We start from the raw sequence: 57,671 nt of genomic DNA, 5'->3' as shown, positions 1-57,671 counted from the left end.
ACGTAACGGCAGTGGATTTTCACATAAGCGAGAACACGGGCGATCCGTATAAGACGGCCATGATCAAATTCAAATTGTTCAACCGGGGAGATCGTCCGCTGCCCATACCGGCTTTCCATACCGAGCTTGAGACGAAGGCGAACAAACAGTATTCGGGTGTGAGGCAAAATTCGGATATGAAGCAATTGCCGCCGGGAACCGCGACCGTGTTCAGCTATGCGTTTGTCATGCCGACAACGGAGAAGAGCGAAGCGTTCACGTTAAAGCTGCTTGACGACAAATCGGCCGCTCCGTACAAAACCGCAATCGCAGCGCTTCATGTGCAGGCGTCCGGTGGGGAAGACCGCAGCCAAATGTCTTTTTATCCGTATTCGGTCAAAGTGAACACCTGGTCGCTCATTCCGACTTTATCGCCGACCCCAACGCAATCCATAGCTTACAGCTACAAGCTTGATCTGGATTTGGACGTAAAGCTGGATGAGCAGGTTATAGTGGACAACAGCTTTTCCAAAATGAAGGTGGAGCTTGTCGATGCGCTGGGCAGAACATTGGGGCAAAAGTATTTTGCCCTTACCGGCAAAGAACGGCTGGTGTCAGGGCTGCAAAGGCTCTCTTTCAACGATTTGACGACGGATCAGGTCGAAAATAAATTGACTATCCGCATATATGAAGCTATTGAAACTCCTACCGGAGAAGCCAAAAGGTTCATTGTCGAATTGAAATAACGGCAGGGCGCCGGTATAGGCAAAACGCCATCTTCCGGGGATTGCGAAAAGGCACCCCGCGAACATGGCGTTTTGATTATTCATTTCACGTATTTTTGGCGGATCGATTCCATTGCCCGCCAAAAGTTGTTATGCGGCCAGTCACTTTGGGCGGTTTTGGTCGTTTGGGCGGTGGCGGCTTTTACCGCTCGAACGACGTCGATCAGCCCGAAGCCGAAATATTTATCCCTCCCCGGAGTACCGAGGTCGCGGGCCGTTTTTCTCATCAAATCGTACACTTCCGTATTTTTCAGTGCCGGATTGGCCGACCGGATCAGCGCCGCCAATGCTGTGACGTGAGGGCTGGCCATCGACGTTCCGGACAAGGCGGCATACTGATTGCCCGGGTACGTGCTGGCGATGTTGACGCCGGGCGCCGCGACATCGATATAATCGCCGTAGTTGGAGAAAGGCGCTTTTCTGTTTTTCGAATCGGTCGCGGCTACGGCGAATACTTCCTGATAAGCGGCTGGATACCCGGGCTTTTCAGTATTGTCGTTGCCGCTCGCGGCGATCATAACGACATCTTTATCGAACGCGTACTTGATCGCATCGTGCAGAAATTGCGAATCCGCGTAGTTGCCCAGGCTCAAATTCATTACTTTCGCGCCGTGATCGGCCGCCCAAATAATGCCCTGCGCGACGGAGTAGGTGCTGCCGGCTCCTGACTGATCCAATACTTTTACCGGCATTACGTTGTTGTACCAGGTCATTCCCGCTACACCCATATTGTTGTTGACCAAAGCGGAGATGACGCCCGCCACATGGGTGCCGTGGCCGACATCGTCCTGCGGCGAATCGCTGCCGCTGATGACGTTATAGCCCGGCAGCAGCCGGCCCTTGAGATCGGGATGCTTCAAATCGACGCCCGTGTCCACGACAGCGACAACGATATCTTTGGCGCCGCGGCTGAGCTGCCAGCCCTGCACGGTTTCAACGGACGGCAGATTCCATTGATATTCCCTGTACAAATCGTCGTTAGGCACAAAATCGGCTTTGATCGCCGCCGGTTTGTTCGCGCTCGTTTGTTCCGGATTTTGGAACGGGCCGTATAGTTCATTGGTTAAATATAAAAAATGCGGCTCAGCATAAGCGACATCCCACTTTTGAAAATAACCCATCAACTGCTTCGCTTCCATGCCGCCGGCGTTGAAAATGTACGTATAGCCGACTTTTCGCACGCTATCGGTTCCGATTTCCGCTTTGATTTGAGCAATCTGAGCATCTGTCGGTTCTTTTTTAAAACGGACGACGACCTCATTTTGATGGTAATGGCTCGTGCCCTGGTTGTCTTCCGGATGATTGACGACTTTGTCACGCAGCGTGTCCGTATCGACAGATTCGACTTTCCACCGGTTTTCCGCGGGATACGGCACCAGACGCAAATTTTTCCGCTGATGGTCGGCGACTTGATGGAGGATGTCCTGGTGAATGACGCCGACGACCGAACCGGTGCCGCTCTTGGCTGGAACGCCCAGTACAAAAAACGACTGATGGCCTTGGCCGAACTGCGGCGATTGGTATCGATTGCCTGCGTCGGCAGCAGCTTTGGCCGCTTTCAAATAGGCTCCGGCCTGATCCCGGTAATCCGCTTGAAGATCGCCGATCTTAACGCCGCGCTCCAGCGGCTCGTTTTTCCTTGACCAATACAGCACGTCCATTTTTTCATGGTCCATTTTCATTTGCCGGAACACTTGTTCCGCAGGCTGGCCGCTTTCAATTTGCTGCGCCATCCGGTCGTAATCAAGCGAGCACTGGCTTCGGCACAAATCATCGGTCAGCTTGACGTCCTGCGCCAAAAGCGTTTGCTTGCTGTTCGTTTCATATTTGACGCTGTTTACCTCCGGCCCCGGCTTGGTGCCCTTGTTCGGCCTGTCCGCGAGTATGAAAATGCCTACCCCCAGCACAACAAGAAACGCGCATACATAACGCCACATGAAGGCTTTCCTCCTTAATAATCGTTTGAGTCCGCTTCTTAGGATAGGGTTGTGCTGAGAGGAATGTTTTATGCATCCCTGTCCCATCGAGGTTTTTACATATACCTTTTCGTGCAAGTTTATGGTAGGATAGGAGTAATGCAATTAGAGGAGGTCAAACACGTAATGGCTGTTTTTAATGTGAAAAATGTTTGCGATTCAACCCGTACGAAATTAAAAGAAGCGACTGCCAAAATGGAACTGTTCCTGAATAATCACTCCCTTCAGCAGCTAAATGTGGAAAACGATCCGGCCATGGATGAATTTTACCGCGGTTATTTGCAGGACACCCGCCACCTGCTTGTATTTTGCGAAGTCGCTTACGAAAAGCTGGGCGTATGCTTGCGCCGTCCGACATTCAATGTTGATTTTTCGGAGAAAGTACTCTACGAAGTGTATCATACATGCGTAAATACATTTTTCTATCCCAAAAACGAGTGCTATTCCGAAGATGGCCGTTACGCTTATACGGGCCAGGATGCAATTCGTTTCCGCAAAAAGCCTGCCCGCGAAGTGCGCGATCTGACGATCGAGCTGTCCAAGGTGTTCGAGGAGCTTCGGGAAGATTTGTCCTATTATGAAACGGACTACATCACCCAGCGCCGCATGCAAGGCGAAAAAGTATAATCGTTTGCAGTTGGAAAATACTAACCGGAGATGCGACTTTCGTGCGCATCTTTTTTCGTTTAAAAGAGGGAGCGTATGCCTATGAATCGCGAGCAACTTATCCAGTCCAGCATCACGGTCATCAAGCTGAATCAGCATCCCCGCGGAGGCTACGCGGCATCGCCGCTTTTTTCGCATTATGCGTACAGTTGGCTCCGGGACGGTTCTTTTATCGCCTATTCGATGGATCTCAGGGGCGAGAGCGAAAGCGCGGAGCAGTTCTACAGGTGGGTGCACGCCGTTCTGAAGGATAAACGGGACAAAGTGGATCAATTGATTCGCAAGCACGAGCAAAAAATTTGGATCGACCGCAGCGAGTTTTTGGGCACCCGGTATCATTTGGACGGCAGAGACGACGATTCGGAGTGGGGACATTTTCAACTGGACGGCTACGGCACCTGGCTTTGGGGGCTTGCGGAACATGTGCGTATAAGCGGAAACCGCCGATTGCTTGAGGAGCTTCGGGCGAGCATAGAAATTACCGTCGATTACTTAATGACGTTTTGGCATTATCCCAACTTCGATTGCTGGGAGGAGTTCCCGGATTACGTGCATCCGTCGACGCTGGCTTGCGTCTATGGCGGACTGCGGGCTTTAGGGGAGCTCGAGGACAGGCCTGCGCTGATCGAGAAAGCGGCGTTCATCCGCCAATTTCTGGTTGACCATGCGGTCATGGACGGCCGATTTGTTAAATCTATTCAATGCATAGACGAAGTTTGGCAGCCCGTTCAGCCGGAGGTCGATGCCAGTCTGCTGTGGCTGGCCGTGCCTTTCGGCGTCTTCGCCCCGGACGATCCCCGCATGGCGAACACCGTTCAGACGATTGAACGCCAGCTCAAGCACGGAGGCATCCAGCGGTATGAGGCGGATACGTACTATGGGGGCGGGGAATGGATTTTGCTGACGGCTTGGTACGGTTTGGTTAAAGCAGAGCTTGGCGACCGGGACGAGGCGCAGCGCTGCCTGGACTGGATCGCAGCGAAGGCGGATGCGCTCGGCAGGCTTCCCGAACAGGTGCCGGATGCGCTGCGCAGCCCGGACAAGTATGAGGAATGGCTCCAAAAATGGGGAGAGCCGGCTCTGCCGCTGCTGTGGTCGCACGCGATGTTTCTGGTGCTATCTGACAAGCTCCCGTAAGCATAGATCCCCCTTGCAGCGGGCAAATTGTTACTGGGGGTGATCATAATGCCGGATGTAAAATGTTCAGTTGCCAATTGCGAATATTGGGCGCAAGGAAACAACTGCAATGCTAACACGATTATGATTGATGTGGATCAGCATGCGAAGGCTGATTACAACGCCGAGTTTGCCGGGGAAGCCTTTGGCCAAGGCCACAAGGACACTGCGGCGAATGTGGCCAACACATGCTGCCATACGTTTACAGCGAAGAAAAGCCGTTGATGCTCTAAAATAAGCGGAGGCTGACATGACAACTGAAGATAACCGTTATCCGGATCCGGCAGCCAAGGCGCGCTTTCAGCAGGAACAGCTGAGAATGGAGGGCGGACTGGACAGCGGCAATGAGGAATACGCCGCTGAGATCGCACCGCATCCGCAGGCGAGAAGCATTCCGTATGCCGGTCCTTCCGGCAAGCCGGAGGATCAGGTGCAGCAGCCCGTTCAATCCGAGGCCGGAGAAGATGAGGAAGTCCAAGAAATGGTCGAAGCGGTTACCCGCAGCAAGGCTCTAGGCTATACCGCACTTTTGATTTCCATCGTTTCCTTATTTCTATGGCCTGTCGTGCTCGGCTTTGTCGGAGCCGCTTTGGGTGTTTTCGCCTTTTTCCGCGGCACGAAAGCGCTCGGTACTTGGTCGATTGTTTTAGGATTGGTTGCTATTGCCGCCTATTTTTTGCTGGTTCCTTTTTATTCGTAAAACGCGACAGAGTGCCGAGATGTTCTCGGCACTCTGTCGCGTTTGTGGGCGATTAGGCTTTCGTAGCGCAAGTGAAAGGCTTCTCCCTCAAACCCATGCCTCTTGCACGCCACCGTGCGCAGCTCCTGGCGCGGTGTGTTGCGCTGCATTGACGGCGGTCGGTCGAGCAACATGTTGCAGTTCTGATGTGGGGGCCCGAAAGGCAGCTTGGCAGGGAGAAAGCCTGCGAAAGTGCAGGTTTTTTTTGAGGAAATGGTTCATTTGGGGGAAAAGCCTGCGATTATGCAGGAATTTTCCGTGAAAATGAATCTGAGCCTATGTTCGCAGCGAAAAGCCTGCACAATTGCAGGAATATTCGTTTTCAGCGTATTAGCCATGCAAAAAACTGTATTTTTGCAGGTTTTCTTCACGCAACCAGGTAGATTGTGCAACCTGCCCTGGCATGTGGGTTTCCGGGCAGCGTGATATTTGCAGGAATGATTCGTTGCAAACGCATCAACGAGGAAAAAGCTGCTGCACGAGCTCGGGCCCATTTTACTCTTTTTCGCACCGTACCCAGTTCCCAGCGCGCGATGTTGCGCTGCATGATGGCGGTTGGTCAACCACATGAATTTTTTGCATGCTGCCAACGATTCGCTTAAGCCCTGCCGCGAGCGCAGGTTTTCGATGATGACAAGCCGAATTCGGCTTGTTGTTTATTTTTTTTCGAAAAAAACGTGTATTTCCGACTGAAAAAACGTTTATCGGGGGATCAGCTACTTCCTGACGATCAAATTAATAGGTATGCTCCCGAATGCTCGTACTTTTTGGCATCAGGAGTCATAAACGAACCTTTGATTGATTAGAGTATTATTATATAATGAAAAGTAATATTTCAAATTGACTTCAAAAGGGAGGTGCACCTATTCTTCTCGACTGCATCAAGAGGAGATAGGTAAGGTATTGGAAGATCCTTTACCGGCAACGTTACTTAGTTTTGCATTAATGATTTTTTTGGTTTTATTGAATGGTTTTTTTGTAGCGGCGGAGTTTGCAATGGTTAAAGTAAGGGGCAGCCGGATCGAATCGCTCGCTGAAGACGGGAACCGGAATGCCAAATTTGCCAGAGGAATTATTAATAATCTTGACGCGTACTTGTCGGCTTGTCAGCTCGGAATTACATTGACTTCGCTCGGACTCGGTTATGTCGGTGAACCGACATTTGCCAAAATATTGGAGCCGCTGCTGAGCCCGCTTAATTTGCCGGATTCGGTTTTCCACACGATTACATTTGTCATAGCTTTCTCGCTCATGACTACGCTGCATATTACGCTTGGCGAGCAATTCCCGAAAACGTATGCCATCCGGAAAGCGGAAGACGTGACTTTGCTGGCCTCCGGGCCGATGATCGTGTTTTACAAATTGATGTATCCTTTCATTTGGATGCTGAACGGAATTTCCAACTGGATGCTGCGCCGCGCCGGCATTGAACCGACGACCGAACACGAATCGGCGCACACTGAGGAAGAAATCCGCGTATTGATGAAAGAGAGCCACAAAAACGGACTCATCGATAATACAGAGCTTACGCTTGTTGACAATATATTTGAATTCGCTGAAACTACGGCCAAAGAAATTATGATTCCGCGAACGGAAATGGAGTGCTTGTACGCAGGCTTGTCATTTTCGGAAAATTTGGCGGTAGCCATCAAAGAGATGCGGACCCGTTATCCGGTATGCGATCCCGACAAAGACAACATTATCGGCTTCGTGCACATCAAGGATTTGCTGAAGCCTGACGCGAATTTGAAAGGAATTAAAAAAATTATTCGTCCGATCACAACCGTGCCGGATTCCATCCAAATCAGCGATCTGCTTAAAATGATGCAAAAGCGGAAAAGTCAAATGGCGCTGCTGATCGACGAATACGGCGGTACATCCGGGCTTGTGACGCTTGAGGATATTATGGAGGAAATCGTCGGCGAAATCCAAGACGAGTTCGATGAGGAACGCGCGTCGATCGAAGTCAAGGATGAGCAGACGTTCTCCATCGACGGGCTTTTGCTGATTGATGAAGTGAACGACTATTTCGGCGTTGAAATCGAATCCGACGACTACGATACGATCGGCGGCTGGATTTATTCGCAGATCGAAATTCCGCCGAGCAAAAATCAGCAGGTTGTTTACAACGACGAGTTGCTTTTCATTGTCGAGGAAATCGATCATTTGCGCATTTCCAGAGTGACGGTGCGAAAAATAACGATGCAGGATGAACTGCTGCAGCAAAACATTTCATGATAGAAATAAGGAAATAAGGAATAGCCCGCGGGCTGTTCTTTTTTTTGCATCCGAAAAAAAGGATAGTCGTTAGGGAACAAAACGTGTACAATGGGAATAGCAATGTATGGAAATGAGGGTTATGATGAACAGCATTGATCCCAGAGTAATGAAGGAACTGCTTCAGCTGCAAATGCTGAACAAAATGGCGCTGATTTCAGGCGATTCCAGTACATCCGCCGCCGACGATTCCTCCGATTTTGGCGCATTGCTGGAAACGATTATGGGACAAGCCCCGGGCGCGCAAGCCATGCAGCCGTTATCGGCATGGGCAGGCAATCAGGCAGGGGCGATGAACGGTGTCCCCGCTTCGTTAAGCGCTTTGGCGAAATCGTATTATCCGCCGCGTATATCGGAATCCGGGCATGTATCCCAATCCCAGTTCGACGAGCTCATTCAGGAAGCAAGCAGCCGCTACGGCGTAGATCCGGCGCTTGTAAAAGGCGTTATCCAGCAGGAATCCGCCTTCAACCACCGGGCCGTATCTTCGGCAGGGGCTAAGGGACTGATGCAGCTGATGGACGGAACCGGAAGCGAGTACGGTGTGACGAATGCATTCGATCCAAGGCAAAACGTCGATGCAGGCACCCGTTTCCTGCGCGATTTGTTGAACAAATACAAAGGCAACGAAGGCGTTGCTTTGGCCGCCTACAATGCCGGGCCTGGCCGGGTAGACCGGGTCGGGATCCGTTCGGATCTGGATCTGGCGGACAAGCTGCATTTGCTGCCTATGGAAACACAGGCTTACGTGGGCAAAGTGCTCGGTTACAAGAAAAGCTATTCGCAGTAAATACATATGGTCAAAAAGGCCGATGCCCGCTTCTGGCGCGGGGGTCGGCCTTTTTGCCGTTTCCGTTTGAGGAGACGGCCGAACGCGAAGCGTACTTGAGTTATAAAGCAATTTAAGCTTTAATGATAAAGGAATGTCAATGCTCAGCAGGAAAGGGAATTATCATCTATGTTTTATCTCGATTATGCGGCCACAACGCCGCCATATGAAGAAGTCATCGCCGCCGTAACCGAAGTGATGAGCCGGTACTACGGGAATCCTTCGTCGATCCACGGGCTCGGCTTTCAGGCGGACAAACTTTTGCAAGAGTCGAAAGAAGTCATCGCCGCCGCGATCGGCGTTTCATCCGGTGAAATCATTTGCACATCGTGCGGCACGGAAAGCAACAATCTGGCTATAAAAGGGACCGCCTACCAGTATCGGCAGCGAGGAAACCATCTCATTACGACGCAAATCGAGCATCCGTCGGTCAGGGAAGCATTTCGCCAACTGGAGGAAAGCGGCTTCCGCGTCACCTATTTGCCTGTCGACGCCGCAGGCACGGTCAGTCTGGAGGCGCTGCGGGAAGCCGTGTGCGACGAGACGATTTTGGTCAGCGTCATGCATGTGAATAACGAAATCGGCACGATTCAGCCTATTGCGGAAATCGGGAAATACCTCGCCGGCTTCCCGAAAATCGTATTCCATGTCGATGCCGTGCAGGGCATCGCCAAGCTCCCGTTCAAGCCGCGCGAACTGGGCGTGGACCTTTGCAGCGCATCCGCGCACAAATTCAGAGGCCCCAAAGGCGCGGGCTTTCTTTACTGCAGGGAAGGGCTGAAACTGCAGCCCTTGCTTGCCGGCGGAGGCCAGGAGCGCGGCTTCCGCTCCGGCACCGAGAACGTTCCGCTGATCGTCGGCATGGCGAAAGCGCTCAGGCTATCGATGGAACGCCTGGAGCAAAAAACAGCGCATTGCTATGAGCTGAGAAGCCGCATCGCCGGCGCAATTGCAGCGATTCCCGAGCTTACACTCAGCGGCTCCGCCGATCCCGAAGCGATGGCTCCGCACATCGTTCATTTTGCTTTTCCAGGCATGAAAGCGGAGGTCGTGGTGCATGCTTTGGAACAAAGGCGCATTTACATATCGACGAAATCGGCGTGCGCTTCAGGGCAGGAGGAACCGAGCCAGGTGATGCTGGCGACCGGCTGCGGCAGAGAGAAGGCGCTCAGCGGCCTCAGAATTAGCTACGGCGCGGAATTGACGGCAGCTGAGGCCGACCGCTTTATTGCCGAGCTGCAGGCTGTCGTCAAGCAGTTGACGCCGACGATCAAGCGGCGGGTTTCCGGAAGGGGGAGACGATAGTGAAACCGGATTGCATGATTTTACGGCTCGGAGAACTTACGCTCAAGGGACGCAACCGTAAAAAATTCGAAAAAAGTGTTTTACAGCAAATACGCAAAGTTTTGGCCGATTTTTCCAATTTGAGGTATATTCCCGAGTATGGGCGCGTATATGTGGAGCTAGGAGAAGCATCCTATCAAGAGGCGGCCGTCCGGCTTCAACGTGTTTTCGGACTAGCCTCGTTCAGTCCGGCTTATCACGCTCCGCTGGAGCTGGAGGCGATTCAGGAGCTGGCGCTGAAAATGATGAAGGCGCTGCCCGTGCAGCCGGCTACTTTTAAAGTCAGCGTGCGCAGAGTGAACAAAGCGTTCCCTTACGATTCGCAGCGGATGAACTATTTGGTGGGCGGCTATGTGCTTCAAGCTTGTCCCGGGTTAAAAGTCGACGTGCATCATCCGGAAACGGAGCTGCGGATCGAGCTGCGCGAAGAACAGGCGCTGCTGTACGCAGAAGTTACGGAAGGCGCCGGCGGATTTCCGTTAGGCACGAGCGGCAGGGCACTGCTTCTTCTGTCCGGCGGCATCGACAGCCCCGTAGCAGGCTGGCTCGCGATGCGCAAAGGACTGGACATCGAAGCGATCCATTTTCACAGCTATCCGTACACAAGCGAACGGGCCAAAGAGAAAGTTATTGAGCTTGCGCGGCAGTTGTCCGGCTACACAAATTCCATCAAGCTTCATCTCGTGCCGTTCACCGAAGTTCAAACTTCCATTCACGGCGCATACCGCGACAATTTGCTGGTCACCTTGATCCGCCGCGCGATGTACCGGATTGCCGAGCAAATTGCGGAAAGGGAAGGAATCGCCGCGCTGGTGACGGGCGAGAGCCTTGGCCAGGTCGCCAGCCAGACGCTGCCGAGCCTGAATGCCATCGGGCGCGTAGTAACGCTGCCGATTTTGCAGCCTGTCATGATGATGGACAAGAAGGAAATTATCCGAATCGCCGAAGCGATCGGCACGTTTCCCATCTCGATACTGCCATACGAGGATTGCTGCAGTTTGTTTTTGCCGCCTTCGCCGAGCACGAATCCGAACGTTCGGATCGTGGAAAAGATCGAGGGCGCCATGGAATTTTTGCCGGCATTGATCGAACAAGCCGTTCGGGAAACGGAAACGGTCAACATCGTTCACGATCGAAAAACCGGTTCCGGGCACCATTTGTTCTAGCCCGAACAGATCGCTGCCAGCCGGGGGCTTGCCAAAAGATAAGGGGCGGAGGTAATGAATCGTGTGGGATCAGCTTTGGTTGTTTTTGCAAATTATGCTCATCAATATCGTGTTGAGCGGGGATAATGCAGTCGTCATCGCATTAGCGAGCAAAAATCTTCCGCTCAGGCAGCGCAAGCAGGCGATCTGGTGGGGAGCGTTCGGCGCGATCGGTCTGCGGCTGATCCTGACGCTGATTGCCGTCAGCGTTTTGAACATCCCGTACATTCAAGCGGGCGGTTCGATTTTGCTGCTGTGGATCGCCATCAAACTGCTCACGGACGATGACAGCCACGCCAATATCAAGGAAGCTTCCACACTCGGCAAAGCGGTCTGGACGATCATCGTCGCCGATTTCGTTATGAGCCTGGACAATGTGCTGGCGATCGCCGCCAAAGGACAGGGTAATATGACCGTGATCATACTCGGCATCGGCCTGAGCATCCCGATCATCATTTGGGGGAGCAGCCTGGTTATGAATTTGCTGCACAAATACCCGATTCTCGTTTATATCGGGGCGGGGGTTCTCGGTTATACAGCCGGGGAAATGTTCGTCAAGGACCCCAAAATGATCGATCTGGTGCTGTATCACTATGAATACTTGCACACCGTGATTCCGATCGCCACCACGATCGTCGTCATTGGGGCGGGGCTCGTCGTCAAATGGACCCGCTCGCTGCAAACGGCAAGCAAATAACAATCTCAACCGCCCGGCTGACCCATTCTATGGAAGCAGGGCGGTTCTTTTTAACTCTCAGCACCAAGTCTGTCACATAAATATTACGATTTCCCAGGCCTTTTTGAAACTTTTTGGTAATGATCTCGTCTCTAATGGTATATGCGTGCAAAAGAAGGGAGTTCACAGGGTGAAATCAAGGATCGGGAAATTATCGTTTTTTCTAAAAATGTGTACGGCGTGGTTCGTCTTGCTGGGCTTGCTCGGGCAAACGCTGCCAGGGTTTGCCGGTGCGGCCGGAGCGGAGGAAGCCCGAATCGGGATTCAGGCGGAACCCGGCTTCGGGGCTTCCAATGTGAAGCTGAGGAAGTGGACGCCGGTCAAATTTACGCTGCATAATCCGGGGGCGGACGTATCCGGCGATCTTGCCGTGCAGGTCGTCAATCCGGGCGAAGGCAAGGACAACACTTTTGTCAGCCATGTAGAGCTTCCGAAAGGAAGCACAAAGACAGTTACACTGCTGCTGCCTGGCAGTGAATATGCAAAAGGCAACAATACCGTTGCGTTTTACCGCGATTCGATCCAAAAAGGCAAAGCGGTTTCGTTGGAAGGAACAGCTTACCTGGAGACGTTCAGCATTCCGGCGGACACGGTTCAAGTCGGGGTGCTAGCCCGGGATGCGGATACGATGAACTTCCTGGCCGTTTTGAACCAATCCGGCAACAAAGTCAACGTGCTGCATCTGAAAGAGGCGGATATTCCTGCTTCAGCGCTCGGATTGGACGGAATCGATGTACTCGTCTTGAACGATTTTGCTTCCGATACGTTATCCGCAGAGCAAATTCAGGCGATCAAGACATGGGTGCAGCGAGGGGGCCGGCTCATCCTGGCCGGCGGCGCAGGCTATCCCAAAACGGCCGCTCCGTTTGCCGATTCCGCTCCTGTAGCTTATCAGGGAACGGCGAGCGTTCAGGAACTCCCGCAGTTGGCCAAGCTGGCGGAGAAAGAGCTCGCGCTGCCGCAGCCTTTTACTCTATCCAAGGCCCAGCTTGTTCAGGGCGCGGAAACGATCGCCGCCGAAGGAGACGTGCCGGTGTATGCAAGCAAGGCGTTGGGCAGCGGCAAAATCGTGTACGCAGCATACGACTTGTCTCTGAACCCGCTTGCTTCGTGGAACGGGAATCCCGGCTTGTGGAGACTTTTGCTAAAAGAGCCGTTCGATGAAATGAACAAATACAGAACGAATCAAAACCGGTACGGACCTGATCCTTATTGGGATCTGAACCGGGCGTTGGAATATTTTCCGGCCCTGAAGCCACCGAAATTGACGGCATTGACATGGACGCTTCTGTTGTATGCGGTTGTCGTCGGACCGCTGCTTTATTGGCTCTTGCGACGGGTGGACCGGCGGGAATGGGCCTGGGTCGCGATCCCTGCCCTTGCGATCGTGACGAGCATAGGCATTTTCCAGTTCGGGGCGGCGAACCGCGGCAGCATGCTGGCGCAAGCTTTAAATATCGTGGAGCTTGACGGGAACGGATCGGGCATCAAGGCATCGAACGTCTCGGTCTTTTTGCCGAAAGGCGGCAGTCTGGACATGCAATTTCCGGGAGGGGCGCAAGTTGCGCCTATTATGCAGGAAAATTTCAGCACCGGCTCGCAAGTAATCGGCAGCAGCGAGCTGGTCATTCGTCAGGACAATGATGCCGCCCGCGTCCGAATACAGGACATTCCTTACTCATCGGTAAGCAAAATGAAAATCTACGACGAAGCGCCTATTGCGGCCGGCAAGTTCGAATATTCATTTACCGACCTGTCGGCGGGTTCGGCTAAAGGCAAAATCACGAATCACACTAAAAAGGACCTGACGGACGTGGTCTTATTGATGAACCAATCTGTGGTAAAAATCGGCGAGTTGAAAGCCAGCGCCACGGCAAGCTTCGATACGGCCGGCGGTACCGGAATTTCGTTCGGACCGGACGTCGCAAACGTTATTTTTACGTCCCCGGCGGCGGGAGGAGCGGATACCGGCTTCCGGCAGCGCTCACTGCTGAACGGCTATTTGCATAACCGGCAAAACGTATCCGGCGGCTTTGAGCCGATGATTGCCGGATGGGTGACAGAACAGCAGCCGATCGCTTTGGGAGGCGGAAAAAGCTTGCCGTCCGAACAGCTGTCGCTGATCGTCCAACATATCAAGATGAGCTTCGTGACGCCGGAAGGGCAAATCGTGATCCCAAGCACGGCGTTAGTGCCGGATACCATCGACAACAATATGCAAACGGGCCTTTTCAATTTCCAAAGCGGTCCTTATATCCAACTGGGCACCGGAGACTTTACATTGGACTACAAGCTGCCGCAAATCGAGAGGGCCTCTTACACGCTCATGAGCATGCAGCTCGAACCGAACAGCGGGGCAACCCTGGAGTTGTGGAATGCAGCATCTCAAAAGTGGGAAACTCTCGACGCGCAGAAGTCCTTGAATTGGGATGCGGAGAAGCTTGCGCCATATATTTTGGAAGGGAAATCGATCCGCATGAAAGTTACCTCAACGCAAAATCATACGACGTTCCGCATTCCCTCCATATCGCTTGAAGGGAAGGTGAAACCATGATCGAGATTACGAATTTGACGAAAAAATACGGCAGCTTTACCGCATTGGAATCGCTCTCGATGGAGATCGGCAAAGGGACGGTATTCGGTTTCGTCGGGCCGAACGGAGCGGGCAAATCGACGACGATGTCGATTTTGGCTACCTTGCTCAGTCCGACTTCCGGCACTGCCAAAGTAGGCGGCTTCGATGTAACGGAAAAGCCGAAAGAAGTGCGCAAGCTGATCGGCTATATGCCGGATTTTTTCGGTGTGTACGATAACTTCAAAACTACCGAATATTTGGACTTTTACGGCGCCAGCTACGGAATTCCCAGAGCCGAGCGCTTGAAGCTTATTCCGCAGCTGCTGGATCTCGTCAATTTAACGGATAAGGCCGATTTTTACGTCGATTCCTTATCCCGCGGCATGAAGCAGCGGCTTTGTTTGGCGAGATGTCTCGTGCACCAGCCGGAAGTGCTCATTCTCGACGAGCCCGCTTCCGGCCTCGATCCGCGAGCGCGCATCGAAATGCGGGAAATTTTGAAAGAGCTGAAGGTTATGGGCAAAACGATCATTATCTCCTCGCATATTTTGCCCGAGCTGGCCGAGATGGTCGATGAAATCGGCGTTATCGAATACGGCAAGCTGATCGCCAAAGGAAAAGTCGCGGACATTCAAAACCGGATGAAAGCCAATCGCGTCCTTCACGTGCGCGTTCTGAACAGGGCCGAAGAGGCGGCGGTTTTTTTGGAGCGGCAGCCGCATGTTACGATGGTTTTCAGCGATGAAAAAGGAATTCACGTTCATTTTGGCGGCACGGATGCCGATCAGGCGGAAATGCTCGTTCAATTGGTGGGACAGGGATACCAGGTGCTGTCTTTTAGCGAAGCGATGACGAATCTGGAAGACGTGTTCCTCGAAATTACGAAAGGAGGCGGAGCTCACGATGAGTAGGATCAACTGGATCAATCCGGTCATGGAAAAAGAATTTCGGCTGCGCATGCGCACATTCCGCTCTCCGCTCTCCATTTTTATTTATTTGCTGGCGATCGGCGCGCTCGCGTTGGGGTTCGCGTATATTAACACGGTCGGCATGTCGGACGGGGTGCTCAGCACGACGAAAAGCAGCCAGCTGTTTTATTTTCTGAGCGGCGCGCAGCTGGTGCTGATATCCTTTATGACACCCGGTTTGACTGCCGGAATCATAAGCGGCGAGAGGGAGAAGCAGACGCTGAATATGCTGCTTACGACGCAGCAGAGCTCGGCGACGATCATTTTGAGCAAGCTGTTTTCTTCGATCAGCTTTATGCTGTTGACTGTGCTGGCTTCGATGCCGCTGTACAGCATCGTGTTTTTATACGGGGGCGTTTCGCCCTGGCAGCTGCTTTGGGTGTTCGTCTTTTATGTGTTCGTCATGATCGCTCTAGGCGCGGTAGGCGTGTTTTTCTCCACCATGTTCAAGAAGACGGTCATCGCAGTCATTGCCGCGTACGGCTTTGTGCTGTTTATTTTCGGCTTTACCGCGCTTGCCGGCATCTTTTTCGGGCAGCTGTCCGGGCGGGGGATGAACGAGGAGGTGCTGGGCTACTTTTTAAGCTTGAATCCGATGCCGGTGCTGCTCAGCCTGATGATTCCGGATGTCGCGAAGTCGGTGTTCGGCGGTCATACCTGGCTGCAAATGTGGCATATTTTCGTCGCCGTTTACACATGCATTTCCGTTCTTGCGCTCTGGCTCAGCATCCGTTATTTACGGCCGATCATGAAGACGAAAAAATAAATAGGCAAACTTTATGAGCGGGAAGGAGGCGCAGTTGTGAAAGATTCGACCTTGCAGGAGGTGCTCCGGCCTGTGCGGCAGCGCTTGTGGAAAGCGCAGGGGCTCCGCTGCCTGATGCTTAGCTTGCTTGCGGGACTGGCCGCAGCCGTGGCGTGGATGATGATCGCGCGTTTCTTCCCCATCCCCGGGTATCGCTGGGGCGTGCCGCTGGCGCTCGCGGCAGCGCTTGCCGTCGGCGCCGCTCTGCTGTACGTCCGCCGTCCGGATGACGATTCGGCCGCCCGCTGGATGGATCGCAACGGCATGGAGGACCGGATGTCGACAACGCTCAGGTACAGCGGCCAGACGACGGTATTCGCTGTGCTGCAGCGCGAGGATGCGATCGAACGGGGCGGCATTTTTGTGCGGGATGAGCTGGATAAAACCGTACGCCTTCGCGTGGACCGCAAATTAGCGGCCGCCACATCCGCATGTGCTCTTGCGTTAGCCGTGCTGTTCGCCGTTCCTAACGGTGCAGACGACGTTCTCAGGGACAGACAGAAGCAGCAGGCTTGGCTCGACGAACAAAAGCAAAACGTGCAGGAACTGGTCAAACAATGGGAAGCAAAACCGTCCCTGCTTCCGGCCGCCAAGGACATGCTCGAAGCGTTGAAAGATTTGGAGAACAAGCTGGGTCAAAAGCAAGTTCCCCCGGAAGCTCTGCAAGCGATGGAGCAGGCGATGAAACAAATCGAGTCGGGGCTGGCGCAATTGGAAAAGCAGCGGCAGCAGACCGAGCAGTTGGCCGAGTCGCTGCAGCGCACGGAGGCGCTTCGCAAGCTGGGCGAGGAGCTGCAAAAGGGCGCTGCCGCAGGCGTCAAGGAAGCGGCCGGCAAGCTCGGCGAGCAGGTGGCGGCGATGACGCCGCAGCAGAAGGAGCAGCTCGCCGCAGAGCTGGAGCGGCTCGCCCAATCGGCGCCGCCCGGGGCGGCGGAGCAGCAGCTTCGCGAGCAGCTCAGGCAGGCCGCCTCCGCGCTGCGCAGCGGCGGCGGGGCCGAGGCCGCGCTCGCCGAGCTCGGAGCGGGGCTCGCTGACGCGGCCGCCGCGCAGGAAGCGCTCGCGCAGCAGCAAGCGCTGGCCGCCGAGGCCGGCGCCCGGCTCGCGGCCGGGGCGCTGCCGCAGGCCCGCGAGCTTGCCGCCGCAGGCGCGCAGCCCGGCCAGGCGTGGGCCCCCGGCGGCCTCGCGGAGCGGCTTGCCGCAGGCGGCACCGCCGCATCGGGCGCCGGATCGCCGCCGGCCGCGGCAGGCGGTGCGGCCCCGGGCAGCGCCGGTGCAGGCACCGCGCCCGGTGGCGGCGCATCCGCCGGAGCGGCGGGCAGCGGCGGAGCCGGCGGCTCGCAAGGCGGCGTCGGCGCCGGCTCGCGCGGGCTCGTCGCAACGCCGCGCGAGCGCTCGGGCACCGGCGGCACGTACGCCGACGGCGGGCCCGTAAGCGGCCGCGGCGGCGAAGTGAGCCAAGGCGGCGCCGCGCCGGGCCTGGACGGGGCATCGCGCCCGTACGAGGACGTATACGCCGATTACGCGGCGGAAGCGGCGCAATCGCTGAACCGCTCGGAGCTGCCGCAAAATATGCAAAACCTGGTGCGCGACTACTTTTTGGACATTCAACCGCAGCGTTGATTTTAATGGGAATCCCTAATGCACGGTTTTGCCGCAGCCGTGTGAAGCTTCATAGGCTGGCGCAGCCGTTCATGACCGACTTTGTGAGCGAGACCATCAGATCCAGCACACGGTCGGGCTTGCCCGAAAGGGCTGCATAACGTGCAGACGACGTTTGGTCTACTCCCTGCCGTACGGCGCCGCAACGTTGGCCGGACAGCAGGGAGGGGATGAGGCGGCTTGACAGGCCGGGCCGGGTCTGGGAAAAACCTGCGAAAGTGCAGGTTTTTTTCGCAAAAATGGTTCATTTTGGCCAAAAGCCTGCGATTGTGCAGGAATTTTCCTTAAAAATGAACCTGAGCCCATGTTAGCGACAAAAAGCCTGCACATTTGCAGGAATTTTTTGTGGCCGGCGTATCCATCGAGCAAAAACTGCACTTTTGCAGGTTTTCTTCGTGCAACCGGAAAATGATGCGACTGACTCTGGTGTGCGGGTTTCTCAGAAGCCTATAAATGTGCCGAACAATTGCAGGAATTTACCGCGAAATCGAACCTGATCCCAATGTACTCGGCGAAAAACCTACACAAATGCATGAATTTTTCGTGTCCAGCACAACCATCGAGCAAAAGCTGCAGTTTTCAGGTTGTTGCGAAAGTCCAACCGATTCCTCTCAGATCCATTTTTAGTGGAGGTGTCTCATCTCAAAGTGGAAAAATTGAATTAAACCGATCTGCGAGGGGCATTTAGGCCATACTTTTGGTGTTTTTTTGATCATCGAGAAAAATAGGAGGTTTTTCAACTGCCTGCACAATTGCAGGAATGCTTCATTATCAGCGTATCGACGAGTCGGATAGATGTATGTTTACAGGTTTTTATCCGTGGCTCCCAGGCAGGTTGTGCGATCGGCTCCGGCTTGCGGGTTTCTGGGCACGTTATCTTCGCGCAGCTAGCTTGTGAGATAAACCCCTTCCGAGTTTTTTCGAAAGTGGCGATCTCGTTCGGAGGCAGGTTGATTCGCCGATCAGAATGCTGGCCTGCGCATCTTAGCTTGTATCGAACTTGAATCATCTGATCGGGTGACAAGGATGATTATCCGGTTGCCCCAACGCGGTGTTGCGCTGCATGACTGCGGTCGGTCGACCGCAATCGCTTGTTAGCCAAACGTTCGGAGAAAGGCCCGGTATCGATGAAAGGCCCGGAATCTGGCGGACGGCCGCTCGGCCAGCGTGCGTGCGGAACGTGGGGCTTGGCCGCCTGCCGCACAGCGCCACAACGCGCCCCGAGAAAGACACACTGTGAAGGAGTTGCTCCTTTTGATTTTTATGCAACATATATTGCTGTGGATAACACAGACGGGAGAGGGAAAGCGATGGTGGAATCCAAAGCGCAGCTTGAAACATGGAGTGCGGCGGTCGGCCGCATGAAAGAACAGATCGGGCGGGTCATCGTCGGACAGCAGGAGGTGGTCGAGCAGCTGTTGTGGTGCATGCTTGCAGGCGGGCACGCTTTGCTGGAAGGCATACCGGGGCTCGGCAAAACGATGCTCGTCAAGACGATCGCCGATACGGTCGATTTGAGCTTCTCGCGCATTCAGTTCACGCCGGATTTAATGCCTGCCGACATTACGGGCACGAATGTGATCCAGTTCGGCACACAGGGAGAAACGTCGTACCGGTTCCAGCGGGGGCCGTTGTTCGGCCATTTCGTGCTTGCCGACGAGATCAACAGGGCGACGCCCAAAACGCAAAGCGCTCTGCTCGAAGCGATGCAGGAAAAGACGGTTACGGTCGGCTCCGAAACGTATCCGCTTCCTTCGCCTTTTTTTGTGCTGGCGACCCAAAATCCGCTTGAGCAGGAAGGCACTTATCCGCTGCCGGAAGCTCAGCTGGACCGCTTTTTGTTGAAAATTCACGTGACGTATCCGACGAAAGAAGAGCTGAAGCAAATCATTCTGCGGACGACCTCAGCTAGCGAGGAGAAAGCCGAAAAGGTCGCCGACGGCGATCTGCTGCGGGAAATTCAGCAAGGGCTCAAACAAATATTGGTTGCGGAAGAAGTGCTGGACTATGCGGTTCAGCTGTTGATGAATACGCACCCGGAAGAGGCGGACGCACCCGAGGCTGTCAGGAAATACGTCCGGTTCGGCTCGGGCCCCAGGGGCGTGCAGGCGATCATCGCCGTATCCAAAGTCAGGGCATTTTTGGCAGGGCGGTTTCACGTTTCCAAACAGGATATTGCCGCGGCTGCGATTCCGGCACTGCGCCACCGGCTGTTTTTAAATTTTGAAGGACAAGCGCTGGGTGTTTCGCCCGATTCCGTCATTCGGGATGTCATCCTTAAGCTGGAGAACGGGCGATGAGAGGCGGTTTGCAACTGCTGGATGCAAGCCTCATGCGGCGTCTGGATCAAATGAGCGTCGCTGCCAAAAGCAGGATCAGCGGAACGATGCAGGGGAAGCGCCGCTCGAAAAACTACGGCTCTTCCCTTGATTTCGCCGATTACAGGCTGTACAGCCCCGGAGACGATACGCGCCAGCTCGATTGGAACGCGTACGGGCGCACGGGCAAGCCTTTTATAAAGCTGTTTATGGACGAGCAGGAGCTCCACATTCACCTTTGGCTGGATGCTTCGAAATCGATGGATTTCGGACGAACAGGTTTCGCGGCAGGCCCACCGGGACGCCCCTCCGCCGGTTCCGCCGCCTCGTCCTCCTGGGGTCTGACCACCCGCCGAGCAGCGCCGCAAAGCGGGCCGGGAGAGGCGCGAGTTGGGAAAGGCTCCGGAGCTTCGCCGCTTACCAAATGGGAGTACGCAAGAACGCTCGCCGCGGCGATCGGGTACGTTTCGCTGAACCGGTATGACCGCGTCAGCGCCGCGGCTTTTACGGATCGGGTGACAGGGCAGTTGAAGCACCTTCGCGGCAAAGGCAGCGCGGCAAGGCTTTTTGAGTTTTTGGCGGGCTGCGAGGCGCAGGGAGCGGGCGATGCCGGGGCCGTGTTTTGCAATCCGGCGGTGCTTCCGCGGCAGGCGGGCATGACCTGGCTGTTTTCCGATTTTTTGTATGAAAACGGCGTTCTGGAGGCGCTTCAATATTTGCTTGCCGCGAAGCAGGAAGTGGTCGTCGTGCAAGTGCTGTCGCCAGAGGAGCTGAACCCCGGTCTCAGCGGCGAGCTAAGGTTGATCGACAGCGAATCGGGCGCGGCCAAAGAGGTAGCCGTCACCGGCAAAGTGCTGCAGTCTTACCGGAAAGCGGTAGAAGCGTACACGCAGTCACTCAGATCTTTCTGCTTTGAACGCGGGATTACGTATTTGCTGGCGGCTACCGATGTGCCTCCGGGCGATTTTTTGCTTGGCGAGCTGCGCCGCAGCGGACTCGTCCGGTGAAAGAGCACGCAAGCTTATGCCCGCTGGACGATGCGAACGCCGCGTCTGGCGTGCCATAGGGACCAGCCGTAAATAAGCAGGAAGGCGACCATCAGCACGATGGAAAACCGGTACATCCAGGCGTAGCTGCCAAGCGCGTTAGCCAACGCTCCGAGCGCCATCGCGCCGACTCCGATGCCGAGATCGTTGGCGGAGAAAAAAGTGCCGCTCGCCGCACCGCGGCGGGCCGAAGCCGCACGGCTGATCGTCCACGCCTGCAGTGCCGGCTGGATGGAGCCGAAGCCGATGCCGTAGCACAATGCGGCGGCCGCCAGGGAGCCCTCGGAGTGCGCAAACGAAAGCAGCAGCAGCCCGCATATCGTGAACAAAGCTCCGGGGAGCAGCACCCATTCGTGGCCTTTCCGGTCGAACAGCAGACCGGTTATAGGTCTGACGATCAACACCATGGAAGCGTTGCAAAGAAAAAACCATCCGACATTCGAAATCCCGGCTTCGCGGCCGAATAAAGTAATGAACGTGACGATGCCTCCGTAGCAAACCGCTGTGCAAAACAGCAAAACGGACGGCAGCGCAGCGCTTCGCTCCATGAGCCGGTCGATGAGCTTCGGCGGCTGAGCCGGTTTTTCGAACGGCCTGGGCTTCGGGTAGGCGATAAAAAGCGAGCTGAGCAGCGACATCACCGCAAGTACAGTGGATAGTTGAAGCACACGATGGAAGCCGTAAGCGTGCAGAACCCATAATCCGGTCATCGGAGCCGAGGCCAGGGCAAACGTATTCGATAACCCGTAGTAGCCCATTCCCTCCCCGCGTCTTTCCGCCGGAATAATATCGGCGATGACAGTGCCGAGGGAAGTGGTGGAAATGCCCCAGCCGATGCCGTGCACGAAGCGGGCGGCGAGAATGAGCGCGACAGCGGCCATGTAGGAATACCCGGCAATGGTCAGAATGCAGATCGTTAATCCGACCAGCAGCACGTGTTTTCTGCCCAGCGTGTCCAGCGCCTTGCCGGCAAAAGGCCGCGTAATCAGCGATGAAATCGTGAACAGCCCCATCACAAGCCCGACCTGCACATTGTTTCCTCCAATATCCAGGATGTGGACCGGAATGGTCGGAATCAGCATTTGAAAGCTGAAAAAAAGCAGCAGATTCGAAAGCGAAGTAAGCAAGAAAGCTTTTGTCCAAAGCGGTTTTTGGGCGTGAGCCGGTTGCGATCGTTCCATAAGTCCTCCTGTACAGGAAAAGTGCATTTTGTGAGATAAACCTCTATCGAGGTCTTTTCGAAGATGAGCGACCGCGTTCAGAGGTAGGTTTATTCGCCAATAAGAATGCGGTTCTACGCGCTTTAGCGCTGTAAAGAACTTAAACATTCTTATGTGGTAAAAAAACGCGGTTGCAGCATAGCTGCCGCCGGTTCCGAAATAGTATGCCCGAAATATTCAGAAAGAAAGAGGTGAGCCTTTCATGCAGTTCGCGTCCTTAAGCGGTCTCTGGTTTTCGCTGTCGCTGCCTTTTATCGTCATCCTGTATCTTCTAAAGCGGCGCTATGTGGATACCGAAGTATCCAGCCATTTGCTTTGGCAGCGAATTCTGCGCGAGCAGGAAGCGAATCGGCCGTGGCAGCGTCTCCGCCGCCAGCTTTTGCTCTGGCTGCAGCTGCTGGCGGCCGCGCTGTGCGTGCTTGCGCTCATGAAGCCGTTCGTCCCCGGAACGGGCGGCGGCGGGACGGCGCGAGTCGTCTTCGTGCTGGACGCTTCCGCCAGCATGCAGGCTTCCGCAGGGGGCGTGACGAGGCTGCAGCAAGCGGAGCGGCAATTGCTGGAATTCGCCCGCGAGCATGCGCTAAACAGCGAATATACGCTGCTTGTCATGAGAGATCAGCCGGAAGTGGTGATGCAGCGGCAAGCGGGCATTCCCGCCCTGGAGTCCGCAATTCGGAAGGTCACGCCTTTTTATGGAAAAACCGCCTATCAGGCTTCGCTGTCGCTTGCTGCTGCGCTCACTCGGGATGACTCCGAAGCACAGGTGCGCATTTACACCGACGGACAATGGACGGAAAACGGATCAGGCATCTCTTTCGCCGTACCTGTTGCCGTCGAGCGTACGGAGCTTGCCGGGTCACACGAAAACGTAAGTATTGCGCAGTTCGGCGTGAAACAGGGAGGCAGCGGTTCCGGGTATCAAGCCGTAGCTGTCGTCAAAAACTGGGGCGCCGCGCCAGCATCGTTCGAGGCTGCGCTTTATGCTGATGCCAAGGCAGTAACAATCGAGCGCTTGACTTTACAACCTGACGAACAGCAGACCGTTTATTTCGAAAATCTGGAAAGCGCAGCCGTTTACAAGCTGGCCCTCGACGTTCAAGACGCGCTTGCGGAAGATAACACGGCCTACGCGTTTTCCGAAGGAGGCGGGCGCAAGAGAGCCGCCTATGTCGGCAGCGGCAGCTTGTTTTTGGAAAAAGCGCTCGCTTTGGCGAAAATCGATGTGCTGAAAATACAAAAAAGCGCCGACGGGACGTATCCGCTGCCAACCGGGACGAGCCCCGATCTCGTCATCCTCGACGGCGTATCGGGGGCGGAGCTGCCGGGAGAGCCCTGGCAGCGGCTCCTGAAATCGACGCCGCTTTGGACATTTCCTCCGGCCGCCCCGTCACCTTCGGCAAGCCGCCAGGTTTCGCCTCCTTATACGATTGCCGATCATCCTGTCACCCGCTTCATCCGGCTGCAGGACGTGAACGTCGCTCGAGCGGACGAGGCTGCCGGCGCCGGTCAAAAAGGGGCCAAGCCGATCGTGGAAGCGGGCAGGCTGCCGCTGCTGCTGGCGGGCACGGAAAGCGGCGTTCCGCGCCTCGTGTTCGCTTTTTCCTTGCAGCAATCCGATTTGGCGCTGCGGGCCGAATTTCCGATTCTGGTGCAAAACGCGGCCAATTGGCTGACACGGCAGGACGGCGCGAGTCTGGGACGATTCGTAGCAGGCGACAGAAGGGAGCTGGCGATTCATCCGGAGACGGCCAAGGCCGTTTGGAAGCCCGAGTCAGGTCAGGGTGCCGAACAGGCGGCTGAACAAATTGGAGGAGCGGTAGCGGCTGTGCAGACGATCCCTGCGGTGCCAGGGCTGTACCGTTTTATGGAGTACGATGCCCAAGGCAATGTTGTCCAGTCGCGACTGCTGGAATCGGCGATCGATTCACGGGAATCGAATATCAACGGGAAAGCGGATTTACTGCCCGGGGCCACCCCTGGCGAACGGACGGACTCGGGCAATACGGATGCATCCCGAGCCGCCGTTTCGCCGGACAAAGAACCGTTCGCGGTTTCTTTAGTGCCCTGGATCGTTGCTATGCTGTTGATCCTGCTGCTGCTGGAATGGGAGGTGTATAGACGTGGGCATTCAGTTTGACCGCGTGTGGGCTCTGCTGCTGATCGTGCCCCTCGTTTTTTATATCCGCCTCATGTGGCTCCACGTTCCAAGGCTGAACGGCACGCGCAAAAAATTTGCGGTTGCCGTCCGTACGCTTGTCCTTCTGCTTCTCGTGCTTTCGCTTGCCGGGACGCAGCTGTTCACATGGAAAAACAATAAAACCGTCGTCTTTGCCGTGGACCGTTCCGACAGCGTAAAGGCGGATAGCCGGGAAGCCCAGTGGATTCGCGCCGCCGCCAAAGAGCGGTCGGAGCAGGACGAAGCCGGGGTTGTTTCCATCGGGCTGGACGCTTATCTGGAAACGTCTGTGGACACCAAGCCTCTTGACGGCTTCCAGTTCACTTCGCGGACGAATGCGCAGTTTACGAACTTGTCCGCCGGGCTGCAGCTTGCTTCCGGCTCCCTGGGAGACGGCAAGGGAAAGCATATTATGCTGCTATCCGACGGCGAGGAAAACGTCGGCGATATGCTGCGGCAAGGCGCACTGCTCCGCGATCGCGGAATTGCCGTCGACGTCGTGCCCATGCCTGTCAAAGAGAAAAAAGATGCCGCCGTCGAAGAAGTGCGGGTTCCCGACAAGCTGTACCAAGGGGAAGCTTATTCGGTCGAGGTGCAGGTAAGGGCGACTGCGGCCGGTCCCGCACAGCTGCGGGTTTATGAAGACGACCGGGAAATAACGGCCGGGCAGGTAACGCTCGAAAAGGGCGAAAACCGCTTTGTCGTCAAATCGCTGGCGAAGGAGCCGGGCATTCACCGGTACAGGGCCGAGATCTATATGGACGGGGACGAGCAGTCGGCGAACAACACGCATTATGCGTTCAGCAAAGTGCAGGGGCCGCCGAAAGTGCTCATCGTCGAGGGCAAGGAAGGAGCTTCGCAAAATGTGGAGGCGGCGCTTAGGTCCGCGTTGATTCCTTTCGATACGATAACGCCGGAGCTGCTGTCGAACAATTTTGTTTCGTATGCCGGCTATGAAAGCATCGTTTTGAATGACGTCCCCGCAACCCGCATTCCGCAGGTCAAGATGGAGATGATCGAGCAGGCCGTACGCGATTACGGCGTCGGTCTGGTCATGCTCGGCGGGCAGGACAGCTACGGTTTGGGCGGATATTTCAAAACGCCGATCGAACGCGCGCTTCCCGTCTACATGGATTTGCGCGGCAAGCGGGAAATTCCGTCGCTCGGCATCGTGCTCGTGATCGACAAATCCGGCAGTATGGCCGGGGACAAAATGAAACTGGCCCAGGAGGCGGCCTCCCGGACGACGGATTTGTTAAGGGAGAAGGACACTCTCGGCGTCCTCGGATTCGATTCGTCTTCGCTCTGGTACGTAGAGCCGCAGAAGCTGACCGACAAGCCGGACATCATCCGTAAAATCAATTCGATTCCCGCCGACGGCGGCACCGAAATTTATTCGGCAGTGGAAGAAGCTTACCGGAAGCTGTCGAAGGTGGACGCGCAGCGGAAACATATCATTTTGCTGACGGACGGGCAGTCCGCGACAGATCAAAGCTATCAGGCCCTGACGCAAAACATGCAAAAGGACAATATAACGATGTCCACGGTGGCGATCGGCACCGATGCGGATCAGGCGCTGCTGAAGCAGCTTGCCGATCTCGCCAAGGGCAGGTACTATGCCGCTGTCGATCAAACGACGATTCCGGCGATTTTCAGCCGCGAGGCGGTTTTGATTTCCCGCACGTATATCGTGAATCAGCCGTTCGTTCCCGCCTATACGGGGGGAGCCGACTGGATGGGCTTGTTCGGGCAAGGGGTGCCGGCCCTGAACGGGTATATCGCGACGACGCCGAAGGAAACGGCGGACGTGATTTTGGCGAGCCAGGAGCCCGACCCGGTTTTGGCAAGGTGGCAGTACGGGTCCGGCCGGTCGGTTGCATGGACGAGCGACGTTACCGGAGCGTGGTCGGCGGACTGGGTCAAGTGGCCGGGTTTTCCGAAGGCACTGACGGGCATGATCAAATGGACGTTCCCGCAGTTTGAAGCTTCGCCGATGGAGCTGACCGGACATTTGTCAGGCAGCGAAATGACCCTGGAAGCGCGGATCGGGAACGGCAGCGGGAGCGCCGGTTTGCAGGGCGAGCTTCGAGCGGTTATAACGGACGACTCCCTCGGCACGAAGGATGTCGCCTTCACGGCTACGGCGCCGGGAGAATATTCAGCGCAAGTGCCTGTGGATAAGTCCGGCGTATATTTGGTGAAGACGGAACTTCTGGCGCCGGAGGGCGGGGAAGGCGCAGAGAAGCGCGTGATCGGCAGCGCGACGTCGGGGTTCGTGATCCCGTATTCGCCGGAATACCGGATCACGGAAGGCAAAGGCCCGGACAAGCTGAAGCAGCTTGCCGCCTTGACCGGCGGCCGGGTGCTCTCGCTCGAGCACCCGGAGGACGCCTTCGCCTTCGCTTCCGCCGCGCAGAAGCGGGCGGTCCCCATCAGCGCGTACCTGCTGATGGCCGCGCTCGCGTTGCTGCTGCTTGATATCGCAGCGCGCCGCGTCAGCCTGCCGTCCGCCCTGTGGGCCCGGACGGCTGCGCGATTCGGGCGGGCCCGCCGCGAAGCCGGCCCGCCGCAGCCTGCGGAGACGCCGCTTGCGCGTCTCCGCGAACGCCGGCAGCTTGCGGAGCGCAAGCTGCAGCGGCCCCCGGCGGCGGCTGCGCGGCCCGCCGCCGCCGAAGGGGAACGGCCCGCGGCCGCCGCTCCGCCAGCGCCCCCGGCGGCGTCCGAGGCCCCGCCGCCGGATGCGATGAGCCGTTTGCTGGAAGCGAAACGGCGCAACCGCAAGTAAACGCCGCGCCTTCTGGCGTTTTTTCCGCAAGTGAGATACACTATTTGCAGATGAGTGTCGAACGGGCGCTCACTTTCGGCGAATTGGGGAGGGAAGCCTTATGGCTAGAAACAGCTACTCCATCGGTGTGCTGCTGATCGGGGTTGCGATCGTTTTGCTGCTTGGGAAATTAGGGGTCTTTCACTTTGTCTTTGCTTATTTATGGCCGCTGGCGCTGCTTATTCCGGGGCTGTTGTTTCACGCTTTGTATTTTAACCGCATGCTTCCGGCCGGGATTCTGCTGCCGGGCGGCATACTGACGACGTATTCTCTCATGTTTTTTTACTGCAACATTTTTGGCTGGGGCTCGATGAGCTATTTGTGGCCCGGCTTTATTTTCGGAGTGGCCGTCGGTCTGTACGAGCTGCATTTGTTTGACCGGGGCCGCGACCGCGGGGTCATGACCGCCGCGCTGATTTTGGGCGTCGCATCCGCCGTTTTCTTCGTCCTTGCTTTATTGTTCAAGCTCGGCATCTACGTCGTTGCCCTGCTGCTCATCGTAGGCGGTGTGCTGATCATGATGCGCAAGCCGAGAATATGGTAGCGGGGATGGGCCTGCAAAGCGGGGAAATGTCCGTTTACAATAAAATAAAGTGCAAAATCCTTGCATAATGTCGCTTTTTTGCATATAATAATGTTAAATGTCAAGCGTCGGCGCTTTCGTCCGACGCTTCTTTTATGATCAGAGGCGAAAATCATAGGGTAGAGAGGGTTTGAATAATTCATGCACGCTAGAGACAAGATTCGCAATATCGCGATTATCGCGCACGTTGACCACGGCAAAACTACGCTCGTCGACAAGCTGCTGCAGCAGTCTGGAACGTTCCGCGATAACGAGGCCGTTCAGGAAAGAGCCATGGACTCCAACGATTTGGAGAGAGAGCGCGGCATTACGATTTTGGCCAAAAATACGGCGATTAATTATAAAGACTATTTGATTAATATCGTGGACACCCCGGGACACGCCGACTTCGGCGGCGAGGTTGAACGGATTATGAAAATGGTCGACGGCGTTCTGCTCGTAGTCGACGCTTTCGAAGGCACGATGCCGCAAACGAAGTTCGTACTGCGCAAAGCGCTGGAGCAAAACCTGTCGCCGGTCGTCGTCGTCAACAAAATCGACCGACCGAATGCGCGTCCGGCGGAAGTTGTCGACGAAGTGCTCGATTTGTTCATTGAGCTGGGAGCGACGGATGAGCAGTTGGATTTCCATGTCGTGTACGCCTCCGCGCTTCAAGGCACATCCAGCCTTGACCCGGATAAGCAGGATGCGAACATGGAAGCGATCTATGAAACGGTCGTTCAGCATATTCCTGCGCCTACGGAAGACGTGGATCAACCGCTGCAGTTCCTCGTTACGCTGATGGATTACAACGAGTATTTGGGACGCATCGGGGTCGGCCGGGTGAACCGCGGCAAAATCCGCCAAGGGCAACCGGTTGCGGTTATTACCCGCGAAGGCGCTACAAAACAGGCGAGAATCGAGAAATTGTTCGGTTTCTCCGGCTTGAAACGGATTGAAATCGAAGAAGCCGGCGCAGGCGATATCATCGCGATTGCCGGGATTAAAGAAATCAACATCGGCGAAACGGTTGCCGATCCGACGAATCCGGAAGCACTGCCGGTGCTGAAAATCGACGAGCCGACGCTGCAGATGACGTTCCTCGTGAACAACAGCCCGTTTGCCGGCCGCGAAGGCAAATGGGTAACGTCCCGCAAGCTGCGCGAGCGTCTGTACAAAGAGCTGGAAACCGACGTCAGCTTGCGCGTGGAGGACACGGACAGCCCTGATGCTTTCATCGTCTCCGGGCGCGGCGAGCTTCACCTCGGCATCCTGATCGAGAATATGCGCCGCGAAGGTTTCGAGATGCAGGTGTCCAAGCCGGAAGTCATCATCCGCGAAATCGACGGACAAAAAATGGAGCCGATCGAGCGCTTGATCATTGACGTTCCCGAGGACAGCATGGGCGCGGTTATGGAAAGCCTCGGAACCCGCAAAGCGGAAATGGTCAATATGATCAACAACGGCAACGGCAACGTGCGCCTGGAGTTCCTGATTCCTGCGCGGGGCTTGATCGGATACAGAACGTACTTCCTGACGCTGACACGCGGCTACGGAATTATGAACCACGCGTTTGACAGCTACGGTCCTTACCTGGGCGCAGGCGTCGGCGGCCGTCACGAAGGCGTGCTCGTATCCAGCGAAACGGGAGTGTCCACGCTGTACGGCATTCTTTCCGTCGAAGACCGCGGCGTGCTGTTCGTTCACCCGCAGACGGAAGTGTACGAGGGCATGATCGTAGGCGAGCATACTCGCGACAACGACATCATCGTCAACATTTGCAAGGAAAAAGCGGTCAACAACATCCGTTCGGCGAACAAGGAAGAAACGGTGAAAATGAAAACTCCCCGCATCTATTCCCTGGAGCAGGCGCTGGAGTACTTGAACGATGACGAGTACTGCGAAATTACGCCGAAATCCGTTCGTCTGCGCAAAAAGATTTTGAATAAAAGCGAGCGCGAACGCGCTGAAAAACACCGCAAAATGTCCGAAGCAGGCGTATAATAAATAAAAGGCAAAAAAGGGAAATGCAGCAGAGTTACTTTCTTGAGCTGTCATTTCCCTTTCCCTATATTTTTCGTATGCTTGTGAGAATTCGCTTTCATGGAGGTGAGACTTGTGTTGACTGGGTGGTTTGGCGATCATATCCTGATTACATATTTGTTGATTTTCGTGTTTATGTCGTATGTGTATAATAAAGTGTTCCGCGCGCGCAAGCTGCCGGTTTTGAAGACGCTCATCATCTACGTGCTGATTGCGATCGGCTCGATCATGCTGCTCTTTTTCCAGGTCGCGGGATTGCCGATCGTGCCCAGTCTGGCTGTGGCCGTATTTCTCATGTTCCTGGTCCGGGTGCGCTATTTTGTTGAAAAAAGAACCGGTAAAAGGTCTTCCCAATAAGGGAGGGGGATTGGTTGATGATCCGCTATTGGTTAACTCCTATTATTTGCAGGGAACCTGTAACTTTCGGGGCTGATCGTCTGTGCTGCGAACCGCCGGGCGAGGTTGACGCTTTGCGGGAGGAGGCGCATGCGCTCCATCCGCGGCTTTTGCCGATGTTCAAAGCCAGTCTGCTGCTGAGCGATGACGAAGAGCTGTGCGGCTCCGAGCTTGTCGAGGCGGATCTGGCCGCTCCTGGCGTGCTGGCGTTCGACGGCAATCCCTTGCATATATCCCATTGCGCGGAAGCTTTTTTGGATCGTCTGCTTGCTCCCGAGGCATCGAGAGAGTTGGTAAGGGAACTGAAGGGCGGCGCAGGCGGACTTTCCGACCGGCAGCTGCTGTGGAAGCGCCAATGGCTGGAATGGCTGGAGAACGGGTATGAGGTCATTTTGCTGAGAGAGGATGGTAGATGAGTGAAACTTCAGGATGCGCTGTTTAATTGGCTGCAGATGCATATTGTCGCGGAAGCGCGGACGGACGATAGGGCGGCGGCGGAAACGCTCGATTTCTTCGCCGTTCTATTGCGGGAGGATCACGCGGTAACAGGGATGCAGATCGAAGGTGAAGACGCCATCAAGGTCATCATCGCTTATGAGCAGGAAGGAGTAAGCAGGAGCGTATCTTTCGACCGGGAGGCGGCGGAAAAGCTGCTGGAAGACATCAACTCAAATCCTAAATATAATCAATAACTTGCGACACCGACATAACTTTGCCTTCCGAACGATACAATAGGGTATATCCTGCCGCAGGCCGAAGGAGTGTTCGCATGGATTGAAAAATGGATACATAAAAGTGGAACACGTGCTCTTGCTTGTGATATACTGAAATTGTAAGGCTAGTATGCTACTACCTTGTAGGAGGCGCAAACATCATGGCCGAACCAATTACAACTTTACCGGAGCAATTGTTTTCAGCCTTGCCAAGCGACAATCCGGATTGTGCCGAGACAGGCATCAAGTCGGCTCGGACCGCCGTGTTCTGTGCATTCAACCGACGTGCAGCGATTGAGCTGGACGGACAAGTTTTTCATGCGATAAAAAAAGCCTAGACATGCTTACGCTGTCAGGCTTTTTCTCGTCTTTTCCAAGTTTATCCGGTTATCGGGCTACAGGTTAGGTCTTCCTACCTGATTCGCATCGTTCGGTACGGGGGTGCTTGGGACATCTCTAAGATCGCGGGGGATCTGCGGCATAATCCGGCCGACGATATCGGCCATCTGCTCGGCGAAGCCTGTGACAGGCCTTCCAGCCCTAATATTATCGCGAATGTTGCGCAAGCGCTGATCGAGGTCCATATCTGCGGTAACGATGGCATTGACGCCGTACGGGTCTTTGCGCAGCGCTTCTGCGACGGAATACTTCACGGTTCCGACTTTGGATCTGTCCATATCTTTTTTTACATTGATTCCTACGACAGCCGTGTTGCCGAATACAACACAATGGGCACTTTCCACTTGCGGAACGCTTACCGCCAGGTTCTCCAAACGCTCTGCGACTTGCTGCGGATTTTTAATTTCCAGTTTTTGCGGAGCGATTTGTTGCACTTTAATTTGATCCTGATTTGCATTTGGAGAGGGGGCAGCACCACTTTTCGGCGCTTGGCTGCAGCCGGCAGCAAGGAAAAGCAGCGGCACTATCAGACAAATTCGTTTCACCAGCATCGATCCTTTCTTTTCCTTGAATCTTGCGTTTAGTTTGTCCTGCACAGCTATTTTGTATGTATGCATCAGATAGCATGGCATCTGGCACAAGGAATGAATTTGATTCCAGCGAATCAAAAATTGCATTCCTACAGCAAAAGATCTAACGCCAAATCCGGGAGGGGACACACATATGAAAAAAATTTACGTGTTGGATACCAATGTACTGCTTCAGGACCCTAATTCTTTATTTGCTTTCGACGATAATGAAGTAGTCATACCCGCCGTGGTGTTGGAAGAGATCGATTCGAAGAAACGGAACGCCGATGAGATTGGGCGAAATGCCAGACATGTATCCCGTCTGCTTGACGGTCTGCGCGTCAAAGGTACATTATCCGATGGAGTCACGCTGGAAAGCGGCGGCAGCATCAAGGTGGAGCTGAATCACCGCAGCTTTGCCAAGCTTCAGGAAACGTTCGCCGAGCTCACCAACGATAACCGGATTCTTGCGGTTGCGCTCAACTATCATCTGGAAGAACAGGAGAACGACGATCCGAAGCCTGTCGTGATTGTCAGCAAAGACACTCTGGTGCGAATTAAAGCGGACGTTCTCGGGCTGACGGCTCAAGATTATTTGACCGACCGCATTGTCTCCCAGACTGATATGTATACGGGATATGTGACGCTGCATGTGCATCCGTCGATCATAGACGAATTTTATACGTACCGCTTTTTGAACCTCCATTCGCTGAATCTCGGGTATTCGCTGCATCCTCATGAATTTGTTATTTTAAGAGATGAACTTGGAACGTCGAAATCCGCTTTGTTAAAAGTCAATGCCGAAGGCAAAAAGCTGGAGCCGCTTTATATGAGCAACGAGCCCGTATGGGGAATCGCGGCGCGCAACGCCCAGCAGCGCATGGCGCTGGAATTGCTTTTAAACGACGAGATCCCGCTGGTGACCTTGACCGGCAAAGCGGGCACGGGCAAAACGCTGCTGACGCTTGCCGCGGGGCTTATGAAAATCGAAGACGAGCGCAAGTACAAAAAGCTGCTGATCGCCCGCCCCGTCGTTCCGATGGGCAAAGATATCGGATATTTGCCCGGTGAAAAAGACGAGAAGCTGCGCCCCTGGATGCAGCCGATCTATGATAATCTGGAGTTTTTGTTCGATACGAAAAAAACGGGCGATATCGATAAAATATTGGCAGGGCTGGGCAGCATACAGGTGGAGGCCTTGACGTACATCCGCGGGCGCTCCATCCCGGGACAATTCATTATCATCGACGAAGCTCAGAACTTATCGAAGCATGAAGTGAAGACGATCGTCTCGCGTGTCGGCGAGAACAGCAAAATCGTGCTGCTGGGCGACCCCGAGCAAATCGACCATCCTTATTTGGACGCATCCAGCAACGGCCTCACTTATGTGGTCGAGCGATTCAAGCAAGAGGGGATCAGCGGCCACATCACGCTGGAACGAGGTGAACGTTCGCACTTGGCCCAACTGGCGGCGGACCTGCTATAACGAGAAACGCAAACAAGCCCTTATCCGTATCTGCGGATAAGGGCTTGTTTGCGTGGCATCGGTTCGTTGCGTGGAAAGCCCGCGATTGCATAGATATTCCCCGCTTAGAGCGGGCTTGAGCCTGCGCAGCGGCTGGAATGCCGTACTAACCTGAAAATAACGAACGATGAACACATGGGCATGGGGCTGCCCATAAACCCACACGCCAGGGCCGATCGCACAATCTGCCAAGCTGCACGAAAAACCTCAAAAGTCAGGCTGCCCAAAAAACTGCCGCGTCATAGGCGATAGCCACAATCTGCCTGGCTGCACGAAAAAACCTGCAAAAATACATGAATTTGTGTCCTTAACCACTGGCCACGAAGAATTCCTGCAATTGTGCAGGCTTTTCATCGAATACATGGACTCCGATTCACTTTCAGCGAAAATTCCTGTACTTTTGCAGGTTTTTCGCCAAAACAAACTAATTTCGCAGAAAAAACCTGCACTTTCGCAGGTTTTCTCCCTGTCCAGCCGGCTTGTGTCCTCCCACTTCAGTGCTGTAACTTGCTCAGGAGAGGAGTGGATTGGGGAAGAACGCTTGCACCAAGGCTGCCCCCCTCAGGTTCCTCTATCCCGTCACTTTGTTATCAATCTAATCTGATTGTTGCAGGTTTTCGACGCAGCCCCATCCGTTCACTTTGTAAAGGATAGCTTGAGTTTGACGACAGCTTTCCCGTCTTTTGTTTCTACGCTCACGACATCGAGGTAGCTGACCATCTTTTTCGGGATGAAGCCTAGATTGAATTCTTTCATCATGTCCGCGATCGTCGTATCCGGCAGCTCGAAGCCGTTGAATTCGATACGGTCGATCAGGAACCGGACTTCGTTCATGTCCGTTCCTTCAATTAAGGCGAATTTGCCTTGCAGCTTGAAGGCGAGATCGTCTTTTTTCCCCGAGGCGACAATGCCGTCGTTCTGAAAGGTGAAGTCGAGATTTTTCAACTGCTCGTTAGTCCGGTGCAAATAGTCGTTGAAATCGCGATCGCTGATCGTGATCAGCGGGTTGCTGAAGGAAGACAAATCCAAATATTTATTGTCGGCGCCGCTTTGCGTAATAAACTGGGGAAATTCAAGGAAAGCGGCGGACAGCTGCTTCAAGTATTCGCGGAACACAGGCAGGCCTTCTTCTTTCCATTGATCGTTCAACGACTTGATCTGCTGCTGAACGACCGCCGCCTGGGCCGTCACTGCAAGCCGTTTGTCCAGTTCTTCCTGGAGCGTGACGAGCCGCTGCCGCTGCTGCAGCCAATTGTCTTTCGTTTTCTGCAAATCGCTGCGGGACGTATCAAGATCCGCCCGCAACTGCTTGAGCTTGGCGAACGATTCGGTAAAGCTGGCCAACGCTTTGTGGTCGTTCACAAGTATCATTTGTATGTATTCCAACATTCGGATCGCATCGCTGACCGAAGTAACGGTGAACAGAAGCGTCCAAATCGTATCGCGGTCTCCGGTGTAATAGGCTCTGAGCACTTTGCCGGCATGCTTTCTCGTTTCTTGAACGCTGTCGTTTTGCCGAACGATATCCTGCTCGTTAAGCCGGATTTGGTCGGCGAGCTTGGCGTCCTGCTCGTTCAGTCTGGCGAGTTCCCGGTCGATTTCGTATATCGTCAGCCCTTTTTGCAGCAGCTCTTTCGTATTATCGTGTGCAGCGCCTGCCTCTTCAGCCAATACCGAACGGATGGGCGCGGCCGTATTCCAGATGAGCATCGCCGATAAAACGACGAGCATGATTCGGTTCCTGTATTTCATTCAGACGTTTCTCCCCCTATGTACAGATTATCATATTTCTATTAAATGAAGCACAAAAAAATACTTGCCCCCGGCGAAAGGAGCAAGCATGTAAGGAAAGCTATTTTTTTGTTTTGACTATCAGCTTAAGGACGTCATTAAAGTCTTTAACCTGGGCTGGAACTTGCTTGGTGAAAGCAGGGGCTTGATTGATCCCGTCATAGGTTTGGTGGAGCGTCAATTTGTTCTCCGACGATTTGCCGTCAGCCGCAGTTACCGTGAAAATAATGTCCATCGACTGGTCGCGGATGAAACCTTGATCGTCGATCGCGACGCTCAGCGTGCCAGGGGCTTTCAGTTGGACGCCGGTCAGCGACTTTTTGAGCTGTTCCGCCTTGTCTGCGGCGAGCAGGCCGTTATTTTGCAGCGTGCCGACGAAATCCGGCAGTTTGGCTTGCAGCATGGCGTTCAATTCTTTTTCGTTTTTCGCGGTCAGGTCGATGCTGATCGATTTGGCGTTCGAACCGTCTTTCAGCTTGACAGGTTCTTTGGCCTCTTTATACCATTTGGGATCGGTGCCCTGGAAAATGATGCCGCTTAGCGCCGCGGTCAATTGCGATGTGTTTTTCAAATTATCAAGCTTCAGCGGTGCCGCGCTGTTTTGGCTAAGCTGCTGCAAATCGACGGCATAATATTCGTCAGCCGTTTTATTGATAGCTGGTATATTGAAATACAATTTGTTATCTTTAATAAGAATAGGTATTGCAATCGGAGACGTAGTCCCTTTGGGGGTAATTTTCAAATCGGTCTCGAACTGTAGCGGATCGAGGCTGCTGGCGCCTTTCCACTCAATGGTGCTTTCCCGGAATACGCCGAGAATTCCGTTCGTAAGAGGATTCGGAGAGCTTATCAGCGCGTCGCTGATTTGCAGAGCTGCGCTGCCGTCAAACGAATACGATTTCATTTCCTGCTGCTTGGTTAACGATGTTTCCACTGTTTCTTTGATCTTGGTGTTGTCCGTACAAGCTGTTAACGAAACGAGGCCGACCGAGGTGATCACCGTTAACGTCATCCATTTTTTAAACATGTATTCCAGTCTCTCCTTCCATAAGTCCTTCTTCATTATAATGGTTTATACCCGGTTTGTCTGTATGTAAACAATTGCAAAAAACGCTTGCAATTTGCAGCGAATATCAGGAGGCAATCTTTGTGAATGTGCAGCTTGGTCACCCGGAAGTCGTTCAAGCGCTGATAGCCGCTATCCGGCGGCACGAGAAGCGGGCGATTCCGTTTCGCGATTATATGGATATATGTTTATACCACGAGCCCGGAGGATATTACCGCAGCGAGACTGTCAAAATCGGGAAAGACGGCGATTTCTACACTAGCTCTTCGATCGGCACCGCAATGGGCGAGATGGTGGCCGCGTTCATCGTTCGCCTGGCGGCCGAGACCGTGCGGGAAACGGAGCCGGTTTCCATCGTAGAATGGGGAGGGGGCAGCGGCCGGCTTGCTCTTCATCTTTTAAATGAGCTGCGGCTGACAGCACCGTCTTTGTACGCCCGTCTCAGCTATACGATGATCGAATCCAGCGGATATCATCGGCGGTTGCAGGCTGAGACCTTAAAGCCGCACGAGGCTGTCGTCCGTTTTGTTGCGGATGCGGACTGGCTTGCCGCTCCTCCGGGCGACGGGATTTTTGTGCTCGCCAATGAGCTGCTCGACGCATTTCCGGTTCACCGGGTAAGGTACCGGGAAGGGCGGTACGAGGAGGCGTACGTGGCGTGGGACGAGCCGGATCGATCTTTCCGGGAAGTCTGGCATCCTGCAGCATCCAAACGATTATTAGACTATATGACCGGGCTAAAAGTTCAATGGCCGGACGGGCAAATCGGGGAAGTGAATTTCGCCGCGGAGGACTGGCTGCACGCGGTAGCGAAGCGCGTTCGGAGCGGAGGCGTCATCGTCATCGATTATGGCGATCGGGAAGAGGAAATCTACGGGGCGCACCGGCAGCGCGGCACGTTGATGTGCTACCGGCAGCATCAGGCTGCGGACGATCCGTTTCAATTTCAGGGGCGGCAGGACATGACGGCTCATGTCAATTTCAGCTTGTGCCTGGATGCGGCGGCGCGAGCGGGGTTTACCGGCTGTACGCTGCGGACGCAGCGGGAGTTTCTTGTGGAGCAGGGCATTTTGCACAAGCTGCAGGAGCATCACGACCCGAATCCGTTCAGCGAGGTTGCAAGGAAGAATCGCGCCATCCGCCAGCTGCTGCTCAGCGATCAAATGAGCGAGCTGTTCAAGGTAATGACAGCGCATAAAAAAAGGTGACCCGAATGATGTCATTCGGATCACCTTTTTGAATTTTACACGGACATTCTGAAGAAAGACCAATACGTAAATCCGCTGAAGGAGATGATCATATATCCCCAAAACAGCAGTATGTAGGTGCGTTCTGATAAGCGCATATAGCCCAGAATCACGAAAACGGCCGTTTGGAAAAAGAAAAGCAGAGACATCGGAATCATATCTCCCGCTAAACTCATCAATGCGATGACAAGCGTCCAAAATCCTAAAACCCGAAACATGCGATCCATTTACGTTTTATCCCCCTCTCATGCCGCGATGCACTTTTACTACATCACATTATACCTTTTGCTTAGACGAGTGTAAACCTCCAAGCGCGAAGAAATTAAAAACATTTCGTCTTGCATCATTAGTATGGCTTTTTGTCCGAATCCGATGTATGAGCCGTAAAAAAAATGGCAATACCATTTAGTATCAAATAGATTCTATGAACTCTACTATGGGCATAGAAATAGTAATAATGGCACGAATCAATTTATACCTTCTCTTGCGAATTGATTCTCTCTATATTTAGATGCATTTGCACAATTACGTTAGGAGGATTGACCTTATGTCAGCAATTAGACAAGACGCTTGGAGCGACGAAGACGATTTAATTTTAGCGGAGGTGACGCTGCGTCATATTCGTGAAGGGAGCACTCAGCTGTCCGCTTTTGAAGAAGTGGGGGAGCGGATCGGCCGTACGGCTGCTGCATGCGGTTTTCGTTGGAACAGTTTCGTCAGAAAGAAATATGAGGCCGCCATTCAAATTGCGAAGGCCCAGCGGCAAAAACGCACACAGCTGAAAAAACATGCTGCAGTCAGCATTTCAAGCTCATCCGTGGCACTGCTTGACACCCAGGAACTGCCTGGAGGCAAAGCGGAGGCGATTTCCGAGGAAACGCTATCGATCGATGCGGTCATCCGCTTCCTCAGACAATGGAGAAGCACCTATCAGGATATGAACAGGCATATTAAAAACCTGGAGAAAGAGTTGCAGGACAAAGAGGAAGAACTCGACCGGCTGGGGCGGGAAAACGACAAGCTGAACAAGCAGGTCAACGAAGTGGAGACCGACTACCGGGTTGTCAATGACGATTACAAGGCGCTGATCCAGATCATGGACCGCGCAAGGAAAATGGCGTTCCTCGTGGAAGAGGAAGAAGAAGGAAAGCCGCGGTTCAAGATGGACGCCAACGGCAACTTGGAAAGAGTAGACTGACAGGATCTCAGTACCTATAAAAGCATAGTCAATCGAGAAGCTCCGGAGCAGGCCAACGCCTCGCTTGCGGGGCTTTCGTGCTATAATGGGGAGCGTATCCAAGTAAAGAGGGGGCGGGCTACATGCACATCATGATCATTGGGGCAGGTTCGCTGGGGCTCTTGTATGCGGCCAAGCTAGCGGAAGTTTGCGACAGCATGACGGTAACGGCGAGGACAGAGGCGCAAGCCCTGGCGCTGCAACGGGAAGGTATCGTGCTCGACGGCCGGCCCGCTGCGGCATTTTCGCCCGCGGTCCGATTCGCAGCTTTTGAAGAACATCGGCTTTCTACGGGCGGGGATGCGCCGTACGATTTTATTTTTCTGATGGTCAAGCAATCCGCCATTGAAGAAAGCTTGCTTTCTTACATGTCAGCGAAGATGTCACGGCATACGGTTGCCGTTTGTTTTCAAAACGGGATCGGCCATGCGGAAAAGCTGGAGCAGGCGCTAGGCGCGGATCGCGTGCTGCTTGCGGTGACGACGGAAGCTGCCAAAAGGGACGGCCTGCATAAAGTCAACCATACCGGCCATGGGGTTACATACATCGGAAATGCCGGAGGCAGCGAGGAAAACAAAGGACCTGAGAAATTTAGACAAATTTTATTGGCCGACACGCTAAGAAAGGCAGGATTTGACGCGCAGGTGTCGAAAGACATGGATACGCGGGTTTGGAACAAGCTGATTATTAATTGTGTCATTAATCCGCTTACGGCGATACTGCGCGTGCGCAACGGCGAATTGCTGGAATCGGAATGGACGAGGCAGCTTATGCGCGAGCTTTATCAAGAAGCGGCCGGATTGGCTTCGGCCAAAGGCATACCCGTATCCGAAGATTTGTGGGGGACGCTGCTTCAAGTATGCGAGGCGACAGCGGACAATCATTCCTCCATGCTTCAGGATCTTATGAACGCCCGACGGACGGAAATCGACAGCATGAATGGGAGTTTGCTTGGCATGGCCCGGGAGGCAAAGATGGAGCTTGCCGCTCACCAAACCGTTTATCGCTTCATAAAAGCCCTTGAATAAGAAGGTGATCCGTTCGTGGATGTTATTGCTGGTGTACTGACAAAATTATACGCTATTCTCGCTATTGCCCCGTTTGTGACGTTTATCGCCGTCTGGTTTGCCGTGTATTTTTTTATGAAAGACAAAAAGATGACGACAAGGCTGGCTATGGATATAACGACATTGTTTCTGATCGGATCCGTGTCCGTCATGTGGAACCAACTGTTCCAGACTTCGTTCGGTTTCTGGCTGATTTTGCTCGTTCTGCTGATTGCATTCGGCACGATCGGCGGCTATCAGACGCGGGTGAAAGGGAAATCCGAACTTTTGAAAGTGGGCAGGATCGTTTGGAGAATGGGTTTTCTCGGACTATCGGCCTTGTACATCGTTCTTTTTCTTCTGAATATAGGAAAGACCTATATATACTCTACATAATACGATTACATCAATGAGGAGATGGATGACATGGTACGTAACTTGATGGAAGAACTTGTATGGCAATGCTTGAGGGATTTGCAGCAGCATCAGGAACTGTTAAGAGGTTGCGAGGAGCAAAAGTTGGCCGATATTATGGCGATCACACTGAACCGCATTCCCCCGAAATACGTGTCGTCCTCGCAAGGAGAAATGTTTGTGAAAACGCAATTAAGGCAGCTGGAGCCGGAAATTTACCGGGAACTCGCTTACGCCATCGACAAAGTTATGAATGATAGCAGAAAAAGCGATTTCTGATAGTACAGGGCCTTTTTGTAATATTTATTTGAGAATTGTAGAAAATAACAATGATTTTCGTGTAGATTTTATTAACCGTTGGTTGTATAATTAAAATCCATGAAGATCTTTTTTTAGACATTAATTTGACACTGGTGAATTAAGGCTGGACATTATGGCGTAATATGTTATAATTTCTCACGTATTATATAGTAAATTTTTTTACCAGAGATATATGTTAGATTATGTTACGTATTTAAAAAGATTTTCATTGTATCTTGGGTTTTCGGTGTTAGGTTAACGTAAATTTATTTGACAACATACACCTGACCATAAATAGATATACATATTTTTAAAGGAGGAGTTTTATGAAATCGAAGAAGTGGGTTACAACAGCAGTAGCGCTTAGTTTGGTTGGCAGTGTGGCGATCGGGTGTACAAAAAATGAAAATACTCCGGCAGCGTCCCCAAGCGGCGATGCCAAAGGATCGGCTGCTCCGGCAGCTTCGAACAAACCGCAAGAAATCAAAATCAATTTCTCGGCAGAACCGCCGATAATGGACAGCTCCAAAACGACGGCGAACGCCGCATTTACGTTCCTCAGCGCCTTTAACGAAGGCCTTTTCCGCACTGACAAAGACGGCAAAGCCACTCCGGGACTTGCGAAAGATTTCCCTAAAGTTTCGGCAGACGGCTTAACATATACCATCGACATTCGCGACAACGCCAACTGGTCCGATGGACAACCTGTAAAAGCGCAAGACTTCGTCTATTCATTCAAACGTACTTTGGACCCTGCCACGAAAGCGCAGTACAGCTTTATCGTCGCATGGATTAAAGGCGGAGAAGCGGTAACGAAAGCTAAAACTCCTGAAGAAGTAAAAGCGGCGCAAGACGCGCTAGGCGTTAAAGCGATTAGCGACAAGCAGCTGGAAATTAAACTTGAAAAACCGGTAGCTTTCTTTACACAGTTGCTCGCGTTCGCGACGTTCTTCCCGCAAAGAGAAGATTTTGTGAAGCAAGCAGGCGACAAATACGGCGCCGAAGCGGATAAAGTCATCGGTGCCGGACCGTTCGTCCTTTCCAAGTGGGATCATGGCCAAACTCTTGAGCTCGTAAAAAACGATAAGTATTGGGATGCGGCTAACGTCAAATTGACGAAAGCGACGGTTAACATCGTAAAAGATACGAATACGGGACTGAATCTGTACGAAACGGATGCGGCGGATCTGACTGAAATCAACCGCGACCAGTTGAAGCTTTATGCAGGCAAGCCTGATAACACTCCGAAACCGGAGCTGACAAACTCCTACCTGATGTATCAAACGAAAAAAGTTCCGGCTTTGGGCAACAAAAAAATCCGCCAGGCGCTTAATATGGCGATCGACCGTCAAGCTTATGTAGATACCGTTCTTGCCAACGGTTCCGTTCCTTCCACGGGTCTCGTTCCTGTCGGCACTTCGGACGGCGCAGGCGGCGATTTCCGTAAAGTTGCCGGCGATACCCAGCCGAAATTCGATGCGGCCAAAGCGAAAGAACTGCTTGCCGAAGGGTTGAAAGAAGCAGGACTCACAGCTCTGCCGAAAATGAAAATCAATGCGGACGACTCGGAAACTGCGAAAAAATCGCTTGAATTCATCTTGGCGCAATGGAAGCAAAACCTTGGTTACGATGCGGAAGCGAATCCTATTCCTCATGCGCTGCGTATTGAGCTGGCTTCCAAGCATGACTTCGACATTACGCTTGCCCTGTGGGGTGCCGATTACAACGATCCGATGACATTCATGGATATGTGGGTAACCGGCGGCGAGTTTGACGAAGGCGACTACAGCAATCCGGAATACGATAAATTGGTCAAGCAGGCTCAGACGGAAATCGACCCTTCCAAACGTTCCAAAGCGTTGGTTGAAGCCGAGAAAATTTTGATGGATGATCAAGCCGTAACTCCACTTTATTTCCGTACTCGCGCTTACTTGAAAAAGGAGAGCGTTCAAGGTTTAATCCTGCCATCCTTCGGTCAAGAATGGGAATTGAGATGGACTTCCATTAAGTAATCGCGCAAGCTGTTTACGAATTACAGGCAAGAGGCCGTTCGCACCTCGTGGGAGCGGCCTCTTCTAAATTTCCGGCTAGAATATGAAATAAGGAGGAGCAATATGGTTAAGTTCATTCTTCGCCGTCTCTTATACGCGCTTATAACGTTATGGCTCATTGCCACATTCACATTCGTATTGATGAAAAACTTGCCGGGCAATCCGCTGGGAGAAGGCGCTGAACGGATCCCGAAAGCGACGAGAGATATGCTGCTGAAGCAGTACGGGCTCGATAAGCCGTTATGGGAACAATATTTAACTTTTATGGGTAATATTCTTCGCGGAGATCTGGGAGCTTCCTTCCAATTCCCCGCCCACAAAGTAACGGACATTATTAAGCAGGCTTTCCCTTCATCTCTTGAACTCGGTTTGATTTCGATTGCCATTGCGATTGTTGTAGGTCTTACTTTGGGGATTATCGCGGCACTAAAACATAATAAAGCCGGCGATTACACAGCGATGTTCATTGCCATTATCGGTGTTTCGATTCCTTCGTTCGTGCTCGGTCCGCTGCTTTCTTACTACATCGGTGTTAAATGGGGAATTCTTCCCGCCGGATTGTGGAAAGGTCCCAGCTACCGCGTTTTGCCGGCAATTGCGCTGTCGTTCGGCACCATTGCGATTTTGGCGCGTTTGATGCGCACGTCGATGCTGGATGTACTCAACCAGGATTATATTAAAACGGCGAAAGCCAAAGGGCTTGCGAATTTTACTGTCGTTGTGAAACATACGATTCGCAATGCTATTTTACCAGTTATTACTATTATTGGCCCAATTTTTGTAAACGTCATCACAGGAACGTTGGTCGTTGAGCAAATTTTCTCCGTTCCAGGCTTGGGCAAGCATTTCGTATCTGCAGTATCTTCGAACGATTATACAATGATATCCGGATTAACGATTTTCTATTCCAGCATTCTTATTTTGGTTATTTTCCTGACAGACGTACTGTACGGAATCGTAGACCCTAGAATTCGACTTGGGAAAGGCGGGAAATAAATGATGCAAACGACATCGCAAACAACTGAGAACAATAAGTTTGCTCCCGTTGCTACCGGATCTTTAACCGGCGATAGAATTGTAAGGCCTTCGCTCAATTATTGGCAGGACGCATGGAGACGACTTAAGAAAAATAGACTGGCTATGGCTGGCTTAACTATATTGATCGCCTTGATATTGCTTTCGGTTTTTGCTCCGTTTTTTTCGAATTATGATTATCAGACGCAAGATTTGAAAATAAAAAATTTGGCGCCGAATGCCGAGCATTGGTTCGGTACGGACGATTTCGGCCGTGACGTCTGGACACGCGTTTGGTGGGGGACGCGCATCTCCTTGTTTATCGGGATTACTGCGGCTCTGATCGATTTGGTCGTCGGCGTTATTTACGGCGGCATTTCCGCCTACTATGGCGGCCGTGTCGATGAGATCATGCAGCGCACGATCGAGATCGTGTACGCGATTCCTTTTCTGCTCATTGCAATTTTGCTCATCATGGTTATCGGCTCGGGGGTTTCTTCCATTATTTTGGCTTACAGTATTACGGGCTGGGTGCCTATGGCCAGGTTGGTTCGCGGGCAGATGTTAACTTTGAAAGAGCAGGAATTCGTGCTCGCTTCCCGTACGCTCGGTGCATCCGCAATGAGAATTATTATGCGCAGCCTGATTCCCAACGCGCTTGGGATCATTATCGTACAAATCACATTTGTCGTGCCGTCGGCCATTTTTACCGAAGCGTTCTTAAGTTTTATCGGTCTGGGTGTCAAGCCTCCGCTTGCCTCTCTGGGCAACTTGCTGTCGGACGGCGCTAACTATATTCGTTTGTATCCGCACCGCCTGATTATTCCGACGATTGTATTCAGCATGATTTTGATGAGCTTCAATCTTCTGGGCGACGGGCTTCGCGATGCGCTGGATCCAAAAATGCGCAAGTAAGAAGGGGTGAATGAACATGAGCACCAATGACAATTTGCTTGAAGTTAAAGACCTTAGAGTTTCTTTCCGCACGTATGCCGGCGAAGTTCAAGCCGTTCGCGGGGTTACTTTTCATTTAAAAAGAGGCGAAGTGCTGGCCATCGTAGGGGAATCCGGCTGCGGCAAATCGGTAACCGCCCAGACTCTCATGCGTTTAATTCCGACTCCGCCCAGTTTCATAAAAAGCGGCTCGATTTTGTTCGACGGGAAGACGGATATTACCCGGCTGACCAATAGGCAGATGGAAAAAATCCGCGGTTCCGAAATGGGGATGATTTTCCAGGATCCGATGACATCCTTGAACCCTACTATGAAGATCGGCGAGCAAATTACGGAAGGCTTGATCAAGCACCAGGGCATCAGCAAACAGGATGCTGCGAAACGTGCCATTGAAATTTTGAAGCTGGTCGGCATCAACTCGCCGGAAGGCCGCATTCATCAATATCCGCACGAGCTTTCGGGCGGTATGCGTCAGCGCGTCATGATCGCCATTGCGCTTGCTTGCTCGCCGAAGCTGCTGATTGCCGATGAGCCTACGACGGCTCTCGACGTTACGATTCAAGCGCAAATCATCGATTTGATGAAGACCATTTCGGAAAAAACGGAATCTTCGATTATTTTGATTACGCACGATTTGGGCGTTGTCGCCGATATGGCGCAGCGGGTCGTCGTCATGTATGCGGGCAAAATCGTCGAGCAGGGCACGGTGGATGAGATCTTTTACGATCCGCAGCATCCTTATACATGGGGCTTGCTGCGCTCGGTACCGCGTCTGGACACGAACAGCGACGAGGAATTGATCCCGATTCCGGGAACGCCGCCGGATTTGTTCGCTCCGCCGAAAGGCTGCGCCTTCGCCGCCAGATGTCCGTATGCGATGAACGCTTGCCTGGAGGAAGATCCGGAGCATACGAGACTGTCTGAGACGCATTCCGCAGCGTGCTGGCTGCTGCATCCCGATGCGCCGCAAGTTGAACGTCCTGTAGGAGTGGGAGGTCATCATCATGGCTAATCAACCGATTTTGCAAATCCGCAATATGAAAAAGCATTTTCAGCTTGGCAGCGGCAAAGTGCTGAAAGCTGTTGACAACTTTTCGATAGACATTTACCGTGGAGAAACGTTCGGGCTTGTAGGCGAGTCCGGCTGCGGGAAGTCGACCGCAGGCAGGACGATTATCAGACTGTACGAAGCGACCTCCGGGGAAGTTATTTTCAACGGCGAGAACGTGCACAAGCTGAAAGGGAAAAAAATAAAAGAGTTTAACCGCAATATGCAGATGGTGTTCCAGGATCCTTACGCCTCGCTGAATCCGCGTATGACGGTCGGGAATATTATTGCCGAAGGCATTGATATTCACGGTCTCTACAAGGGTGCCAAACGGAACGAGCGCGTCATGGAGCTGCTGCGCGCCGTCGGTTTGAACGACGAGCATGCGAGCCGGTTCCCGCATGAATTTTCCGGCGGGCAGCGCCAGAGGATCGGGATCGCCCGGGCGCTTGCGATCGAACCGCAATTCATCATTGCGGACGAGCCGATATCCGCTCTGGACGTATCCGTCCAGGCGCAAGTGGTCAACCTGTTCAAACGGCTGCAAAAAGAACACGGGCTCACTTATTTGTTCATCGCGCACGATCTGGCGATGGTGAAGCACATATCCGACCGTATCGGCGTTATGTATTTGGGCAACCTGGTCGAAGTCACAACGTCGGCCAATTTGTATGCTAATCCGCTTCATCCGTACACGGAATCGCTGCTCTCGGCCATCCCGATTCCCGACCCGGAAGTGGAGCGCACGCGCGAGCGCATCATTTTGCAAGGCGACGTGCCGAGCCCGCTGAACCCGCCGAGCGGATGTCCGTTCCGCACCCGTTGTCCGAAGGCGATGCCGGAATGCGCCGCATCGATGCCGCCGGTCAAAGAGGTGGAGCCTAACCATTTTGTCGCGTGCCATCTGTATTAAGTCCGGAACCGTCCCTTTGGGGGCGGTTTTTTAAGTTTTTTCGTTTGAGTCGATGTTTTTGTAAATCGGGGAATACTTTGTGTGTGGGGGAGGGGATATGTTTGGCGTATTTTGAGATTATGGTTTGTATTGTAAATGATGGGGTTAAATAGGGTTTCGGACCGGTCAATCGGAACGTTCGTTCCGTTACCTTGGCACCGTAATGCACATCGGCCTTTTGAACACGGCTGCTTTTCATTGAAGGGCCTTGGTTTGTCTGCCAAGGCGAAAAGCAGGGATGGCGAGACTCGGTTTTGTTAGTTTTGTCGCTCGGAGACGGCATCACCGCCTGATAGGTGGCTCGGCACTCGATGCTCGGTGGTGTGTTTAAACTTGCTAAAACTCCCACGACGTCGCGGGCGTCACCCCACAGAACGTCTGCCGCGTTCTATTTTCGTAAAAAGTACAGGCAGCGGCTGGTTGATCGCCTTAAAGCCTGCGAAAGTGCAGGTAGTTGATAAAACGTACCATAGAAGAGACTCTTCTCTTTTAACAAGTAGAAAACCTGCGATAGTCAGATTGTTGATAAAGCGTCAGGTTAGAGGAACCAGAGGGGGGGACAACCGCTCTTCCCCCAACATATGTCTCTCCTGCACGGGGCGCGGAGCTGAAGTGGGGGCTCTAAGCGGCTTGGCGTGGGAAAACCTGCGAAAGTGCAGGCTTTTCCGCTGGAAGCGGCCTGTTTTGGGGAAAAGCCTGCGATTGTGCAGGAATTTTGCGCCGATGATAGGCCAGAGGCCCAATTTGCCCGGAAAGCCTGCACATTTGCAGGGATTTTTTTCGAAGCAAGCGTGCAAAGGTGCGTAGACCTGTAGTTTTGCAGGCTTTCTGGTCGCTGGCAGGGAGACGTTGGCTCCGGATGGTTTTTCGCAACGAACGTATCTTCTGTGAGTGTCCCTCGGGTGAAGTAGCCGATGCAGCTACACATTTTCCTTTCAAATGCTTTCGCACCGTGTGCAGATCCTAGCACGCGGTGTGGCGTCGCATGAAGGTCGTCAACCACCACTGCATGTGGCCGCGGGGGCGGGCGCCATCCCGCATTTCACTTCCATTCGAATTGCAAGGAAGCCAGTCCCGGCTTCTCTCGATCTTAAGGAGGCGCAGCATTCGAGGAGCTGCAGCATTCGCTCTTTTTTGCGAGTGAAATGTAACTGAATAAAATACAGTTTTGACTTAAGCGGGACCGGAAGTGTACAATCAAACATAGGAGTCTGTTCGACGGAGTTACTCCAGAGACACATCTTTATTTGGGATAAAGAGGAGACAACGGAATGCAAACGGAAGCTTTTCACTGGAAAAGAAGTCAGGCGCTTGCCGAAGACTACATACAAAACAAAACTGGTTCCAAAAAGTTGTTCCCGTATCATTTTGGCAGTGCCGACGACTGGGCCGAGCGGGCGCAGTGGCTGACGGAGCCGTCCGGTGCGCCGCGCGCCGACCGCGGGGAGCTTGTCAACGTTTTGACCGCTTATAATGAAAGAATCGGCAATGCGCCGCTTGCGTTCGATAACATCGGCGCTCTTGCCGATCCCGGGGCGCTCGCCATTGTCGGCGGTCAGCAGGCGGGGCTTTTCGGCGGGGCTTTGCTCGTTCTGTATAAAGCGGTAACGATTATTCAGCTTGCCCGCGAATGGGGCCAGAAGCTGAATCGTCCGGTCGTTCCGGTGTTTTGGATTGCCGGGGAAGATCATGATTTTGACGAGGCCAATCATACTTACGTGCTTACCGGCGCCCAGCAGGTCGAGAAGATCAAGGTCGATCATCCTACAGGGCTGCGCACTTCCGTCAGCAAGCTGCCTTTGCCGGATGAAGCTTGGGCGGAAGCGCTGGATATGCTGGACCGCACGCTGATGGATACCGAGTTCAAGTCGTCGCTGCTGTCCAAGCTGAAGCACGCTTCCAGCGGTTCGGCGACGCTGTCCGACGCGTTTGCGCGGTGGATGGCCGCGTTGTTTGGCGAATACGGACTCGTGCTGATCGATTCCGACGATCCTTCCTTGCGCCGGTTGGAAGCGCCGATGTTCGAGCGGCTTGTCGCGGACAACGAAGCTCTCGGCCATGCGCTGCTCCGCACGCGGTCCAAGCTTCAGGAGGCGGGCTATGAGCCGCAAGCGGAAATCGCCGACAACGGGGCGAATTTGTTTGTTTTTGCCGGCGACGGACGGCTGCTGCTGCAGCGGGATGGCGAGCTTTTTACGGATAAAAAGCATGAATTCGCCTATTCGCGCGAACAACTGCGCGATATTGCGCTTACGCAGCCGGAGCTGCTCAGCAACAATGTGATGACGCGGCCGCTTATGCAGGAGTATTTGTTTCCGGTGCTTGCCACGGTTCTCGGGGCGGGCGAGATCGCATACTGGGGCTTGACGGGGGAAGCCTTCGAGCTGTTCGGCATGAAAATGCCGATCGCCGCGCCGCGGCTGGAGTTCACGCTGTTGGAAGGAACTGTTCAGAAGCATATGAACAAGTACGAGTTGACGGTGGAGGATGTGCTGGAACGGTTCGAGCAGAAGCAGCGGCAGTGGCTTGACGGGCAGGATACGCTGAAGCTCTCGGAGCTGTTTGACGCCGTGAAGGCGCAGTTCCGCGCCAGCTATGAGCCGTTGGTGGAATCCCTTTCGGCGATCAACCCCGGCGTTAAGAAGCTGGGCGATACGAATCTGGCCAAAATTTTGGAGCAGATCGAGTTTTTGGAAAATAAAGCCGCGGATGCGTACAAGTCGCAGTTCGATTCGGCGCTTCGCCAGCTGGAGCGGATCCGGCTGACGATTTTGCCATTAGCAAAGCCGCAGGAAAGAGTGTATAATGGATGTGCTTACATGAATCGATACGGCAGCGATTGGCTGAAAAGTCTGGTTGAAACCCCGATACCGGTAGACGGTATGCACCGCATTTATTATCTGTAGGATATAGGAGGACGTTTGAATGAACACTGTAGACAAAAGTATTGTCACGGATATGAAGCTGGCGCCGGAAGGCCATTTGAAAATTGATTGGGTGCAGGCGCACATGCCGGTTTTGAACCGGATTCGCGAGCAGTTCGAAAAAGAGCAGCCTTTTAAAGGGTTGAAAGTTACGATTTCGCTCCATCTTGAAGCCAAAACCGCTTATTTGGCCAAAGTCGTGAAAGCCGGCGGCGCCGATGTGACGATTACGGGCAGCAACCCGCTGTCCACGCAGGATGACGTGTGCGCGGCTCTCGTCGAGGACGGGGTCACGGTTTTTGCCAAGTACAATCCAAGTCCGGAAGAGTACAAAGAGCTGTTGATCAAAGCTTTGGAAACGAAGCCTGATCTGATCATCGACGACGGCGGAGACCTGGTTACGATTTTACATACCGAGCGCCAAGATTTGCTGGAAAACGTCAGAGGCGGGGCTGAAGAAACGACGACAGGCATTCAACGCCTGAAAGCGATCGAAAAGGACGGGCAGCTGCGCTTCCCGATGGTTGCGGTCAATGACGCATTTTGCAAATATTTGTTCGACAACCGCTACGGTACGGGACAGTCCGCATGGGACGGCATCAACCGCACGACGAATCTCGTTGTAGCCGGCAAGACCGTTGTCGTCGTCGGTTACGGCTGGTGCGGCAAAGGTGTGGCGATGCGCGCCAAAGGCTTGGGTGCCAACGTTATCGTGACGGAAATTGACGCGATTAAAGCGGTGGAAGCTTACATGGACGGGTTTGCCGTAATGCCGATGAGCGAAGCGGCCAAATTGGGCGATTTCTTCGTGACAGTTACAGGCAACCGCGATGTGATCCGCGGCGAGCATTACCAAGTGATGAAAGACGGTGCCGTTCTTTCCAACGCGGGCCATTTTGACGTGGAAGTGAACAAGCCGGAGCTGGAGGCACTGTCGGTTTCCATACGTACGGTACGCCGCAACATTGAGGAGTATCAGTTGAAAGACGGACGCAAGGTTTACCTGCTAGCCGAAGGCCGTCTCGTAAATCTCGCCGCAGGCGACGGGCATCCCGCGGAAATTATGGATATGACGTTCGCGCTGCAAGCGATGTCGCTGAAGTACGTGAACGATGAGTACCAAAACATCGGCAAAAAAGTCGTGAACGTGCCGTATGCGCTCGACGAGCAGGTTGCCAGATTCAAGCTCGAATCGCTGGGAACGAGCATTGATTCCTTGAGCGAAGAGCAAAAAGCTTACCTGGACAGCTGGACTTTGCACTAAGCGATAGTAAGAAGGTTGAGGCCCGAGGGGACGAATGTTGTCTGTTCGGGCTTTTTTGCATTTTTTTCGGGGCGGGTGCCGCTCCTGGAACGGGATGCAAGCTTGATTGACGCTGCGCAGCCGTTTCCTTTAGCGAGGAAAGGCTGCGTGAAGCGGGGGCGGTGGCAAGGGCAAGGGCAGAGGTCAGTGCGCGGCGGTCGCCGTTAGGTCATGCGACGCCGTGTGGGGTTCTGACCGCTGCCATGCGTCGGCGACGAAATGCGCGCCCGAGATTCACGCGCGTTGGGGGCCGGGGGTTGCCCTCAAGGCTGCGTTCATAGCAGCACATCGTGCTTCTGCTTCTTGGCAGCGCGGAAAAAGCCTGCAAAAGTGCAGTTTTTTGCCCGTGGATACGCTTGCAGCGAAAAATTCCTGCAAATGTGCAGGCTTTCCAACTGCTGCACGAGCTCAGACGCGTTTTAACCGGAAATTCCTGCACAATTGCAGGCTTTTCCTCCAAATGAACCATTTTACCCGAAAAAGCCTGCACTTTCGCAGGCTTTTCGTTTGCGCAGCCGCTCCATGACCACCTACGCCATCTTGTGCCAGCTAAACGAAACGTTTGGGTAAAAATAAGGGGGCCATCAGCTTCATCCGCACCCATCAGCACTAGCTGTCACCCCATCCGTTCTAGCTGCGCCCCATCAGCACCACGCGCAGCTCTCAGCGCGTGGTGTTGCGCTGCATAGTTGCGGTCGGTCGACCACAACTCTAGCCGCGCCCATCCGCCCAAAGCAGCCGCTCCTTCCGCTCTAAGCTGCTTCTTCTTCCACCCAAAGCAGCCTCCCCATCGCAACTTTTCCAGGTCGGTGCCCGTTTATAGGGTGTGTCACCTATATATGGAAAAGGGGCGATGAACATGGTGCAGAACTCGCAATTCACACAAAGAACGCGTCGCAGGGGGAATGTGGGCAGGGGCAGGCGCATGGCTCTGCTTGCGCTGGGCTTTTTGCTGCTGGCGGCGGTGCTGAACGGCTGCAGCGCGGCAAGCGAAAAGAACTCGTCAGCTGCCGGCGGAGAGGCTAAAATGGATGTGCAGACGAGCGGTGCCACGGCTGATAAGTCGATGAAAGCGGCGGACCAACGCGCAGAGTCTGCTTCCGCGGCAGCCGGTGCCGCTCCAAGCGGCAAAACGGCGCAAGAGCCGGCAAAATCTCAGGCGGAAGAAAAACCTGCGCCGATTGCGATCGCTCCGTCGGATGGAGCGGACGGGAGTGATAGTTTTAGCCGGAAGCTCATCTATCGCGCCAATCTGGTCATGCCTGTCGAGAATTACAGCGAGGCGCAGACGCAGCTGAGGAATTTGGTCGCGTTAAGCGGAGGTTACATTTTACAGTTTTCGGAAAACGCGAGTACGGGGGAGCGCGGCGGGACTTTTACGATTAAGGTCGCTGCCGGCGGATTCGTCTCCTTGCTGGACGGATTGGAAAAAATCAGCCCTTCGATACAGCGCAACGTGCAGGGGCAGGATGTAACGGAGGAATACGTCGATTTGAATTCCCGCCTGAAGGCGAAGCAGGTCGTGGAATCGAGGCTGCTGAGCTTTATGGAAAAAGCGACCAAAACCGATGAGCTGCTCGCTTTTTCCAACGAGCTTTCCAAAGTGCAGGAAGAAATCGAGCGAATCAAAGGCCGCATCAGATATTTGGATCAAAATGTAGCGTACTCGACCATTGAGCTGCGCATGTATCAACAGAGCGGAAACAAGCCGCTGCTGTCCGATCCGAATAAGCTGACGCTGGGCGACCGTCTGCAAAAAGCGTGGAATTCCAGCTTGAATGTGCTGGCTGCGGTGCTTCAGGGAGTATTGGTGTTTTTGGCGGCTGCGCTGCCGATTATCGTCATACTCGCGATCGTCGTGATCCCGCTATGGCTGGTAAGACGCAAAAGAAACAGGAAACTGCTTGAGATGAGGAATCAATTTAAAGAACAAAACACAGCCATTACGACATCCCAAAGCGAAGATACGGAATCCAAGGACGGTCCATAGTTGAAAACAGAAATAAAATTTTCAGAAATCCTGCGTCTTTAGCAGGATTTTTTGCATTTTTGGCGAATAGACATATAAAAGTGGTGGAAAGTGGTACAAAGTGGAGGGAAAGGGGGCGCCATGCTATGTTCATGGGGGAACACCAGCATAGCATTGACGAAAAGGGCCGGATCATTATCCCGGCAAAATTTCGCGAAGCGCTCGGCGAATCCTTTGTTATCACCCGCGGCTTGGACCAATGTTTGTTTGTATATCCGAGGTCGGAATGGGCTGTGCTGGAGCAGAAGCTGAAGGCGCTGCCGCTAATGAAGTCAGATGCGCGCGCATTCACCCGCTTCTTTTTTTCCGGGGCGACGGAGTGCGATCTTGATAAACAAGGAAGAGCGAATATTCCCGGTAATCTGGTCGAACATGCCAAGCTGGAAAAAGATTGCGTCGTCATCGGCGTGTCCAGCCGGGTTGAGATTTGGAGCAAGCAAATTTGGGAAAGCTATTCCAGTGAATCCGAGCAGTCATTCAATGAAATCGCCGAAAAGCTGGTGGATTTTAATTTTGATCTGTAGCCGGAAGGGGCAGACGCTTACGAAGTAAGTTTCCTTACAGGAAACTCAGCGGATGCTTACGAAGTAAGTTTCCCTAACGGGAAACTTTTAGGAGGACACCAAGTGTTTCATCATGTGACGGTATTAAAGGAAGAATCTGTTGAAGGATTACATATAAAGCCAGGCGGCGTATACGTGGATTGCACGATGGGGGGAGCCGGCCATAGCGCTCTGATCGCGTCCAAACTCGGTCCCGATGGGCTTTTGATTGCGCTGGATCAGGACGATGTGGCGCTGGCGAACGCCCGGACAGTGCTTGCTCCTTATGGAGACCGCGTGAAAATCGTAAAAAGCAATTTTCGCGAATTGGAGCGGGTGCTTATGGACGAGCCCAGGGCGCTTCGCGACGGGAAACCGCAGGTCGACGGCATTCTTTTCGATCTGGGCGTATCCTCTCCGCAGCTGGATGACGCCGAACGCGGCTTCAGCTACCATCAAGATGCCGAGCTTGATATGAGGATGGACCGGCGGACGGAGCTGAGCGCGAAAACGATTGTCAACGAGTGGCCGGAAGATCGAATCGCGAAAATATTGTATGAGTACGGCGAGGAGAAGTTTTCGCGCCGCATCGCCGCCAATATCGTGCAAGCGCGGGCCAAGCAGCCGATCGCAACGACCGGGGAATTGGTGGAGCTGATCAAGGAAGGCATCCCGGCAGCGGCGCGCCGAACCGGCGGGCATCCCGCCAAAAGGAGCTTTCAGGCGCTTCGCATCGCCGTCAATGACGAATTGGGCGCTTTTGAAGAAGCGTTGGAGCAGTCCATCCGCTGTCTCGCGCCGCAAGGAAGAGTAGCTGTCATCACGTTCCACTCGCTGGAAGACCGAATATGCAAGCAAATTTTCGCAAAAAATGTTGAAAAATGCACATGTCCGTCAGATTTTCCGATATGTGTTTGCGGAAGCGTCGGAGTTGTCAAATTAGTGAATCGTAAGCCGATAATCCCGGGAGAACAGGAACTTGAAACCAACCAGCGGGCCAGATCGGCGAAACTGCGTATTGCAGAAAAGCTATGATACCAAAGGAGGAAACATGACATGCCTTCCTACATTCAAGGGAACCTCGCTCTAGACCCGAAACGGACGCCTAAAGTCAAAATCAAAGAAACGACGAAAGTTGTGTACCGCGCCAAATCGCTGCCGGTTCAGGAGAAAATGCTGTATTTGTTTACGGTTGTGCTCTGTGTCATCGTCGCCGGAGTTATCATTTGGCGGTATGCAACCATTTATCAAATGAATGCAAGCATTTTGAAAATGCAAAACGAGATCCGTCAAATTCAGGCGGAAAACAGCGCGCTCAAGCAGGAAGTGGAGATGCTGCAAAGTCCCGACCGTTTGAAAACGGAGGCTTCGCGCCTCGGGCTGAAGCCGCAAGACGATATACCGGCAGGCCAATCGGCCGCCCAAAAAGGAAAAACGCCCGCCTCAACCGACAAAAAAAACAAAGTGGCCTACAATCCATAAACGGGCGGGGATGACATGATGACGAAAAAAATTAAAATTCGCTCATTTTTGATCGGGGGGTTCTTTACCCTTTTTTTTGTTGTTCTCATCGCGAAAATCTATTGGATTCAAGTCGTAGATGCGGCGTGGCTGACAAGTAAGGCGGAGAAGATTTGGGAAAAAGATAAAGTGATCACGCCGGCCAGAGGCGAAATTCTCGACCGCAACGATAAAGTGCTGGCTGTAGATGCGACCGCATATACCGTTTCGCTGAACCCGGAAATTATCAATCTTTATAACATTTCGGACGACGTCGCGCAAGGGCTGGCTGATATTTTAAAAGAGTCGGACGATGGCAAAGCAGCTTTGGTTGCTAAAATCCGAGACATGGCTACGAGAAAAAGAGATAACGGCACGTTTGCAAAAAATGTGGAGGTTCGCAGCGAAGGCTGGAAAATCGAAAAAGATAAAGCGGACGCCGTGCAAAAACTGATCGCCTCGCTGCAAACCAAACTGGATAAGAAACCGAAAGATAACGTCGGCATCTACCTCCTTGAGGACAAGAAACGCTATTATCCGGGAGAAACGCTCGCTTCCCATGTGCTCGGCTATACGAACAAAGAGGGAGCCGCTTCGATGGGGCTGGAAGCCAATCTCGACGATATCCTCAAAGGGGTTCCCGGCATGATGAAGCACGAAACCGATCCCAAGGGCGTCGAGCTTCCCGATTCCAAAATCAACTTTAAACCCGCCGAGGACGGCAAAAACGTCAGGCTGACGATCGATAAAAACATCCAGTACTATATGGAAACCGCACTTGCCAAAGTGAACGAAAAATGGCATCCTAAAAGCTTGACGGCTATCGCGGTCGACCCGCAAACGATGGAAATACTTGGAATGGCTAATTTACCGACGTTCAATCCGAACAAGTACTGGACGTTCAAGGACCAGAACGATTTTAAAAACAACGCCATCGCTTCCCGTTACGAGCCCGGTTCCACGTTCAAAATCGTCACTCTCGCCGGCACGGTGCAGGAAGGCTTGTTTAACCCGAACGCTACATATCAATCAGGCGCCATACGTGTGGAAGACAGGGAGCTTCATGACCATAATCGCGTAGGATGGGGGAAAATAACTTATCTGGACGGTTTGAAACGTTCCAGTAACGTGGCATTCGTCAAGCTTGGCTATGAAATGCTGGGAAGAGAACGGCTCGATGACTATATTAAGAGATTCGGGTTCGATAAAAAAACGAATATCGATCTGCCGAACGAGGTGTCGGGCTTGATCGCCATGAAGTACGGCCCTGAGTACGCAACGGCGACTTACGGTCAGGGCAAGGTCGTTGTGACCGCGATTCAGCAAACGGCCGCGTATGCGGCGATGGCCAACGGCGGCAAGCTGATGTGGCCGCATGTCGTCAAAGATATCGTCGACCCGAAGACGGGCGATGTCATTCAGTCTTTTGCCCCCAAAGTAGTCAGCCAGGTTGTAACTGAGCAAACCGCCAAGCAGGTGACCGATTATTTGGAGCAGGTCGTTTCCGACCAGGATATCGGTACAGGCAAGCTGGCCTACATGGAGGGGTATCGGGTCGCCGGGAAAACAGGAACGGCAAACATCGTTTTGCCCGGTGACAAAACGTATTCCACCAATACATGGGTCATTTCGTTTATCGGCTATGCGCCGGTTGAAAATCCGAAGATTTTGATTACGCTGATTGCCGACCAGCCGGACCTTGGCGGGAACTACCACTTGGGCGGTCAGGTGCTCGCTCCGGCGTTCAAAGAAATCGCGACCGAGTCTCTGCAGTACATGGGTGTCGCCTCGACCAAGCAGGCGAAAGTCGTAACGCAGGAAGCGAACAAGATGACGATGCCGGATCTCGTGGATGCGGCGCAGGACATCGTAACCGACAAAGCCAAGGAGCTGAATTTGAAGCTCGAAGTGTTCGGCAAAGGCAGCCAGGTGATCGAACAATTTCCGCGGGCCGGTACTGAAATTTTGTCGACCCAACGAATTTATGTAGCTATGCAGCCGCTTGATTCTTTGCCTGTTCCCAGCTTTAAAGGCAGGTCGCTGCGCGATGCGATGGAAGCCTGCTCATTTCTCAAGCTGAACTGCCAAACTTCGGGAGAAGGCTACGTAACGGATCAATCGGTGGCGGGAGAAGGGGATTCGCGTACGGTAACCTTGCAGCTCCAACCGCTAGGCGAAACGGCTTCACCGCCGTCACCATCTCCGTCGCCATCGCCGGGGCCGAATGCGAAAGATAAGGACAATGGCAAAAAATTGGATACGGCTGCGAAAAACGGTGCGGCGAAAAAAACGCAGTGACGGATAGCTTGTTCTAACCCCAGTTTGTCCCGAATAGTCATGATATGAACGATCTTGACTTGTTTGGAAGGGGGAGCGAACGCACATGCGCGTATCCAACGTTACCGTTCGTCGCAGACTGTTTGCAGCGCTCATTATCGGAACGGTCATTTTCTCGGCGCTCATCCTGCGTCTGGCTTACGTACAAATATGGATGGGCCCGGATTTGGCGGAAAAGGCGGAGAACAGTTGGCGGAGGGATATTCCGTTCGCACCGAAGAGGGGCGAGATTCTCGACCGGAACGGCGTCGCGCTCACCTACAATGTCAGCACGCCGTCGGTGATGGCGATTCCCGTACAGCTGAAGGACGCCCGGACTGTCGCCGGGAAGCTGGCGGAAGTGCTGCAGGGCAATGAGGACGAAATCTACAAGCAGATGACCAAGCGGGCGAGAATTAACGAAATT

Annotated in this window: 49 protein-coding genes (2 of these 49 cut by a window edge); 43 read left to right on the top strand and 6 right to left on the bottom strand. The window is 53.5% G+C overall.

The genetic code is table 11. The features are described from left to right. Window positions 1–725, top strand: the 3' portion of a protein-coding gene (locus AC0LWT_RS27510; RefSeq protein ID WP_474684484.1) for a hypothetical protein. It extends 1,027 nt beyond the left edge of the window; only the last 725 of its 1,752 coding nucleotides appear in the window; the start codon falls outside the window, past its left edge; it ends in the stop codon at window positions 723–725. 80 nt (window positions 726–805) lie between these two features. Here AC0LWT_RS27510 and AC0LWT_RS27505 read toward each other — a convergent pair whose 3' ends face one another. After that, window positions 806–2,701, bottom strand: a complete 1,896-nt coding sequence (locus tag AC0LWT_RS27505) for a S8 family peptidase (protein ID WP_474684483.1) — start codon at window positions 2,699–2,701, stop codon at window positions 806–808. A 165-nt stretch (window positions 2,702–2,866) separates the two neighbouring features. Between AC0LWT_RS27505 and AC0LWT_RS27500 the strand changes: the two genes are divergently transcribed. The 15 genes from AC0LWT_RS27500 to AC0LWT_RS27430 all read left to right on the top strand — a co-directional run bounded on the left by AC0LWT_RS27500 (window position 2,867) and on the right by AC0LWT_RS27430 (window position 21,044). Continuing rightward, window positions 2,867–3,367 carry a YpuI family protein gene (locus AC0LWT_RS27500; protein WP_474684482.1) on the top strand — a complete coding sequence of 167 codons (501 nt, stop codon included), beginning with the start codon at window positions 2,867–2,869 and terminating at the stop codon, window positions 3,365–3,367. Between the two features lie 81 nt (window positions 3,368–3,448). Continuing rightward, window positions 3,449–4,543 carry a glycoside hydrolase family 15 protein gene (locus AC0LWT_RS27495; protein ID WP_474684481.1) on the top strand — a complete coding sequence of 365 codons (1,095 nt, stop codon included), beginning with the start codon at window positions 3,449–3,451 and terminating at the stop codon, window positions 4,541–4,543. Window positions 4,544–4,591: 48 nt separating this feature from the next. Then, the gene (locus tag AC0LWT_RS27490) at window positions 4,592–4,807 is read left to right on the top strand and encodes a DUF1540 domain-containing protein (protein ID WP_474684480.1); all 216 of its coding nucleotides are present in this window, start codon (window positions 4,592–4,594) and stop codon (window positions 4,805–4,807) included. Between the two features lie 25 nt (window positions 4,808–4,832). Next, window positions 4,833–5,282, top strand: coding sequence for a hypothetical protein (locus AC0LWT_RS27485; RefSeq protein WP_474684479.1), 450 nt, complete (start codon window positions 4,833–4,835; stop codon window positions 5,280–5,282). 984 nt (window positions 5,283–6,266) lie between these two features. Beyond that, a complete protein-coding gene (locus tag AC0LWT_RS27480) occupies window positions 6,267–7,559 on the top strand; it encodes a hemolysin family protein (protein WP_474684517.1) in 1,293 nt (430 codons plus the stop codon). A gap of 106 nt (window positions 7,560–7,665) precedes the next feature. Then, window positions 7,666–8,388, top strand: a complete 723-nt coding sequence (locus tag AC0LWT_RS27475) for a lytic transglycosylase domain-containing protein (protein WP_474684478.1) — start codon at window positions 7,666–7,668, stop codon at window positions 8,386–8,388. Between the two features lie 168 nt (window positions 8,389–8,556). After that, a complete protein-coding gene (locus AC0LWT_RS27470) occupies window positions 8,557–9,732 on the top strand; it encodes a cysteine desulfurase family protein (RefSeq protein WP_474684477.1) in 1,176 nt (391 codons plus the stop codon). Beyond that, the gene (gene thiI / locus AC0LWT_RS27465; RefSeq protein WP_474684476.1) at window positions 9,732–10,937 is read left to right on the top strand and encodes a tRNA uracil 4-sulfurtransferase ThiI; all 1,206 of its coding nucleotides are present in this window, start codon (window positions 9,732–9,734) and stop codon (window positions 10,935–10,937) included. Before AC0LWT_RS27470 ends, thiI begins: the two co-directional genes overlap by 1 nt. A gap of 61 nt (window positions 10,938–10,998) precedes the next feature. Beyond that, window positions 10,999–11,673, top strand: coding sequence for a TerC family protein (locus AC0LWT_RS27460; RefSeq protein ID WP_474684475.1), 675 nt, complete (start codon window positions 10,999–11,001; stop codon window positions 11,671–11,673). 169 nt (window positions 11,674–11,842) lie between these two features. Continuing rightward, a complete protein-coding gene (locus tag AC0LWT_RS27455) occupies window positions 11,843–14,266 on the top strand; it encodes a DUF7408 domain-containing protein (protein ID WP_474684474.1) in 2,424 nt (807 codons plus the stop codon). Then, complete coding sequence (locus AC0LWT_RS27450; RefSeq protein ID WP_474684473.1) at window positions 14,263–15,198, top strand: ABC transporter ATP-binding protein; 936 nt, start codon at window positions 14,263–14,265, stop codon at window positions 15,196–15,198. The genes AC0LWT_RS27455 and AC0LWT_RS27450 overlap by 4 nt, the downstream gene beginning before the upstream one ends. Continuing rightward, the gene (locus AC0LWT_RS27445) at window positions 15,191–16,021 is read left to right on the top strand and encodes an ABC transporter permease (RefSeq protein ID WP_474684472.1); all 831 of its coding nucleotides are present in this window, start codon (window positions 15,191–15,193) and stop codon (window positions 16,019–16,021) included. Before AC0LWT_RS27450 ends, AC0LWT_RS27445 begins: the two co-directional genes overlap by 8 nt. 36 nt (window positions 16,022–16,057) lie before the next feature. Further along, on the top strand, window positions 16,058–17,680 hold the full coding sequence (locus tag AC0LWT_RS27440; RefSeq protein WP_474684471.1) for an AAA family ATPase: 1,623 nt from the start codon (window positions 16,058–16,060) through the stop codon (window positions 17,678–17,680). Window positions 17,681–19,029: 1,349 nt separating this feature from the next. Further along, window positions 19,030–20,019: an AAA family ATPase gene (locus tag AC0LWT_RS27435; RefSeq protein ID WP_474684470.1), complete on the top strand. Its 990-nt coding sequence runs from the start codon at window positions 19,030–19,032 to the stop codon at window positions 20,017–20,019. Continuing rightward, complete coding sequence (locus AC0LWT_RS27430; RefSeq protein WP_474684469.1) at window positions 20,016–21,044, top strand: DUF58 domain-containing protein; 1,029 nt, start codon at window positions 20,016–20,018, stop codon at window positions 21,042–21,044. The genes AC0LWT_RS27435 and AC0LWT_RS27430 overlap by 4 nt, the downstream gene beginning before the upstream one ends. A gap of 14 nt (window positions 21,045–21,058) precedes the next feature. Here AC0LWT_RS27430 and AC0LWT_RS27425 read toward each other — a convergent pair whose 3' ends face one another. Continuing rightward, window positions 21,059–22,264 carry an MFS transporter gene (locus AC0LWT_RS27425; RefSeq protein WP_474684468.1) on the bottom strand — a complete coding sequence of 402 codons (1,206 nt, stop codon included), beginning with the start codon at window positions 22,262–22,264 and terminating at the stop codon, window positions 21,059–21,061. A gap of 241 nt (window positions 22,265–22,505) precedes the next feature. Between AC0LWT_RS27425 and AC0LWT_RS27420 the strand changes: the two genes are divergently transcribed. The 8 genes from AC0LWT_RS27420 to AC0LWT_RS27385 all read left to right on the top strand — a co-directional run bounded on the left by AC0LWT_RS27420 (window position 22,506) and on the right by AC0LWT_RS27385 (window position 31,355). Next, on the top strand, window positions 22,506–24,440 hold the full coding sequence (locus tag AC0LWT_RS27420) for a vWA domain-containing protein (RefSeq protein ID WP_474684467.1): 1,935 nt from the start codon (window positions 22,506–22,508) through the stop codon (window positions 24,438–24,440). After that, on the top strand, window positions 24,424–27,264 hold the full coding sequence (locus AC0LWT_RS27415) for a VWA domain-containing protein (protein WP_474684466.1): 2,841 nt from the start codon (window positions 24,424–24,426) through the stop codon (window positions 27,262–27,264). The genes AC0LWT_RS27420 and AC0LWT_RS27415 overlap by 17 nt, the downstream gene beginning before the upstream one ends. Window positions 27,265–27,364: 100 nt before the next feature. Continuing rightward, window positions 27,365–27,847, top strand: a complete 483-nt coding sequence (locus tag AC0LWT_RS27410) for a hypothetical protein (RefSeq protein WP_474684465.1) — start codon at window positions 27,365–27,367, stop codon at window positions 27,845–27,847. A 180-nt stretch (window positions 27,848–28,027) separates the two neighbouring features. Continuing rightward, entirely contained in the window at window positions 28,028–29,869 is a 1,842-nt protein-coding gene (gene typA, locus AC0LWT_RS27405) for a translational GTPase TypA (RefSeq protein ID WP_474684464.1), read from the top strand. Window positions 29,870–29,986: 117 nt separating this feature from the next. Next, window positions 29,987–30,265 (top strand): YlaH-like family protein, encoded by a 279-nt coding sequence (locus tag AC0LWT_RS27400; protein ID WP_474684516.1) that lies wholly within the window; start codon window positions 29,987–29,989, stop codon window positions 30,263–30,265. Between the two features lie 17 nt (window positions 30,266–30,282). Beyond that, window positions 30,283–30,720 (top strand): hypothetical protein, encoded by a 438-nt coding sequence (locus AC0LWT_RS27395; protein WP_474684463.1) that lies wholly within the window; start codon window positions 30,283–30,285, stop codon window positions 30,718–30,720. Continuing rightward, the gene (locus tag AC0LWT_RS27390) at window positions 30,721–30,996 is read left to right on the top strand and encodes a hypothetical protein (RefSeq protein ID WP_474684462.1); all 276 of its coding nucleotides are present in this window, start codon (window positions 30,721–30,723) and stop codon (window positions 30,994–30,996) included. A 182-nt stretch (window positions 30,997–31,178) separates the two neighbouring features. Then, window positions 31,179–31,355: a hypothetical protein gene (locus AC0LWT_RS27385; RefSeq protein WP_474684461.1), complete on the top strand. Its 177-nt coding sequence runs from the start codon at window positions 31,179–31,181 to the stop codon at window positions 31,353–31,355. Between the two features lie 57 nt (window positions 31,356–31,412). Here AC0LWT_RS27385 and AC0LWT_RS27380 read toward each other — a convergent pair whose 3' ends face one another. Then, window positions 31,413–31,967, bottom strand: coding sequence for a YhcN/YlaJ family sporulation lipoprotein (locus AC0LWT_RS27380; protein ID WP_474684460.1), 555 nt, complete (start codon window positions 31,965–31,967; stop codon window positions 31,413–31,415). Window positions 31,968–32,139: 172 nt separating this feature from the next. Between AC0LWT_RS27380 and AC0LWT_RS27375 the strand changes: the two genes are divergently transcribed. Then, on the top strand, window positions 32,140–33,471 hold the full coding sequence (locus AC0LWT_RS27375; RefSeq protein WP_474684459.1) for a PhoH family protein: 1,332 nt from the start codon (window positions 32,140–32,142) through the stop codon (window positions 33,469–33,471). 675 nt (window positions 33,472–34,146) lie between these two features. Here the strand turns inward: AC0LWT_RS27375 and AC0LWT_RS27370 are convergent. Next, entirely contained in the window at window positions 34,147–35,262 is a 1,116-nt protein-coding gene (locus tag AC0LWT_RS27370; protein WP_474684458.1) for a coiled-coil domain-containing protein, read from the bottom strand. Window positions 35,263–35,362: 100 nt separating this feature from the next. Continuing rightward, window positions 35,363–36,328 (bottom strand): hypothetical protein, encoded by a 966-nt coding sequence (locus tag AC0LWT_RS27365; protein WP_474684457.1) that lies wholly within the window; start codon window positions 36,326–36,328, stop codon window positions 35,363–35,365. A 122-nt stretch (window positions 36,329–36,450) separates the two neighbouring features. Between AC0LWT_RS27365 and AC0LWT_RS27360 the strand changes: the two genes are divergently transcribed. After that, complete coding sequence (locus AC0LWT_RS27360) at window positions 36,451–37,575, top strand: class I SAM-dependent methyltransferase (RefSeq protein WP_474684456.1); 1,125 nt, start codon at window positions 36,451–36,453, stop codon at window positions 37,573–37,575. Between the two features lie 35 nt (window positions 37,576–37,610). On the opposite strand, the gene AC0LWT_RS27355 is transcribed toward AC0LWT_RS27360, so the two are convergent. Continuing rightward, window positions 37,611–37,841 (bottom strand): DUF2626 domain-containing protein, encoded by a 231-nt coding sequence (locus tag AC0LWT_RS27355; protein WP_474684455.1) that lies wholly within the window; start codon window positions 37,839–37,841, stop codon window positions 37,611–37,613. Between the two features lie 320 nt (window positions 37,842–38,161). On the opposite strand from AC0LWT_RS27355, the gene AC0LWT_RS27350 reads away from it, so the two are divergent. The 17 genes from AC0LWT_RS27350 to AC0LWT_RS27270 form a co-directional block, all read left to right on the top strand. Continuing rightward, the gene (locus tag AC0LWT_RS27350; protein WP_474684454.1) at window positions 38,162–38,812 is read left to right on the top strand and encodes an RsfA family transcriptional regulator; all 651 of its coding nucleotides are present in this window, start codon (window positions 38,162–38,164) and stop codon (window positions 38,810–38,812) included. A gap of 122 nt (window positions 38,813–38,934) precedes the next feature. Further along, window positions 38,935–39,879, top strand: coding sequence for a ketopantoate reductase family protein (locus AC0LWT_RS27345; RefSeq protein WP_474684453.1), 945 nt, complete (start codon window positions 38,935–38,937; stop codon window positions 39,877–39,879). 15 nt (window positions 39,880–39,894) lie between these two features. Next, window positions 39,895–40,293 (top strand): DUF3397 domain-containing protein, encoded by a 399-nt coding sequence (locus AC0LWT_RS27340; RefSeq protein WP_474684452.1) that lies wholly within the window; start codon window positions 39,895–39,897, stop codon window positions 40,291–40,293. Window positions 40,294–40,323: 30 nt separating this feature from the next. Further along, entirely contained in the window at window positions 40,324–40,590 is a 267-nt protein-coding gene (locus AC0LWT_RS27335) for a late competence development ComFB family protein (RefSeq protein WP_474684451.1), read from the top strand. A 347-nt stretch (window positions 40,591–40,937) separates the two neighbouring features. Continuing rightward, window positions 40,938–42,623 carry a peptide ABC transporter substrate-binding protein gene (locus tag AC0LWT_RS27330; protein WP_474684450.1) on the top strand — a complete coding sequence of 562 codons (1,686 nt, stop codon included), beginning with the start codon at window positions 40,938–40,940 and terminating at the stop codon, window positions 42,621–42,623. A 102-nt stretch (window positions 42,624–42,725) separates the two neighbouring features. Continuing rightward, entirely contained in the window at window positions 42,726–43,658 is a 933-nt protein-coding gene (locus AC0LWT_RS27325) for an ABC transporter permease (protein ID WP_474684449.1), read from the top strand. Window positions 43,659–43,661: 3 nt separating this feature from the next. After that, a complete protein-coding gene (locus AC0LWT_RS27320; protein WP_474684515.1) occupies window positions 43,662–44,591 on the top strand; it encodes an ABC transporter permease in 930 nt (309 codons plus the stop codon). 16 nt (window positions 44,592–44,607) lie between these two features. Continuing rightward, window positions 44,608–45,642 (top strand): ABC transporter ATP-binding protein, encoded by a 1,035-nt coding sequence (locus AC0LWT_RS27315; protein ID WP_474684448.1) that lies wholly within the window; start codon window positions 44,608–44,610, stop codon window positions 45,640–45,642. Further along, entirely contained in the window at window positions 45,635–46,591 is a 957-nt protein-coding gene (locus tag AC0LWT_RS27310) for an ABC transporter ATP-binding protein (protein WP_474684447.1), read from the top strand. Before AC0LWT_RS27315 ends, AC0LWT_RS27310 begins: the two co-directional genes overlap by 8 nt. A gap of 1,310 nt (window positions 46,592–47,901) precedes the next feature. Further along, the gene (gene bshC, locus AC0LWT_RS27305) at window positions 47,902–49,536 is read left to right on the top strand and encodes a bacillithiol biosynthesis cysteine-adding enzyme BshC (protein WP_474684446.1); all 1,635 of its coding nucleotides are present in this window, start codon (window positions 47,902–47,904) and stop codon (window positions 49,534–49,536) included. 19 nt (window positions 49,537–49,555) lie between these two features. After that, window positions 49,556–50,818: an adenosylhomocysteinase gene (locus AC0LWT_RS27300; protein WP_474684445.1), complete on the top strand. Its 1,263-nt coding sequence runs from the start codon at window positions 49,556–49,558 to the stop codon at window positions 50,816–50,818. A 964-nt stretch (window positions 50,819–51,782) separates the two neighbouring features. Further along, a complete protein-coding gene (locus AC0LWT_RS27295) occupies window positions 51,783–52,847 on the top strand; it encodes a DUF4349 domain-containing protein (protein WP_474684444.1) in 1,065 nt (354 codons plus the stop codon). A 125-nt stretch (window positions 52,848–52,972) separates the two neighbouring features. Further along, a complete protein-coding gene (mraZ, locus tag AC0LWT_RS27290; RefSeq protein ID WP_474684443.1) occupies window positions 52,973–53,410 on the top strand; it encodes a division/cell wall cluster transcriptional repressor MraZ in 438 nt (145 codons plus the stop codon). A 102-nt stretch (window positions 53,411–53,512) separates the two neighbouring features. Further along, the gene (gene rsmH / locus AC0LWT_RS27285) at window positions 53,513–54,463 is read left to right on the top strand and encodes a 16S rRNA (cytosine(1402)-N(4))-methyltransferase RsmH (RefSeq protein WP_474684442.1); all 951 of its coding nucleotides are present in this window, start codon (window positions 53,513–53,515) and stop codon (window positions 54,461–54,463) included. Between the two features lie 21 nt (window positions 54,464–54,484). After that, entirely contained in the window at window positions 54,485–54,910 is a 426-nt protein-coding gene (ftsL, locus tag AC0LWT_RS27280) for a cell division protein FtsL (protein ID WP_474684441.1), read from the top strand. A 15-nt stretch (window positions 54,911–54,925) separates the two neighbouring features. Continuing rightward, complete coding sequence (locus tag AC0LWT_RS27275) at window positions 54,926–57,226, top strand: penicillin-binding transpeptidase domain-containing protein (RefSeq protein ID WP_474684440.1); 2,301 nt, start codon at window positions 54,926–54,928, stop codon at window positions 57,224–57,226. Window positions 57,227–57,311: 85 nt separating this feature from the next. Beyond that, on the top strand, window positions 57,312–57,671 hold the start of the coding sequence (locus AC0LWT_RS27270) for a stage V sporulation protein D (RefSeq protein ID WP_474684439.1). It continues 1,575 nt past the right edge of the window; the window shows 360 of its 1,935 coding nt (coding positions 1–360); it begins with the start codon at window positions 57,312–57,314; the stop codon falls past the right edge of the window.

The organism is Paenibacillus sp. sgz302164 (assembly GCF_056120505.1).
The sequence above is the reverse complement of the archived record's forward strand: the minus strand, read 5'-3'. Positions and strand labels throughout refer to the sequence as shown.

Bases quoted from the DNA above. Each gene is read 5' to 3' on its own strand.
- mraZ (WP_474684443.1), top strand. From the start codon at position 52,973: ATGTTCATGGGGGAACACCAGCATAGCATTGACGAAAAGGGCCGGATC.
- AC0LWT_RS27480 (WP_474684517.1), top strand. From the start codon at position 6,267: ATGATTTTTTTGGTTTTATTGAATGGTTTTTTTGTAGCGGCGGAGTTT.
- AC0LWT_RS27295 (WP_474684444.1), top strand. From the start codon at position 51,783: ATGGCTCTGCTTGCGCTGGGCTTTTTGCTGCTGGCGGCGGTGCTGAAC.
- AC0LWT_RS27410 (WP_474684465.1), top strand. From the start codon at position 27,365: ATGGCTAGAAACAGCTACTCCATCGGTGTGCTGCTGATCGGGGTTGCG.
- AC0LWT_RS27375 (WP_474684459.1), top strand. From the start codon at position 32,140: ATGAAAAAAATTTACGTGTTGGATACCAATGTACTGCTTCAGGACCCT.
- AC0LWT_RS27385 (WP_474684461.1), top strand. From the start codon at position 31,179: ATGGCCGAACCAATTACAACTTTACCGGAGCAATTGTTTTCAGCCTTG.
- AC0LWT_RS27350 (WP_474684454.1), top strand. From the start codon at position 38,162: ATGTCAGCAATTAGACAAGACGCTTGGAGCGACGAAGACGATTTAATT.
- AC0LWT_RS27490 (WP_474684480.1), top strand. From the start codon at position 4,592: ATGCCGGATGTAAAATGTTCAGTTGCCAATTGCGAATATTGGGCGCAA.
- AC0LWT_RS27495 (WP_474684481.1), top strand. From the start codon at position 3,449: ATGAATCGCGAGCAACTTATCCAGTCCAGCATCACGGTCATCAAGCTG.
- AC0LWT_RS27425 (WP_474684468.1), bottom strand. From the start codon at position 22,264: ATGGAACGATCGCAACCGGCTCACGCCCAAAAACCGCTTTGGACAAAA.
- AC0LWT_RS27470 (WP_474684477.1), top strand. From the start codon at position 8,557: ATGTTTTATCTCGATTATGCGGCCACAACGCCGCCATATGAAGAAGTC.
- ftsL (WP_474684441.1), top strand. From the start codon at position 54,485: ATGCCTTCCTACATTCAAGGGAACCTCGCTCTAGACCCGAAACGGACG.
- AC0LWT_RS27365 (WP_474684457.1), bottom strand. From the start codon at position 36,328: ATGTTTAAAAAATGGATGACGTTAACGGTGATCACCTCGGTCGGCCTC.
- bshC (WP_474684446.1), top strand. From the start codon at position 47,902: ATGCAAACGGAAGCTTTTCACTGGAAAAGAAGTCAGGCGCTTGCCGAA.
- AC0LWT_RS27335 (WP_474684451.1), top strand. From the start codon at position 40,324: ATGGTACGTAACTTGATGGAAGAACTTGTATGGCAATGCTTGAGGGAT.
- AC0LWT_RS27330 (WP_474684450.1), top strand. From the start codon at position 40,938: ATGAAATCGAAGAAGTGGGTTACAACAGCAGTAGCGCTTAGTTTGGTT.
- AC0LWT_RS27275 (WP_474684440.1), top strand. From the start codon at position 54,926: ATGATGACGAAAAAAATTAAAATTCGCTCATTTTTGATCGGGGGGTTC.
- AC0LWT_RS27320 (WP_474684515.1), top strand. From the start codon at position 43,662: ATGCAAACGACATCGCAAACAACTGAGAACAATAAGTTTGCTCCCGTT.
- AC0LWT_RS27355 (WP_474684455.1), bottom strand. From the start codon at position 37,841: ATGGATCGCATGTTTCGGGTTTTAGGATTTTGGACGCTTGTCATCGCA.
- AC0LWT_RS27370 (WP_474684458.1), bottom strand. From the start codon at position 35,262: ATGAAATACAGGAACCGAATCATGCTCGTCGTTTTATCGGCGATGCTC.
- AC0LWT_RS27485 (WP_474684479.1), top strand. From the start codon at position 4,833: ATGACAACTGAAGATAACCGTTATCCGGATCCGGCAGCCAAGGCGCGC.
- AC0LWT_RS27475 (WP_474684478.1), top strand. From the start codon at position 7,666: ATGGAAATGAGGGTTATGATGAACAGCATTGATCCCAGAGTAATGAAG.
- AC0LWT_RS27450 (WP_474684473.1), top strand. From the start codon at position 14,263: ATGATCGAGATTACGAATTTGACGAAAAAATACGGCAGCTTTACCGCA.
- AC0LWT_RS27315 (WP_474684448.1), top strand. From the start codon at position 44,608: ATGAGCACCAATGACAATTTGCTTGAAGTTAAAGACCTTAGAGTTTCT.
- AC0LWT_RS27445 (WP_474684472.1), top strand. From the start codon at position 15,191: ATGAGTAGGATCAACTGGATCAATCCGGTCATGGAAAAAGAATTTCGG.
- AC0LWT_RS27395 (WP_474684463.1), top strand. From the start codon at position 30,283: ATGATCCGCTATTGGTTAACTCCTATTATTTGCAGGGAACCTGTAACT.
- AC0LWT_RS27380 (WP_474684460.1), bottom strand. From the start codon at position 31,967: ATGCTGGTGAAACGAATTTGTCTGATAGTGCCGCTGCTTTTCCTTGCT.
- AC0LWT_RS27500 (WP_474684482.1), top strand. From the start codon at position 2,867: ATGGCTGTTTTTAATGTGAAAAATGTTTGCGATTCAACCCGTACGAAA.
- AC0LWT_RS27325 (WP_474684449.1), top strand. From the start codon at position 42,726: ATGGTTAAGTTCATTCTTCGCCGTCTCTTATACGCGCTTATAACGTTA.
- AC0LWT_RS27310 (WP_474684447.1), top strand. From the start codon at position 45,635: ATGGCTAATCAACCGATTTTGCAAATCCGCAATATGAAAAAGCATTTT.
- AC0LWT_RS27345 (WP_474684453.1), top strand. From the start codon at position 38,935: ATGCACATCATGATCATTGGGGCAGGTTCGCTGGGGCTCTTGTATGCG.
- AC0LWT_RS27435 (WP_474684470.1), top strand. From the start codon at position 19,030: ATGGTGGAATCCAAAGCGCAGCTTGAAACATGGAGTGCGGCGGTCGGC.
- AC0LWT_RS27505 (WP_474684483.1), bottom strand. From the start codon at position 2,701: ATGTGGCGTTATGTATGCGCGTTTCTTGTTGTGCTGGGGGTAGGCATT.
- AC0LWT_RS27300 (WP_474684445.1), top strand. From the start codon at position 49,556: ATGAACACTGTAGACAAAAGTATTGTCACGGATATGAAGCTGGCGCCG.
- AC0LWT_RS27430 (WP_474684469.1), top strand. From the start codon at position 20,016: ATGAGAGGCGGTTTGCAACTGCTGGATGCAAGCCTCATGCGGCGTCTG.
- AC0LWT_RS27420 (WP_474684467.1), top strand. From the start codon at position 22,506: ATGCAGTTCGCGTCCTTAAGCGGTCTCTGGTTTTCGCTGTCGCTGCCT.
- typA (WP_474684464.1), top strand. From the start codon at position 28,028: ATGCACGCTAGAGACAAGATTCGCAATATCGCGATTATCGCGCACGTT.